We start from the raw sequence: 57,671 nt of genomic DNA on the forward strand, positions 1-57,671 counted from the left end.
CAATCCCAGGAAATTCCTTACGGATACCCAGCATTTCAATTACGTATTCCATTTCTTCACTCCTTTTATAATAAGGAAATTTTTAGTAGTAAGAGGTCAGACTTTTAAAACTGAAAAAATAAGCTATAGAAAATACTTCTATAATTTTTAAATCCTTACTAGACTATAAGTGGTGAATCTAAGTGAAAAGTTGATTCATATCAACCCTTCAATTAAATTACCAAAATTGAATAGTCTTTATATAATCGCTTAAAAAAGGAATAAGGGGTCAGTCGTACAACCCGCTTATTCCGTTTTACTTCACATAAAATTATTCTGCTTTGAAATTAGCTAGCTCGTCTTTTGTACCTGGAACAGTGATGTCACCATTTTTGATTTTGTCTGTCCATTCTTTTACTGCAGCTTCGATATCTGCTTTTGTTGTTACTTCGTCATTAATTGGAGCTAAGCTAACACCATCTTCAGCTAAACCGTAAACAATTGTTTCTCCGCCAGGGAAGTTTCCTTCCATTGACTTCTTCGAAATATCTTGAACGGCGTGAGAAACACCCTTCATCGCAGATGTAATGATTACATTATGTTCTTTACCGTCGATTTCAACTACGCCCTCACCTGATTGGTCAGAGTCAACACCAATTGCCCAAATTTCTCTTGTAGGATCTTTTTTCTTAAGATCTTTTGCTTCTGTAAATAATCCGTTACCAGTACCACCAGCTGCGTGGAAAATTACATCAGCACCAGAAGAATACATTTGTGCAGCAGTTGCTTTACCTAAGTCTGCTTTATCGAATGCACCTGTATAATGAACATCTACTTTAATATCAGGATTTACAGCTTGGATACCCGCTAAGAAACCAGCTTCGAAACGCTCAATAACTGGGCTTTCCATTCCGCCGATAAAGCCAATATGATTTGTTTTTGTTGTTTTTGCAGCAGCTACTCCAGCAAGGAATGCTGCTTCTTGCTCTTTAAATAATACGCTTACAACGTTTGGCTGTTCAACCACATCATCAATGATTCCGAAGTGAACGTCTTTTTGTTGCTTCGCAATTGTGTCAACGTCAGCTTTTAATTTAAACCCGATTCCGAAAATTAAAGAAAAATCTTCACGAGCAAGCTTATTTAAGTTAGTCGCATAGTCTGCATCTGATTTAGACTGAAGGTAGTCATATCCGCCTTTCCCTTGCTTAAGTCCATTTTCAGCACCGAAAGCTTCAAGGCCTTCCCAAGCAGATTGGTTAAATGATTTGTCATCAACACCGCCAACATCTGTTACCATTGCAACTGAGAACTTGCTTTCTTTATCTCCGCCGTCCTTAGCTGTACCTTCGTCCTTTTTATCACCATTTCCACAAGCACCTAAAATCGTTCCGGCAGCTAGTGCAAGTGACAAAACTACACCAAATTTGCGTTTTTTCAAGGTATGTACCCCCTATTGTTATTTTTATCCCGACAGTAGAATCTATTAGAGCAGTGATTCATTTAAGCCTATAAACCCCTTAATTTTTAAATTCTTTTTCTAAGGACTTGGAAGCTAAACTTATCTGCTCTAAAATAATTGACTGAATACAGAATCGGCTCGTCCATTTCATCGAAATGCATTTGCTTAAGTACAAGCAAGGCAGTTTCAGGATCACATTCGAGGATTGGAGAAACTTTTTCGTGATATCCTATCGGTTCGATAGAAGCAACAGCATAAGTAATCTTCCGGCTAGTTCCGTATTCAAGCATATTGAAAATGGATTCCTGCTCGTGAGAAAACGTACCAGTAAGTATTTTATCAGGTACTTTATCTATACAATACACAACCGGTTCACCATTTGCTGTTCTAACCCTTTCTATCACGACAATTTCTTCATCCATCTCACAGGAGAAACGGCGTACATCCTCTTCTGTTGGTCCCATTGTTGATGAACTTAAGAAAATGGTTCCAGGCTTCATTCCTGCTTGCAATATCATGTCAGTAACGCTGCTTAGCTGTTCAATACCTGAAGTAAATAGTGGCTTCGCATTTACAAATGTACCCACTCCATGACGTCGAATGATAACGTTTTCTTCTTCGAGAATACGAAGAGCTTCCCGGAGAGTCGCTCGGCTAACGCCAAGCTGTTTAGCAAGATCGAACTCAGAAGGAAGTTTCTCTCTTTCCTTATAAATACCGTTCTCAATATCTTGCTTCAAATGGTCAATCACTTGTAAATATAAATGCCGGTTATCTGACTTAATAGACATTCAGTGTTCCTCCAACCAATTTTCGTAAAGGACATCAGACCTCTGATGTTCAATCATTCCTACTAATCGAAAATACTATAACACTTTTTACCCAATAATGAAATAGTATTTTCAAAAATGACTTAAAAAGCTGGTTATATTCTCACTGACATTTTTAATTCCGAGAACAGAAAACGATATAGTCTTTGAAAACGGTATCATCTAGGCTGCATATAAATTTCCACTACATTGGACATATTTATGAAATACCTATATCTTTATCGATTTTATAGCTAATCTCATCGAAATTCTGTCTTTTTTTTACCAGTTTATTAGTATAGCATAAAAAAGGATCCACCTGCAGATGGACCCTTTTTGGCTATTGTTTTAGCTCTAGCGCTTTCGCCTTACTAAATTATGAACTTGCTTCGTCAGAAGGCTTACCAAGGAGAACTGCCCTCGGCTTACTCCCTTCATATGGACCGACAATTCCTCTTGCTTCCATTTCATCAATCAGCCTTGCAGCCCTTGAATAGCCAATTCGAAAGCGACGCTGCAGCATGGAAACAGATGCAGTCTGCATTTCAAGAATAAGCTCAACTGCTTCATCATATAGATCATCGTCAACTTCAGCTGTTGTTTCTGGTATATCATCTGGGATCATTTCTTCTTGGTATTGGGCTTTTTGCTGTTCAATGACAAAGCTGACAACTTCCTCAACTTCTTCATCCGACAAAAATGCTCCTTGAACTCGAACAGGCTTGGAAGCACCGACTGGCAGGAAGAGCATATCTCCTCTGCCAAGCAATTTTTCAGCCCCGCCCATATCAAGAATTGTACGTGAATCTGTTGCAGATGAAACGGCAAAAGCAATTCGAGAAGGAATATTCGCTTTAATGACTCCTGTGATGACATCAACTGAGGGGCGCTGTGTTGCAATAATTAGATGGATTCCCGCAGCACGAGCCATTTGTGCAAGCCTTGTTATTGCATCTTCAACATCTGAGGATGCAACCATCATTAAATCAGCAAGCTCATCCACAATCACGACAATGTATGGCAGTAGCGGCTGCTGGCCATCCTCTTCTGCATTATGTCTTTTCACATAATCATTATACCCTTCAATATTTCTTGTTCCTGAATGAGAGAATAGTTCATAACGTCTCTCCATCTCACTAACAACTTTTTTTAATGCTTGAGATGCTTTTTTTGCATCGGTTACTACCGGTGCCAGCAAATGAGGAACCCCATTATATACATTTAACTCTACCATTTTAGGATCAATCATCATCATTTTCACTTCATGCGGTTTTGCTCTCATTAAGATACTCGTAATAATGCCATTGATACAGACACTTTTTCCGCTTCCCGTTGCACCTGCCACTAGTAAGTGGGGCATTTTATTTAGTTCTGCTAATACTGACTCACCTGTAATGTCACGGCCAAGTCCAATTAATAGTTTCGAGTTCGGTTTATCATTTTGTTTTGATTCAATCACTTCTCTTAACGACACCATGGCAACTTCCGAATTTGGAACTTCAATACCGATGGCTGACTTCCCTGGGATTGGCGCCTCTATTCGTATATCCTTTGCTGCTAGAGCAAGTGCTAAATCATCATTTAAGCTGACAATTTTACTCACCTTCACCCCTACATCTGGATGCACCTCATATTTCGTCACAGCTGGTCCTAAATGGACTTGAGTTACCCTTGCCTTTACACCAAAGCTTTGGAAGGTCCTTTCGAGCTTGGCAGCATTTGCGTGGATTAATTCATATTCGCCACTCTGATCCGTCAGCCGGGGGAGCTTTAATAATCTCATTGGCGGCAGTTCATAATCTTTATTCTCAACTTCTGTAAATGTGATTTGCGGCGAGGAATCTATTTCTGCTTCAGAAGTGGAAGGCTCTTTCTCCTTATTGGATCCATCACCGTCTGTTTTCTCATTCTCATACGCTGCCTTTTGTGTAAAACTAGAAATAATAGGTTCAGGATTAGACTCTTCGAAGAAATCTTTTCGATTAGTAATCATCATACTAGGTTCTGTTTCTTGTTCCTTTTCTTTTTCATTTAACTCTTTTAATTGGGCTTGCCTAGCTAATTTTTTTTCTTTTTGTGCCTCTTTCCATTCTTTCATATCGCTTATAAAAGCTTCCCATTGTCTTTTCATGACATTCGAAATGCCTGATCCCATTTTACCTAGAGCATCCCCAAGTGTTTTTCCTGTTAAAAGGATAAAGCCAATAATAATAAGGACGAATGCAATTATTTTTGTTCCAGCTTCATCAAACAGAAAATAAAAGAGGGCAAATAGGGTTGCGCCAAGCATTCCTCCGCCTAAATCTGTTGTACTTGTTTCTCCATTGACTTCCATCCAAAACAATTCCCAAGTATTTGCAATTACACTTGGGTCCTGAAATTTGCCGTCATTCGATAGCAGCTGGAAAAGAGAAACATGGCTCAATAAGAGGAGAGAGGATATGATTAAATAGAATCCGATTAATTTCGTATGTAATAGATATGGGACCGTTCTTTTCCACATAAGATAGCCCGCAAAAACAACTAAGCATAATAGACTGAGCATATACCACTCACCCATGAAGAAGCGGAAAAACATAACTGTGGCTTTTCCTACTGCTCCAAGCTTTGCCATTGCGATGGCGGATAAGGCAATTAATACTAAAGCAAACAGCTCATATTGGAGTGTTTTCTTTATATTTTCTTTTTTTCGTGTTCTTCTACGCTTTTTTTTAGCCATTTGATCACCTAATTAAATTTCTTCTTTTTCCCATTTTAAACAAAAATATCATTCCTCATCCAATATTCAGTTTGAATGAATGAAAGAAAGCAGCCAATCGTGGCTGCTCTGAAGTTTTCTTCATTATATCATATTGCATCCATACACTGTTACGCTAATGTTATTTTTGTACCTGGTGTATATTTTTCATCCATGAAATGAGCGGGGTCACTGCTCATTACCCGAATCACAGTACATTCCCGACTTCCTTCCATTTCTACAAGAAGTGGAATTCCATTATGTGTTACCATTGCTTGTTTGCTATATTCAGCTGCCTCTGTTGGAAAAACAAGCTCATGAGGCATTGATGTATAAAGAATCATTGAACAATCCCTTCATTCCCTTGTTTATTTTTCTCTATCAATTCATCTAATTTTTTGAGCGCTTGCCCAATTCCGCCAACCCCATCAATTAACCCATACTCAACAGCATCTGTTCCGACTACATTTGTTCCAATATCCCTAGTTAGATTGCCTTTTGCAAACATCAAGTCCTTGAAGCGTTCCTCAGAAACATTCGAATGTTTAGTAACAAAATTAATTACCCGATCCTGCATTTTATCCAAATACTCGAAAGTTTGCGGGACTCCTATCACGAGTCCAGTTAATCTAATCGGATGAATCGTCATTGTCGCTGTTTCAGCAATAAAGGAATAGTCACAGGAAACAGCAATTGGTACGCCAATCGAATGTCCTCCTCCAAGCACGATCGAAACTGTTGGTTTTGACAATGAAGCAAGCATTTCAGAAATAGCCAATCCTGCCTCCACATCTCCCCCTACCGTATTTAAAATGACAAGCAATCCTTCAATTTTTGGATTTTGTTCAATCGCAACAATTTGCGGGATGAGATGCTCGTATTTTGTTGTTTTATTTTGCGGCGGCAGTTGGAGATGTCCTTCAATTTGTCCAACAATCGTTAAACAATGGATTTTTGAATCTTGCGAAAGCTGTGGGACATTTGTTTGACCTAGCTGCTGTATTTTATCAATCAGACTTGGCGGTTGTTCTTCTTTTGTTTGATCAGGCTGTTCATTTAAAGAATCATTCTGTTTTTTTTCATTTCCCATCATTTTTTTCTCCCTTCAATCCAATAAAGCTGGAATTCTTAAGCCATATAGGTTTAGTATGGTCGTTGATGGGGATTTAATGCGGAGAAACCATTAATGAACAAATATGCAAGCACCTTCTGGTAGTAGTGAATCAGACGATGCCCTTTTGTTTAGATTATATCTCCATAATAATAGGGAGTATCATTGGTCGTCGTTTTGTTTTCTCAAACAAATATTGGTTCAGTTCATCTCTCATATCTTGTTTGATACCTGTCCAATCAAAAGAATCTTTTGAAATGCTTTTTTCAACGATGTCGCGAACTTTTTTTGATGCTTCCACAAGCAGCTCTTCTGACTCCCTTACGTAAACAAACCCTCTTGAAATGATCTCCGGTCCAGCTGATATTTTTTTCTCTTTTTTATTTAAGGTCACAACTACTAATAATATTCCATCTTGTGATAGAAGCTTGCGATCTCTTAGTACAATGTTCCCGACATCTCCAACCCCGCTTCCATCTATGAGCACATTCCCAGCAGGGATACGGCCAGCTGGACGAAATATCCCATCTGCTAGTTCTACCACTTCACCTTTTTCAGGTATAAAAATCTGTTCATCTGTTAAGCCACATTCCATCGCTAATTTTGCATGCGCATGTAACATCCGAAATTCGCCATGAACTGGAATAAAAAACTTCGGTTTCATTAAGTTAATCATAAACTTTAATTCTTCTTGGCTTCCATGACTTGACGTATTGAAAGTTCCTCTTCCAGAAATCACACTGGCACCTGCTCGGTACAACATATCAATCGTCTTAGCAATGAATACCTCGCTTCCCCTTATTGGCGATCCCGCAAGAAGAACGGTATCTCCTTTTCTAACATTCACTTGCTTATGGGTTTGCTTAGCCATTTTCTGAAGCACTTCAATCGGCTCACCTTGCGCCCCAGTTGTTAATATCACGAGTTCATCATCAGTATAAGCTGATAGTTCTGTAATTGGGATCATCGTATCTTCAGCTACATGTAAATATTGTTGCTGGAGAGCTATATCCACTGCCGTTTGTGAAAATCTGCCCACAATCGCTACTTTTCTACGACTTGCAAAAGCAGCATCAAAAATATGCTGAATTCTTATAATGTCTGAAGCAAAGGAAGCAGCAATAATTCTTCCTTGTGCTTGATGAAATACATCCGTAACCTGTTTTACTACTTTTGATTCTGATAAAGAATAACCGGGCTTTTCTGCCTCTGTGCTATCAGATAAAAGACAGAGAACGCCTTCATCACCAATTTGCGCCATTTTGCTAATATCTGTTTTATATCCATTTGCAGCTGCTTGATCAAACTTAAAATCCCCCGTATAAACTATGTTTCCTTCCACCGTATGGATGCAAATGCCAACACTGTCAGGAATACTATGAGTTGTATGATAAAAGGATACTTCGCTTGAGCTGCATTTAATTTTGGTATCCGTACAGACCTCGATAAAATTTAGCTTTCCTTTAAATTCCTGTTCCTTCACTTTCACTTTCGCGAGTTCAAGTGTAAGTTTTGTCCCATACACAGGAACATCGATTTCACTAAGAATATAGGAAAGAGCACCAATATGATCTTCGTGCCCATGTGTTAAAAATATGCCTTGTACCCGTTCCTTATTTTGCGTTAAATAAGTGATATCAGGAATGACAATATCAATTCCGAGCATTTCATTTTCTGGAATCATCAGTCCAGCATCCAGTACAAAAATGTCCTCATCCACTTCCACAAGGTACATATTTTTGCCGAATTCCCCTACTCCTCCAATTGCCATTACCTTGATGCTTGTTTTTCGTTGATTGTTCAATGTAAACTTCCTCCTACAATATGTTGTCCGACCATAGATCAGTTACCAATATTATACTTGAAGGAGAAAATAAATAAAATATTTAAAAAACCAACCAGATAATGATCGCTGATTGGTTTTTGTGATACTTTATTTATTTGTCATAAATAATGAAACTAAATCACTTCTTTCTTGCTCGGAAAGTGGCACTAATGGTAGCCGTACAGATCCGACATTAAGCCCTTTAAGCTGCAGCGCCGTTTTTACTGGTGCCGGGCTTGGAGCTGCAAATAATCCTTCCATAATTGGCAGCAGCTCTCGATGAATGGAAGCTGCCTTTTGATTCTCTCCATTTAAAAACGCCTGAATCATCGCCTGCATTTCATTTCCGATCACATGTGATGCTACAGAAACTATGCCTTTACCACCAATTGCTAAAACAGGGATTGTCAAGGCATCATCTCCACTGTATAGAAGAAAGTCTTCACCCGTACCGGCAATAATTTTAGCCATCGCATTTAAATCTCCGCTTGCTTCCTTAACTGCAACGATATTTTGTATTTTAGAAAGTCGAATGATTGTTTCCGGCATAATATTTACCGCAGATCTGCCGGGTATGTTATAAACCATGACAGGCAGTTTTGTATTTTCTGCAATGCTTTTAAAGTGTTGGTAGAGCCCTTCTTGATTTGGCTTATTATAATAGGGGGCTACTGCCATGATGCCGTCAACCCCTATTTGCTCCGCCTTTTTTGTTAATTCGATAGAGGCGTACGTATTATTACTGCCAGTGCCTGCAACAACTGGGATCCTTTTATCAACTACTTTTACTACATGTTGAAATAATGCAAGCTTTTCTTCCTTAGATAAAGTTGGTGATTCCCCTGTTGTACCAGCAACAATAAGGGATTCTGTTCCATTCTCAATGAGATGATTGATAAGCTGAGTAGTTTTCGAAAAATCGATATGACCTTTCCTATCGAAAGGTGTAACCATTGCTGTTGAAACTCGCCCAAATTGAATCATTGCTACACTCCCTTTTAAAACTAATAAAACTTAGCTAAATTTATTATTGCAGAACATTTTCTTTTTCTAATTGAAAGGCATCATGCAGGGCATTGACTGCTTTTCCTAAATCAAGCTGTTTTACAAGAACCCATATCGTTGTATGGCTATCTGCCGACTGTAAGATACGTATGCCTTGTTCAGATAGAGCTGTTACAATTTTAGCGGCAACACCTGGGACACCTTGCATGCCTGCTCCAACAACAGAGACCTTTGCGCAATCAAATTCCACGATTGGGTTGTGTCCTAAGTTCCTTAATATGGTTATAGCTTTTTCTGACATTTCTTCTGTAACAGTGTAGGTAACTCCATTTGGATATATATTTATAAAATCCACACTGATTTCTTCATTTGCCATGGCTTGAAAAACTTCAGCTTGTAAGTTGTACTGGTTCTTCTTCGCAATGACTTTAATTTGTGTGATATGGGGAAGATGAGCGATTCCAGTTACTAATCGTTCCCTTATGTCAGTACCCCTGCCTTCTTTGTTTATTGTAGTTACTAATGTCCCTAACCCATCTGAGTAATTAGAACGAATGCGTATGGGTATTTTTGCCTGCATCGCTATTTCTACAGCTCGAGGATGAATGACTTTCGCACCCTGATAAGCCATATTACATACTTCTGTATAAGTAACAATAGATAGTGGACGGGCATTTTCGGCAATCCGCGGGTCTGCTGTCATTATACCATCTACATCTGTAAAGATTTCAATCCATTCCGCTTTCAAAGCTACACCTAATGCGGCGGCTGAAGTATCGCTTCCACCTCTTCCGATTGTTGTGACATCCCCATTTTTTGAAGCTCCTTGGAATCCTGCAACAACTATACAATCATTCGCTTCTAATTCCTTAAGTAGCCTTTCACATTTCATATCAATAATTTTTGCATTTGTGTGATCATTATTTGTTCGAAATCCCGCCTGAGCACCTGTTAAGGCAGTAGCCTGAATACCATGTTCTAAAAGCATGTTCGTAAAGACAACACTCGATATAATCTCGCCGCAAGAGAGTAGGAGATCATTTTCTCTTTTGTTAATCAGCATTTTTTTAGTTTCTACCAGAGAGAGTAATGTATCCGTTGCGTACGGGTCTCCTTTTCGCCCCATTGCTGAGACGACAACAACTAGTTTATATCCATCGGATATTGCCTTTTTAATATGTTTTAATGCATGTTCTCGACTGTTTTTATCACGTACAGATGTGCCTCCATATTTTTGCACAATAATTTTCATCGTTACACCTCTGAATATCTCTTCATTTAAAGTTAAATGCTAAAAAACGCCTAACTTAGCTAGTGCAACGATTAGAATATGAAAGGGAAATATTTGTACAAAGATAACAAAGCTTAGGCTTATTCAAATGAAATGCGTCAGCGCCTTAATCATCGCTGCACAAACGCAGAAGGGCCGGTTCTTTCGATAAAGGAGACAAAATGAGCGATAGCATATTGATGTCGACTTATCGTAAGGAGGGGCCCTGAAGTTTGATAGGCGATAGGACGTTTGCGCTGGACAAATCCGAAACTCCAAAGTTAAAGTTCACGTTTTTAATTTACGATACCTAATTTTATTAAACTCTCCGCTATTTGGACTGAATTCCATGCAGCCCCTTTTAGTAGATTATCAGAAACAACCCACATATGGAAACCTTTTGATTCATCTAAATCCTTGCGAATTCTTCCAATGAAGACTTCACTTTTACCGACACAATCAGCAGGCATTGGATAGATTTGATTGTCTGGATCATCCTGCAGAACGACTCCAGGTGCAGTTTCAAGTAGATCTTTTACTTCTTGAACATGTACTCCTTCTTCATTCACTTCAAAATAAACGGATTCCGAATGCCCAGTTGCAACAGGCAGCCTTACACATGTTGCCGCTACTTGAAGATCAGGCAGACTCATAATTTTCTTCGTTTCATTAATCATTTTCATTTCTTCAAATGTGAATCCATTTTCCACAAATTTATCAATTTGCGGAATTGCATTAAAGGCAATTTGATAATGCTTCTTATCCCCCTTAACAGGAAGAATAGCCGGTTCATACGATTCGTTATGAATAATGGCCTTTGTCTGGCTATAAAGTTCCTCAACTGCAGCTGCCCCTGATCCAGAAACAGCTTGATATGTTGAAACAATAACTTTATTCAGTCCATATTTTTGCCTAATAGGTTCTAGCGCAACAACCATTTGAATCGTAGAACAATTAGGATTCGCAATAATTCCTTGGTGTTTTAACAGGGCGTGCTCATTCACCTCTGGAACGACCAATGGAACATTTGCCTCCATTCGAAAAGCACTCGTGTTATCAATAACAATCGCTCCATGCTTAACAGCATGTTCCGCATACTCTTTTGAAACACTGCCCCCCGCACTAAACAATGCGATATCCACACCGAAAAAACTTTCCGGACTCACTTCTTTAATGGTATGCTCCACACCATTAAATTGAATTTTCTTACCCGCTGAACGGGGAGAAGAGAGCAAAGTAAGTTTAGAAATAGGGAATTTTTTTTGCTCCAGGGTTTTTAGCATTTGCTGCCCTACAGCTCCTGTTGCTCCTAATATTGCTACATGATATCCATTTTTCTTTTCCATCTTTATATCCCCTTTCTTTTTTAAATCTTTTTTTCTAGCAAAAAGATAAATTGACTTTATATGATAGAATTTTCTTATAATATCATTCATTCTAACATATTCATTCTTTAAAGTAATAAACTTTTTGCTAGAAAAATGCAGGGGGTTTTCTTTAGTCTTTAAACCTCTCAACAATGACTGGCTGCAGTTGTTTTCCCTCTATCGCCATCTCAACCGTCTGGGATAATTGTGTCATCCTCGCTACCATCGAATTTGGCTTTTTTATGGGGTCATCTTGACCATATGGTATAAAATAAATATTTTTCGTTGCCATCAATCTCATTAAATTAACACCATTCAGTCCAAGTGCATCATTTGTTGATATCCCTAACACAACTGGCTTTTGGTTTCTTAACGTAGCTTTAGCTGCCATTAAAACAGGATTATCTGTCATCGCATTAGCAAATTTACTCATTGAACTTCCGGTTAAAGGTGCTATAACCATGCAGTCTAATGGAATTTTTGGTCCAAGCGGCTCTGCTTTAACGATGGAATCTATTACTGTATTCCCTGTTAGGTCCTCTATTCTCTGAATCCAATCCTCGCCTTTTCCAAACCTTGTTTCTGTATTTTGTACAGTAAAAGTGACAACAGGAAGAACCTCGGCTCCTTCGTTTACTAGCCTTTCGATTTCTGGAAATACTGCATCATACGTACAATGTGAACCTGTCAGTCCAAAACCGATCCGCTTTCCTTTTAGACTCATTTGATTCGTTACCCCTTTCACTTTTTTACATCTTCTTTTATTAATTGTGACAGAACGTTTGCTAAGATCTTCCCTGCTGTTTTTGGAGCAACAATCCCCGGAAGGCCCGGCGCAAGCAATGCCTTTACTCCTCTTTTCTCTGCATATCTAAAGTCTGTTCCTCCAGGTTTAGAGGCAAGATCAATTATCAATGTATGAACAGGCATATTTGAAATAACGGATGCTGTAACAATCAAATGCGGGATTGTATTTATACATATATCAACATCCTTTACCGCATTATTTAAATCACTTAATTTAAACGGAGTAAGCCCCATTTCTGTAATTCTTGCAATATGCTCACTTTTTCTAGCTCCGACCTTCACCTTTGCTCCAAGTGCTTGAAAAGTTCTTGCCACACTCATCCCTACCCTACCTAGCCCTAATACCGCAATAGTAGAGCCATGAATCGTAGTGTCAGTATGCTGGATTGCCATCATAATCGTTCCTTCAACAGTCGGAATGGAGTTATAAATGGCAACATCGTCTCTTTCAAATAATTGAACAAGGCGCCGATTAGCCTGTTCCGTTATGTCGTCTAAATAAGAGTTGCTAATTCCTGAATAAACAGTACAATGTGGAGGTGTTTCATTAAGCATTTCTTTTCGCAAATAAACTTTTTCATTTGAAAAAATTGTTTCAATTTGACCGTCTAAGCCAGTTCCAGGTACTGGTAAAATAATGGCATCCTTCGTTGAAAACTCCACTTCATCTATTTTTTCCTTGACTGCTCCTGTAAAAGCATGATCTAATTGCTCGAAGCCAATCAAAGAAAGCTTTGCATCCAAATCAGTAAGTTTGCGAATGATCTCAAGTTGCCTAGCATCTCCGCCGATAACTGCTATTTGTATCCCTGTCAGCATGAAACCCTCACCTTCTTCTAAAGATTCGTACAGGAATTTTCTATTAGAACTACTTCAACATCTTATGTATCGAAATGAAAAACGGTGAGTTTTCCACGAAAGAAAAACGTGTTCCCTCCCTTTAAGAAGGTGTGCAGTTTGATTTTATATAAATAAAAAAAGCACACTGGCTATGCCAGTCTGCCTCATTATCTAAATTTTTTCATTCCTCTTCTTCTTCTGAGATATCAAGAATAATCATATCATTTCCGATTTTTTTTATATGACTCCATGGAACTCTTATTTCATCACCTTGTCTTTTTAGACCAAACCATTTCAACGAGGGAATAACCAATGCTTGTATTTGTCCATTTTTCTCATTAATTTCTAAATCAGTTTGGCCAAGAACGCCTAATCTTTCTGCTTTCTTCACATCTACAATTTCTTTTCCGCTTAATTCACTTAATCTCATTCTTCAGCCCTCCATTTTTTTATCCTCCTTACTAACTTATCGTTTCTTAATAAGAATTAGACTATATAAAAACAGCCTGCTGAAAGCAACAGGCTGTTCTGGTAATTATCTATTTTTTGGCATTTCTCCGTCAGGACTGATCAACGCAATTGAATAGTTATCTGTGAATATTTCATTTGCCATTTTATCTACACCTTGCTTTGTAACAGCATCAATCTGTTCAATGATCTCATCTAATGATCGATGGCGGCCCAATAAAAGCTCATTCTTACCGTTTCTGCTCATACGGCTATTTGTACTCTCCAAGCTTAACATCAGACTGCCCTTTAATTGCTCTTTGCTATTATTTAATTCTTTTGCAGTTATACCTTCTTGTTTCAGCTTGCTTAATGTTTCTTGCATCGTTTCAAATAGAACATCCAGCTGTGCTGCCCCAGTTCCACCGTAAAGAGTAACAATACCGCTGTCCTGGAATGCGGAATGATAAGAGAATACTGAATACGCTAGCCCTTTTTGTTCCCTTACATCCTGGAATAAACGGCTGCTCATGCTGCCCCCAAGAATATTATTTAAAATAATCAGATCATACATATCATCATGACCAACTTGAAGACCGTCAAATCCTATACATAAATGGGCTTGTTCTGTATCCTTCTTCCTTGTAATATTGTTTGAATGAAATGCAGGCTTTCGTTCTAATTTTTCCCGGCTTCCACCCTCATATGACCCAAAAAATTGTTCAACCTCATGAATAAACGACTCTGAAATATTCCCAGCAATAGAAATGACAACATTATCAGGTGTATACATATTATGTACATAATTCTTTAATGTTTCACCATTAAAAGTGGCTAATGTTTCTTCTGTACCTAGAATCGGATAGCCTAACGGATGATTTTCATAGATCGCTTTACTAAGGAGATCATGAACAATATCATCTGGAGTATCCTCATACATTTTTATTTCCTCATACACAACTTTCTTCTCTTTATCCAATTCTTCTTCGACAAAAGTAGAATTAAAAAACATATCGGCTAAGACTTCGAGTGCAAACTTAGCATGTGTGTCTAGTACTTTTGCGTAGTAGCATGTATATTCTTTTGATGTAAAAGCATTTACTTGTCCACCGATACTATCAAAGGACTCAGCTATCTCTCTAGCTGTTCTTGTTTTCGTTCCTTTGAAAAACATGTGTTCAAGAAAATGAGATATCCCATTATTCTCCGGATTTTCATCCCTTGAACCCGTTCCAATCCAAACGCCAATGGCAACGGAACGAACCGTTGGTATATTTTCTAATACAACTCTTACCCCATTTTTACATGTATACTTCTTAATCAAAAAAATTCCTCCTGTTCCAGAACTCTGCTGCATCCCTCTAGTTTAAACTATCTTCGTAAAAATTTCCAAAATATTTGTTTCTCCCCCTAAAATCATTCATTTATTTTTTATCCATCGTTCGTTCCGTATTTAACACGTCTGAAACTGTCCCTATTTGTAAATTTTTATTCTTGATTTGTATAATTAAACGATCAAGAGACTTTGCTGTTGAATCGGTAGGATGCATTAATATCAGTGCACCGTTATGCACTTTGCCCATTACACGTTGGATTAATTGATCAGGTGTAGGTTTTTTCCAGTCAACCGTATCAACCGTCCACATAACCGTTCCAAGTTTTTCTTGTGCGGCGATTAGTACCGTTTCATCTCTATAGCTACCGCTCGGGGGTCCAAACCATTGGACAGACTTTTCCGTAGTTGCTTTAATGACCTCATTTGTCTTTAGAATTTCTTCCCTTGTCTTTTCAGCAGAAGTTTTTGCCATGTCTGGATGGGTATAAGAATGATTGCCAAGCTCATGTCCTGCGGCATCAATCATTTTTGCTAAATCTGGGTTATTTTGTACCCATCTGCCTTCTAAAAAAAAGCTTGCAGATACATGATGCTTTTTCAATGTCGCGAGTATATCCGTTAAATATTCATTGCCCCAAGCCACATTTATAATAAAGGCGACCATTTCTTTTTCTGGATGTCCCTTATAAACCGGGCTTGGCGGCAAATCACTTAAATTTATTTTCGGTTTAATTTGCTTAAAAACTAATTTATCTTTATCATATTTACCTTCAGACTTCATTTTTTTATAAGAGGCTTCAACGTCCACTTCAACACCATTCAATCCAGGGATTGCTTTCCAAACTCGATCAATAACGGCATCCTGTGGAGGGATGTAGTAGTCAGTGGATCTATTTACAATTTCGGTATACAATGAATCCTTTTGCTTAATAGCGCTTTCAGATTCTGTCCTCAAACCGAAAACATATTGTGCTGTAAATGGATTATTAACGAGCAATAATGCAAATAAACAAATAATCGCAAAATGAGTCACCTTTCTCATCCATATAGCCTCCTTCACTTAACACTATGTTTTGAAGGGACAAGGTAGAACGCCTAAGTCCTCACTATCTAGTATGCAGTATTTGCTTATTTTTAAAACACGAATATTTTTGAATATAACTGCATGCAAAAAGCCAGGAGTGGCCTCCTGACTCTCTTGATCAACCTTTACTTTTCTGCCTTTTCAGCTTGCTCACGCTGTTCTCGAAGAACGGCTTTTCGTGATAAATTCACACGGCCCTGCTTATCAATTTCTGTTACTTTGACCAGTAATTCATCACCTAATGCAAGGACATCTTCTACTTTCCCAACTCGTTCCTCAGCTAGCTCAGAAATATGGACAAGGCCATCTTTGCCATTAAAAATCTCAACAAATGCACCGAACTTTTCAATTCGTTTTACTTTACCTAAATACATTTGACCAACTTCGACTTCACGAACAATATCCTCAATAATTTTCTTCGCTTTTTGGTTCATTTCTTCATTAGTAGAAGATATGAATACCGTTCCGTCTTGTTCAATGTCAATTTTTACACCAGTTTCTTCAATAATCTTATTAATTTGCTTTCCGCTTGGTCCAATAACATCACGAATTTTATCTGGATTAATTTCCATTGTCAGGATTTTTGGTGCATACTTAGAAAGCTCTACACGCGGCTGTTCAAGCGTGGCAAGCATAGAATCCAAAATTTGTATACGTCCCTTTTTCGCCTGCTGAAGTGCTTCCTCTAATATTTCACGAGAAAGGCCTTCAATCTTAATATCCATTTGTAAAGCTGTTACACCTTTTGCCGTTCCAGCTACTTTAAAGTCCATATCACCTAAGTGATCTTCCATGCCTTGAATATCGGTTAAAATGGAGTAGTGCTCACCTGACTTAATTAGACCCATTGCAATCCCTGCTACAGGTGCTTTAATAGGAACACCAGCATCCATCATTGCTAATGTACTTGCACAAATACTTGCCTGAGAGGTAGAACCATTTGATTCTAATACTTCAGATACGAGACGTACTGTATATGGGAAATCTTTTTCAGATGGAATTACTGGCTCTAATGCACGCTCCCCTAATGCACCGTGACCAATTTCACGTCGGCCTGGACCTCTAATTGGCCCTGTTTCTCCTACACTAAAATTAGGGAAATTATAGTGATGCATGAAACGCTTCTCTTCCTCAATCCCCAGTCCATCAAGAATTTGGACATCACCAAGTGCTCCAAGCGTACAGATGCTAAGAGCTTGTGTTTGTCCACGCGTGAATAGACCAGAACCATGTGTACGAGGAAGCAATCCTACTTCTGATGACAAAGGACGAATTACGTCTAAGCCGCGTCCATCTGGACGAACCTTTTCTTCTGTAATCAATCGGCGTACTTCACCTTTTACAATTTTATCAAGAATTTGCTTCACTTGTTTTAGCTTTTCATCATCTGCTTCTTGTTCTTCATATTTTGCAAGGATTCCATCTTTTACAACTTTAATGGCTGCTTCACGCGCATGCTTTTCCTGCACTTGAATGGCAACAATCATATCCTTCTCACAAATACCGCGAACTTCCGCTTCTAATTCAGGATCTATCTGATATAGAACAATTTCCATCTTTTCCTTGCCAATTTCAGCAGCAATCTCTTCTTGGAATGCAATTAAACGTTTAATCTCTTCATGACCAAACATAATCGCCTCAAGCATGATTTCTTCTGGTACTTCCATCGCCCCAGCTTCAACCATATTAATCGCATCCTTTGTACCTGCAACGACTAAATGGATATCACTTTTTTCTGCTTGATCAACAGAAGGATTAATAATGAACTCCCCATCTATTCGGCCAACAGTTACGCCTGCGATTGGGCCTTCAAAAGGAATATCTGAAACACATAATGCTAAGGAAGAGCCGAACATCGCTGCCATTTCTGATGAGCAATCCTGATCAACACTCATAACCATGCTAACCACTTGAACATCGTTACGGAAGCCATCAGCAAAAAGCGGACGAATAGGTCTATCGATTAAACGGCTTGCTAATATCGCCTTTTCACTCGGGCGGCCTTCTCTCTTAATAAAGCCTCCAGGTATTTTACCAACTGCATATAGGCGCTCCTCATAATTCACAGTTAAAGGAAAGAAATCTAAATTCTTTGGTTCTTTTGATGCCGTAGCTGTACTTAGGACAGCCGTATCACCATAGCGGACTAACACTGCTCCATTTGCCTGCTTCGCTAATTGACCGATTTCTACGGTTAATTTACGGCCAGCCCAATCTATGGAATAGGTATGCTTATCTTGCCCCATTTTCGTAACCCCTCTCTCTTGTATACTTTAAAGGCTGTACACCTTTACTATTATAAATTAAAATAAACATGTTAAGTATGAAATCATACGCATTCATAGTATGTACACTTTTTTCATTAGTTAAAATACTCGTTTATGTATGTAAACATGTGTTCTTTTTAAAGCTAATAAAAAAGCGGGATAAATCCCGCTTTTCTACACTGTCTAGCTCAGAGTGCCATCGGCTCGAGGTCATAAGCAATCCGTCAAGAAGGAAAAGTACAATCTTCCCGCCAGCTTGTCTAATACTTGTCGCCGATAAGCGAGCACTCTCCGCTTTTCTTTTTATCGACGTAAGCCTAGTTTATTGATTAACTCACGGTAACGTTGAACATCTTTGTTACGTAGGTAAGTTAAAAGGTTACGACGTTTACCTACCATTTTCAAAAGACCGCGACGTGAGTGGTGATCCTTCTTATGCGTACGTAAATGCTCGTTCAATGTGTTAATTTCTTCTGTAAGGACAGCGATTTGAACTTCTGGAGAACCTGTATCGCTCTCATGAGTTTTAAACTCATTAATTAGTTCATTTTTACGTTCTTTAGTGATTGCCATCCGTTTCACCTCCTAATTTATCAATCCCCATTTACTGAGCAAGCGTCGGTGACTCGACATGCCAAGCAAAGGTTCATTTAATACGTTTATAAGAATACAACTTTTTGTGACAAAAAGCAAGGCTAAACCTTGATTTTTTCAAAGTAATGAAGAGCATTTTGTTTATCCTTCTCAATTTGTGCCACGAGTTCATCAACACCAGAGAATTTTTGCTCTTTCCTTAAATGCAAATGCCATTCAATTGTTGCTTCTTGACCGTATATTTCCTGGTCGAAGTCAAATATGTGAACTTCGATTGATGGAAGAACAGCTGTCTGATTTTTAAAGGTTGGTTTATGACCGACATTACATACCCCCTCATACCATTTGCCGTTAACAAAGAAACGGACACAATAAACACCGAGCGGAGGAATGATGTAATCGCCTGCTAACTGAATATTTGCAGTTGGAAAACCTATTGTTCGTCCACGCTTATCTCCATGAATGACTGTACCTGTCGTTTGATAATATCTTCCTAATATTTGCGGCAGCTCTTCCATTTTTCCTTCGCGAAGCAAGGATCGGATTAATGTAGAGCTAATCTTTTCATTTTTTTTAGTCAGTTTTGGAACAGTCGTATAGCTAAATTGATCCCGTGAATGAAATGGCAATGTTTCCATCGTACCCTTTCCCATTCTTCCATAAGAATAGTCGAATCCTGCAACTACATGCTGGACATTGAGACCAATAATATATTGATCAACGAACTCCTGTGGCAATAAGTGAGCAAATTCCTTTGAAAAATGGACAACAAATAAGTAATCAATGCCTAATTCTGAAATACATGCCTTTTTATCTTTAAGCGGAGTAATATATTCTATATGTTTGACGCTATTTCCAAGTACAACCGACGGATGAGGGTCAAATGTCATTACCGCACTCTTCATGCCTTTTTCCTTCGCAATTGTCCCTGCTTGCACAATAACTTGCTGATGACCTAAGTGGACGCCGTCAAAATAACCGAGCGCCATGACTAATTTAGGAAAATCCAGTTTTTCAAATTGATGTGGATGTTCAATTGATATAACTTCCATTGATCGTTCACCTTTTTTCTATTTTAGAGCCTTATTCTTGTGATTCATTCATTTCTTAAAACTTTAGCCGGCTTAATCAAACCTTGCTTTTGTGGATGATGTTCATATATAGCTAACGCTTGGCCACCCTCTGTTTCAAGTACAATTGGGCCCAATGTTTCTTTTAATTGTATTGGAGTGTTTAAAACTGCCCCATTTTTTACTTTCTTTGCTACTGTATCATTTATCCTATATTTCGGCAAATGAGAAAGAGCTGTTTCTAGCGGATAAATCTTTTCTGAAAGATTCCCCGTCTCCATTTTCTTTTCTACTTCTTCTAATGACAAGCAATCAGTGATATTAAATGATGCTGATTGAATCCGAACGAGGTCAGACATATGTGCAGGAAATCCAAGCTCCTTTCCTATCATCACAGCTAACGTACGAATATACGTTCCCTTGCTGCAGGAAACACGAAAGCGAAAGCGAATTGGATCCCCGCTAAAAGTTGTTCGATCATCCAAAAGTTGAATAGAATAGATCATGACAGTTCTTGATGGCCGTTCTACTTCTATTCCCTGTCTTGCATATTCATATAGCCGTTTTCCATTTACCTTTACAGCTGAGTACATAGGAGGTGTTTGCGTAATTTCTCCTGTAAATTTCTCCAGAACGGCTAAAATCCTTTCACGTGAAAAAGATTCTTCCACTTTTACTTTTTCTACAATCTCACCGGAAGCATCTTCAGTCGTTGTAGAAAATCCAATTGTCACCTCCCCCTCATATGACTTCCCTGCATCAGTTATGTATTCTGCTACTTTAGTCGCTCTTCCTAAACAAATGGGAAGAACCCCTGTCACATCGGGGTCAAGTGTCCCTGTATGCCCAATACGTTTCATCTTTAAGATTTTGCGCAATTTAAAAACACAATCATGAGAGGTCATCCCCTTGGGTTTAAGTAAAGGTAATATTCCTTCCAAACTGCTTCCTCCATTTCTATAAAAGCGGAAGCGCCTTGGTCATCGCCGTACAAACTGGAGGGGACAACGACAGCGATAAAGGAAACACGGTGAGCGTGAGCGAACCGATGTTGACTTATCGTAGGGAGAAGACCCGAAGTTTGATAGGCGATAGGCGCTGTAGCTAGACAATTCTCTAACTCTAAAGTTATACACCCTTCATTTAAAAAAATGGATAGACGAATGTCTATCCATTAAAAGTATTGATGATTTCAATCCTCATTCTCTTTCGAACGTTCTTCATCATGAATTTGATGGAGTAATGTATCAATCCGATTGCCATAATCAATGGATTCATCGAATTCAAAGAAAATTTCAGGTGTCTTACGCAAGCGAATACGCTGTCCAATTTCTGAACGTATAAAGCCCTTTGCTTTCGCTAAGCCTTTTAGCGTATTTTCCTTTTGTTCATCATCACCTAGAACTGAAATATATACAGTTGCTTGTTGGAGATCACCAGTAACTTGAACATCCGTTACTGTTACAAACCCGATCCGAGGATCCTTAATTTTTCGGCCGATAATTTCGCCTAATTCCTTTTTCATTTGCTCTCCAACTTTATTTGCTCGAAGGCTCATTTATATTCACCTCTTCTTAAAGCCACTCAATGTCAGTTATTGTCCGTTCGATCTCAGGAAAAGAATCAATGAACGCAAGCGCGTTTTGTAATTCATGTTCCGTTGTTACCTTAGAGGAGGAGACTGCAACGATGGCTATTTTTGTACGTTGCCATACATCCTGAAAATCCACCTCTGAGGCAGAAATATTAAATTTCTGCTTCAATCGGGTAAGAATACGAAGCAAAACTGCTCGTTTTTCTTTTAAAGAATGTGCATCATAAATAATACATTCACAGGCTGCTAAGCCAATGATCATTTGCGCTCAATCTCCTGCATAATGTACGCTTCAATGACGTCTCCTTCTTTTACATCGTTAAAGTTTTTAATCGTAATCCCACATTCATACCCTTGATTTACTTCTTTAGCGTCATCTTTAAAACGCTTTAATGCATCAATTTCTCCTTCAAAGACAACAATGCCATCTCTGATTAAACGAATGCCACTATCACGAGTAATCTTTCCGTCTGTTACATAAGAACCTGCAATCGTACCAACCTTAGAAACCTTGAAAGTTTGGCGTACTTCAGCCTGACCGATAATTTTTTCTTCAAATTCAGGATCAAGCATTCCTTTCATTGCCAGTTCAATTTCTTCAATAACTTTATAAATAATACGGTGTAAACGTATTTCTACACCTTCCGCTTCTGCAGCACGCTTCGCATTAATATCAGGGCGAACATTGAAGCCAATGACAATTGCATTAAAAGCAGCAGCAAGTGTAATATCTGATTCATTAATTGCTCCAGCACCTGTATGAAGAATTCGAACATTTACCCCTTCAACATCGATTTTTTGTAAAGCAGTTGTAAGGGCTTCAGCTGAACCTTGTACGTCAGCTTTAACAACAATATTTAGTTCCTTCATTTCACCTTGCTTCATATGTTCAAAAAGATTATCTAAGCTTACTCGAGTTTTTTCGCTTCTTTGTGCTTGTAACGCTTGCTGTGCACGCGCCTCACCGACTTGGCGAGCTGTCTTTTCATCATCTAATACGACAAAACGATCTCCTGCCTGAGGTACTTCATTCAGACCTGTTATTTCTACAGGTGTTGAAGGACCAGCAGTCTTCACTCGTCGTCCTAAATCATTCACCATTGCACGGACACGACCAAAAGTGTTACCCACAACAATCGGATCTCCTACTTTTAATGTTCCATTTTGAACAAGTAGGGTCGCAACTGAGCCACGCCCTTTATCTAATTGCGCTTCAATAACTGTACCTACCGCATTGCGATTTGGGTTGGCTTTATATTCCTCTACTTCACTAACAAGTAGAATCATTTCAAGAAGATTATCAATTCCTTCCCCTTTTAAGGCAGCAATTGGTACAAAAATAGTATCCCCGCCCCAAGCTTCTGGAACTAATCCATATTCAGTCAATTCCTGCATAACTCGATCAGGATTAGCAGCTTCTTTATCCATCTTATTGACAGCAACGATAATTGGTACCTCTGCAGCCTTAGCATGATTAATCGCTTCAACCGTTTGCGGCATTACTCCGTCGTCCGCTGCTACGACAAGTACAGTAATATCAGTAACCTGAGCACCACGTGCACGCATCGTTGTAAATGCAGCATGTCCTGGTGTATCTAAAAACGTGATTTTTTTCCCATTTTCTTCAACTTGATAAGCACCAATATGCTGTGTAATTCCACCAGCTTCACCAGCTGTTACCTTAGTATTCCGAATGGAATCCAAAGTTGTTGTTTTCCCATGGTCTACGTGACCCATAATTGTTACAACAGCAGGGCGCTCCACTAAATCCGCATCATCATCATTAGTGAAATACACTTCTAAATCCGTTGTATCAATAATTACCTCTTCCTCTACTTCTACGCCGTATTCACTTGCAATCAACTCAATCGCATCTTTGTCAAGATCCTGATTGATTGTTGCCATTACTCCAAGCATGAATAGCTTTTTGATTATTTCTGATGGCTCACGATACAGCTTTTTCGCTAGCTCAGCAACTGTCAAAGATTCGGTGAATGTAATTTTTGCTGGAAGCTCCTTAACCTTTTTAGGAGCAGGTGAAGCAGCTGCTTGCTGCTGTTTGCCTTTATTATTCTTATTTTTATTATTGCCTTTTTGGCTGTTGTTATTTTTATTGAAAGGTTTGTTAGAATGATTCCCTTGACCTTGGCTTCTTCCATCAGCTGACTTCTGTGTTGGCTTTGAGGAAGTATTTTTGTTTGCCGGTTGCTGATTGTTAGAAGTTGAATTAGTTTTTGGTTTTACTTGCTCTTGTTTTTGAGTGTTTGTTTGTTTATTCTGCATTTGAGGTTGCTTCTCTTCTTTCTTGCCATAGATTCCGTCTAATTTTTGAACGGCAGCCGCTTCAATTGTTGTCATATGATTAGAAACCTCAATATTCATATCTTTTAATTTCGTTATGACATCTTTACTTGAAACATTTTGTTTTTTTGCATATTCGTAAACGCGCATTTTACTCATACTTTCACCCCCGCTGGAATTAATCGAGCAACGACTTCAGCTTTTTGGCAAATCCATCATCTAATACCGCTACGACAACTCGGGCTTCCTTTCCAATCGCATGGCCAAGTATTTCCCGATTCTCTACAAGCTTGTATGGAACATGATAGGATTTACACTTATCTGTCACTTTTTTTGCTGTGTTAATAGAAGCGTCTGCTGATAGCAATATGAGCTTCGCTTTACCGTTTCTAATTTCTTTGATAGTAAGTTCTTCACCCGAAGTAACTTTTCGTGCCCGATTTGCTAAGCCAAGCAATGACATCCATTGATTTACACTCATTTGGATTGTCGTTTCTCCTTCTCAATTAGCTCAAGAAGTTCTTCATAAATAGAATCTTCTATTTTAACTTCTAAATGATTGGCTAATATATTTTTCTTTTTTGCAAGCATCACTGCTTCTTTTTCCTTTGAAAGATAAGCACCACGCCCGGATTTTTTGCCGGTGAGATCGACCGTTACTTCTCCTTCTTTTGAGCGAACGATGCGAACGAGTTCTTTTTTCGGTCTCATTTCACCGGTTGCGACACATTTGCGCATAGGAACTTTTTTACGATTGTTCACGCTCATTCACCTCTATTATTCCGTATCATCCGATAAATCAAAATTCTCATCCCCGAAATCATTATCATCAAAATTTAATAATGTTTCTTCTCTTGGATAAATACCAGACTCTCTCGCATCTGTCTCTGATTTAATATCAATTTTCCAGCCTGTCAGCTTTGCCGCTAAGCGTGCGTTTTGACCGCGTTTCCCAATGGCAAGTGAAAGCTGGTAATCAGGGACAATGACAGTTGTAGCTTTCTCTTCCTCATTCACAATCACATCTAATACTTTGGAAGGACTTAACGCATTAGCTACGAAAACAACAGGATCCTGTGACCATTTGACAATGTCTATTTTTTCTCCTTTAAGCTCATTGACAACCGCCTGAACCCTCGTTCCCTTCGGTCCGACACATGAACCTACTGGATCAACTTCTTCATTATCAGAATGAACTGATATCTTTGAACGATCGCCAGCTTCACGTGCAACTGATTTAATTTCAACTGTCCCATCATAGATTTCGGGCACTTCAATTTCAAAAAGTCTTTTTAAAAGCCCAGGATGTGTTCTTGAAACAAATATTTGCGGACCTTTTGTTGTCTTCTCAACCTTCGTAATAAATACTTTTATACGATCATGAGGCTTGTAATGCTCATTTGGCATTTGTTCATTAGCAGGAAGAATGGCTTCAATTTTTCCGAGGCTAACATAAATAAATTTAGAATCTTGTCGCTGCACAATCCCAGTCATAATATCTTCTTCGCGGTCAATGAATTCAGAATAGATGATTCCTCGTTCTGCCTCTCTTACGCGTTGTGTAACGACTTGTTTTGCGGTTTGTGCCGCAATACGGCCAAAATCCTTTGGTGTAACTTCTAATTCTACGATATCTTCAATTTGGTAATTAGGATTCAATTTACGGGCATCTTCGATTGAAATTTCAAGTCTAGGATCAAATACCTCATCAACCACTTCTTTACGTGCAAAAACCCTCATCGTCCCACTGCCAAGATTTAAATCGATACGGACGTTCTGAGCTTGATTAAAATTTCTTCTGTATGCAGAAACAAGTGCTGCCTCAATGGCCTCAATAATCACTTCTCTTGAAATTCCTTTTTCTTTCTCAAGCAAGGTCAGAGCATCCAACAATTCACTGCTCATGAAACATATATCCCCCTTATTAGAAAAGCGTAAGCGCTAGACATTATTTTTCTTTGATAAATAAACTGATTATGAAAAAACCACTGCTAGACGAGCGTTGGCCACTTTTTCATATGGAATGTCCACAGTTTTTTTTCTTGTTTTAATTTTGATTTCAACTGATACGGTTTGACCATCAAACTGTGTTAAAATTCCTTCAAATGTTTTTTCCCCATCGATGGGCTCATACGTCTTAATAAAAACATTTTTGCCGATTGCTTTTTCAAAATCTTTTTCGTTTTTAAGAGGGCGTTCAGCTCCCGGTGATGATACCTCTAAGAAATAGTTATAAGGAATGGGGTCAACCTCATCAAGCTTGACACTTAATTGTTCACTTACAAGTCCGCATTCTTCAATATCGACACCTGTTTCCTTATCAATAAATACGCGAAGGAACCAATCCCTTCCTTCTTTTACATATTCAATATCTACTAATTCTAGTTTGAGTTCATCTAAAATAGGGGTGACTAATTCTTCAACCTTTTCAGTCACTTTGCTCATAATATCCCTCCTTTTTCAACAATCTTAACCTCGCATTGTAATTTTCATTAATAAAGTATCCATTTGTCCTGAACGAAAAAAAGCGTACACAACACGAAAGAGTGGGTTGCCCCACTCTTCTTTTACGAGAGTTATAAATAGTATTTCCATTAAGACTATACCATAACCAAATTTTTTATGCAAATGGAAATGCTGTCAATTCAAGGCTTTTAAACGATCTCTCCACTTTCTCCGCTTAAAATAAGGAAAGCTGGTTTTGCTCTGGCAATGATTCTAAGCAACCATGGTTATCCAAATACTCAATAATAGTTTTAGACAATTTGCCTCGCTGCTGTAAATCCTCCTTCGAAAGGAATTCGCCTTCCTCCCTTGCCTTCACAATGTTGATAGCCGCATTTGTTCCGAGTCCAGGAATCGCATTAAATGGAGGAATGAGCGCTCCGTCATCAATAATAAATTCATTTGCACTTGATCGATAGAGATCAACCTTCTTGAATTTAAATCCACGCTCGCTCATTTCAAGCGCAAGCTCCATTACTGTTAATAAGTTCTTCTCTTTATTAGAAGCATCCAAGCCCTTTGCATTTATATCATCGATCAAGGATCGAATAGCCTGAGAGCCTTTCGCCATTGCATCTACATCAAAATCCTCCGCACGCACGGTAAAATAAGCTGCATAGTAAAGCAGCGGGTGATGAACCTTAAAATAAGCAATCCGAACGGCCATTAATACATATGCCGCGGCATGGGCCTTAGGGAACATATATTTGATTTTTTTACATGAATCAATATACCATTCCGGAACCTCGTTCTTCCTCATTTCTTCTTCCATTTCTTCACTTAATCCCTTACCTTTACGGACTGATTCCATAATTTTAAAAGCAAATGCAGGCTCTAAACCTTGATAAATCAAATAAACCATAATATCATCACGGCAGCCGATTACTTCACTGAGCGTACATATTCTATTATGAATGAGCTCCTGTGCATTCCCTAGCCAAACATCGGTACCGTGAGACAATCCAGAGATTTGAACAAGCTCAGAGAATGTGGTAGGCTTCGTATCCTCTAACATTTGCCGTACGAATCTCGTACCGAACTCCGGAATGCCAAGTGTTCCTGTTTTACACATAATTTGTTCTTCTGTTACACCAAGAGACTCCGTCCCACTAAATATCTTCATTACTTCTGGATCATCGGTAGGGATTGTTTTCGGATCAATTCCGCTTAAATCCTGGAGCATCCGAATCACTGTTGGATCATCGTGTCCAAGTATATCAAGCTTTAATAAGTTGTCATGGATGGAATGGAAATCAAAGTGGGTTGTTTTCCATTCTGAATTTTTATCATCTGCCGGAAATTGAATCGGCGAGAAATCATAAATATCCATATAATCAGGAACTACGATAATTCCCCCAGGGTGCTGTCCAGTTGTCCTCTTTACCCCTGTACAGCCAGACGCAAGACGATCAATTTCCGCTCCCCTCAATTGAAGGTTGTTATCTTGCTGATAGGCTTTTACATACCCAAAGGCAGTCTTATCTGCAACAGTTCCAATCGTTCCGGCACGATACACATAATCCTCACCAAAAAGTACCTTTGTATAGTTATGTGCACGCGGCTGATATTCACCCGAGAAGTTTAAGTCAATATCAGGAACTTTATCTCCTTTAAAGCCTAGGAATGTTTCGAAAGGAATGTCATGTCCATCCTTTTTATATGTCGCGCCGCAGGCTGGACAGTCCTTATCAGGCAAGTCATAGCCAGAACCGACAGACCCATCATTAAAGAATTCCGAATGCTTACAGTCAGGACAAACATAGTGTGGAGGAAGCGGATTAACCTCTGTAATTTCCGTCATCGTTGCAACAAAGGATGAGCCGACAGATCCCCGTGAACCTACAAGATAACCATCATCTAATGATTTTTTAACGAGCTTATGAGAGATTAAGTAAATAACGGCAAACCCGTGGCCAATAATACTCTTTAATTCCTTTTCCAAGCGGGCCTCAACAATTTCAGGTAAATTGTCTCCATAAATCCTTCTAGCCATGTCATAGCTCATATTGCGCATTTCATCATCTGCGCCCTCAATCTTAGGTGTGTATAAATCATCTTTAATTGGTTTGATTTCATCGATCATATCTGCGATTTTATTTGTATTTTCAACAACAATCTCTCGCGCTTTTTCGGTTCCTAAAAATTTGAATGCATCGAGCATTTCATTCGTTGTTCGGAAATGGACATCTGGCAGCATATGACGATTTAACGGATTCGCCCCGCCTTGAGAATTAATTAGTATTTTCCTGTATATTTTATCATTTGGATTTAAGTAATGGACATTGCCTGTTGCCACAACAGGAAGACCTAGCTTATCACCAAGCTGAACAACCTTTCCAATAATGTCCTCTAACGCCTTTTCATTTCGTACTAACTCCAGCTCCAAAAGATGTGCATATACTTCCTTTGGATGCACCTCTATATAGTCATAGAATTGTGCAGTCTCTTCTACCTCTTCAGGTGACTTCTGCATCATTCCCTCAAACACTTCACCTTTATCGCACCCAGATCCTACTAAAAGACCTTCCCGATACTTTTCAAGCTGAGATCTTGGAATTCTTGGTACACGGTAAAAATAATTAAGATGTGCAATAGACACAAGCTTAAAAAGATTTTTCAAGCCTGCCTCTGTTTGTGCAAGCAATGTACAATGATAGGGTCTTGCACGCTGGTATGCATTGCCCTGACCCATATTATCATTAAATTGATCGTGATATTCTATTCCTTTTTCTGCAGCATCTTTCAGCATTTTCAACAGGAGATACCCGGTTGCTTCAGCATCATAGATTGCTCGGTGGTGCTGTGTCAATTCAATATCAAATTTCTTTGCCAGTGTATTCAATCGATGGTTCTTCATATCTGAATAAAGAAAACGCGCAAGCTCAAGTGTATCAATGACAGGATTTGTAGCTTTCCCTAAATTTATTTTCTTATAGCCAACATTTAGAAATCCCATGTCAAAAGAGGCATTATGCGCTACTAATATCGCATCACCAGTCCATTCATGGAAATCCCTCAGAACTTCCTCAACCTCTGGTGCATTTTCAACTAGATCATCAGTAATTCCAGTTAAGTTAATAGTCGTAGCAGAAAGCGGGTGGTGTGGATTAGCGAAAGATTCAAAACGGTCGATTATTTCCCCGTCGCGAATTTTTACAGCTGCAAGTTCGATGATCGTATCATACACAGCTGATAATCCTGTTGTTTCAACGTCAAAGACAACATACGTTTCCTCACTTAGTAAGCGATGAGTACTGTTATATGCAATCGGTACCCCGTCATCAACTAAATTCACTTCAACTCCATACAAGATCTTAATATCATTTTTCTTCCCTGCACTAAATGCTTCTGGAAATGATTGAACGACTGCATGATCTGTTATCGCGATCGCCTTATGACCCCATTTTTTTGCTTGGCCTACTAGTGCACTGACAGATGAAACAGCATCCATTTGACTCATTGGCGTATGCAGATGTAACTCCACTCGCTTTTCATTTTCAGGAGCAGTATCTTTTCTTTGAATAGGTTTTATTTCATTAATATCATTCCCAATCATAACAAGGTCGCGGACAAAGGTATCGTTTTGGACACTGCCTCGAACTTTTAGCCACATGCCTTTTTGAACATGCTGATAAAGTGCCGCATCTTCTTTATCGCGCGAAAACATTTTAACTAGGATTGAACTTGTGTAATCTGTTATTTTAAAGGTTAACAGCGTTCTTCCACTGCGCAGCTCTCTCGTTTCTGCTGAAAAAACATATCCTTCAATAGCGACACGGCGTTCTTCATCAACAATATCAATGAGCTTTCTATAATCTGCATCATCTTTAATCGTTAATCCAATCATTAGCGGACCTTGTAGGGCTGCAGCATCTTGAGAGTCAGCTTCTGCTTCCTTCTTCTGCATATCAATTAACGCCTGAAGACCTCGTTCCTGATCCTCTTTCTCCTTTGCCGCAATAAACTTTTGATACTCTTCATTTGCGTTTTCAGCTGAAATTTCGGTATCAATGACGAATGGAGGGAATCCAAACGTCTCAAATACTTGGCTTAATAGCCCTGCATATTTCCGTTTAATGGATAAGCCTTCTGTCTCATTTCTCACTTTAATAATGATTTTATTACCATTTATCGTGGGAACCTGTTCATTAAGTAACTTTATAAGCGGAGGGGCCATTCCCTCCATTTCCTGAACACCATATTGCCAGTACTCTAAAACCAACTGCTCAGTAAAATGCTGATTTTTCACATGAATCGTAAAAGATACGTTCGCTATATGTGAAAAGGTCTTTTCCAGCTGTGTCGAAAAAAGACTAAAATAACGAAAGGGAAGAATCCTTTCAAGGTTAAAATAAAAATGCCACTTTCTTGCCTTTTTTTCGATCACTACCTTATTAATTTCAGCCTGTTGAAATTGCTGTACAATCAAATCATCTGTTAAATTCAGCTGTTGGAGCAAGAGTTGGAAACGCTCTTTATTGCCTAGGGCATTCTCCATCTTTCTCTCTCCCATCTATTTATATTTCTATCTATCATTTTTCCTTTAGACTACTTTAGACTTTGATAATTATAACATAACCTTAAAGGGGTTATAACCTTTGAAGGCAAGGAAAATTTCTTTATAAAAAATAAGGATTCCTATAAAAGGAATCCGATAAATGATTAATTAATTTCTCTAAGCTTCATAATTGTTTCCATCAGATGATCTCTATGAACCTCTTCCATTTCACCTGATCTACGTACCTTTACTTCTACAATACCTTCTGCAGCTTTTTTACCGATTGTAATTCGGATTGGCAGACCAATTAAGTCAGAATCTGCAAATTTCACACCAGGACGTTCTTGACGATCATCCATTAATACATTTAATTTATTCTTCTTTAATTGTATATATAGTTCCTCTGCAAGAGCCGCTTGTGATTCATCCTTTGTATTTATAGGGATGAGGTGAATATCGAATGGAGATATACCTGTTGGCCATACTAAACCATTTTCATCATTATATTGTTCAACGATTGCTGCCATTACACGTGATACTCCGATTCCATAGCAGCCCATAATCATCGGCTGATTCCTTCCGTTTTCATCCAAATAAGTAGCACCCATTGCTTCACTATAACGCGTACCTAATTTAAAGATATGTCCGACTTCAATTCCTTTGGCAAAAAGAATGGTTCCCTCTCCATCTGGTGAGAGATCTCCTTCTTGAATGAAACGAAGATCAGCATATTTTGTAACCTTGAAATCACGTTCCGGATTGACATTTATATAGTGAACATCCTCTTCATTCGCTCCACAAACAGCATTCACTAAACCTGCAATTGCATGGTCAGCAATGATTTCAACTGAATCTACGCCAACTGGGCCAAGTGAACCAAATGAGCAGCCAAGAATAATACTTGCTTGCCCAGCATCCGCAAGCTCAACCTCTGATGCTTCAAACAAGTTCTTCAGCTTAATATCATTTACATCGTGGTCTCCACGTACTAATACTAAAACATGCTTGTCATCCACTTTAAATAGCAATGATTTTATACATTGGTCTTTTGCTACATTAAGAAAAGCAGATACTTCTTCAATTGTTTTTTTGCCTTCTGTTTTAACTTTTTGCAATTCATTTTGTGGCTCATCGCTTTTTTCATAAGTATTTATAACAGGAGCCATTTCAATATTTGCAGCATAAGTTGACGTATCGGAATAAGCAATCGTATCTTCGCCGATTTCAGATAATACCATGAACTCGTGGGTATCTTTCCCGCCCATTGCACCAGAATCAGCAATAACAGCACGGAAATTTAGTCCGCAGCGAGTAAAAATATTTGTATACGCTTGATAAAGTCTATCATACATCTCGTCAAGACTTTCTTGAGAGGAATGGAATGAATAAGCATCTTTCATAATAAACTCTCTGCCACGCAAAATTCCAAAACGAGGTCGTTTTTCATCCCTGAATTTTGTTTGGATTTGATATAAAGCAAGCGGCAGTTTTTTATATGATTTAATTTCATCACGAACAAGGCTAGTTATGACTTCCTCGTGCGTAGCTCCTAGAGCAAAATCACGCTCATGGCGATCCTTTAGTCTCATTAGCTCTGGTCCATATGTATACCATCGGCCTGATTCCTGCCATAGCTCTGCTGCTTGCATTGCAGGCATCAATAATTCGACCACACCTGCTTCATCCATTTCTTCTCGTACAATCGTTTCAATTTTTCTTAGTACCTTCTGTGCTAGTGGCAAATAGCTATAGATCCCACTTGCATTTTGGCGGATATAACCAGCTCGCAATAATAATTGATGGCTTTTTATCTCTGCATCCGCTGGTACTTCTCTTAAGGTAGGAATAAGCGTCTTACTTTGTTTCATTTAATAGCACCTCTATTATTTATTGGAAGAAAGTGATTGTTGTTATAACTAGCCTATGATATACACGTAAATGAATATACATCATAATGAACAGGTATACCATCGGCCAATTTTATGCACGAACTAAATATTATTTACACATATCGTTTTTATAAAAAGCACAGGGTCAAATCCTTAATGGAGTATGACCCTAAAGGGAAATTATTATAGGAAAAACCTTTGAATATCGTTCCAAGTAACAACAAGCATTAACAGCATTAAAAGGGCAAAACCTATAAAATGGACCATTCCCTCTTTATGACGATCAATCGGCTTTCCTCTTACCGCTTCAACTGCAAAGAACATGAGTCTTCCGCCGTCTAATGCAGGAATTGGCAATAAGTTCATAATTCCAAGGTTAATACTTAAAATAGCTGCCCATTTCATTAAATAGAAAATCCCAGACTTCGCTACTGTATCAGTTGAAACATAAATGCCTACAGGGCCGGATAAAGCGTCAATAGAAAACTGTCCAGTTACTAACTTTCCAAGCATAACAAATATTTCTTTTGTCCAAAGATATGTTTCTTTTGCACCGTGCGAGATCGCTTTTATAGGTGATTTTTCCATCGGCTGAAACACACCTATTATTCCGATCTTTTCTCCTTCTGCCTCTTGAACTTTTGGTGTTACAGGCAGCTGCAGTTCTTCTCCATTTCGTTCAAGTGAAAATTGCAACTCTTTATTAGGATGTTTGCGGATAATTTCAACTACGTCAGACCAGCTTGAAATTTCTGCACCATCGACACTTTGAATATAGTCTCCTTCTTTTAGACCTGCTTCCATTGCCGCGCCATCCTCTGTCAGCTTCCCAAGAACAGGATCATTCGTTGGAATCCCCTGCAATAGGCCAATCAATATGAATACAACGAAGGCAAGGATAAAGTTCATCATTGGGCCGGCAAAAATAGCCATTGTTCGTTGCCAAAGTGTTTTTGATGCAAATTGTCTATCATAGGGAGCAATCAGCGTTTCCGTCCCATTTTCAACCAAAACAGCATTTGCACTGATAGGGAACGATTGCAGTCTCTCATCTTCGTCCCCTTCAACATACCCCTTAATGACTAAATCATGTTCAATATCCGCGTGCTCAACCTCAACAACCCTTGCATCAGGATATTTTTCTTTATTCGTCAAAATTATTTTATTTGCTTCTTCTTTCTCATTAAACAATAATCCAATACGATAGCCTGGTTTAATCTCGATCATTTCGGGATCTTCACCAGCCATTCGAACAAACCCGCCTATTGGAAGCAGCCGAATCGTATAGATTGTTTCACCCTTCTTATGAGAAAAGATTTTAGGACCGAAGCCAATAGCAAATTCTCTACATAGAATTCCAGCACGTTTTGCAAATACAAAATGGCCTAATTCATGAAAAAACACAAGGGCCCCAAATATTACAATAAAAGCAATAACTGTACTCAAATTATTACCACCTTTTTAAAAGATAAGAAAATTATCTTTTCTGAGTTAGAAAGCTATCTAGCTTCAACAACCATAGTGATATTTTTCCCCTTTAGCTGCTGAAACTTATCTTTATAAAAGTGAGTTTACATACTTTCTTGTTTCGACATCCACTTCCTGAATTTCTATAAGTCCAGGATTGGAGATATTATTATGCTTGCTCAACGCTTTTTCTATTATTTCTTCAATTTGCAGGAAAGATACTTTTCTACCAAGAAACGCGGCAACAGCTGCTTCATTTGCAGCGTTTAGTACAGTTGGCATCGTGCCCCCCGCCTTACCTGCTTCAAAGCTAAAACGCAAGCAGCGAAAACGGTCTAGATCCATTTTACTAAAGTGCAGCTTTCCGATATCTGCTAAATTAAGACGTTTAGCGGAAGGTAGTTTCAACCTATCGGGGTATGTAAGTGCATATTGAATAGGAACTCTCATATCCGGTGTTCCTAATTGAGCGATCACGCTGCTATCATGAAACTCTACCATAGAATGAATGATACTTTCCTTATGCAATAAAACATCAATTTTGTCATAAGGAATTGAAAATAACCAATGTGCCTCAATTACCTCTAGTCCTTTATTCATCATCGTTGCAGAATCAATAGTAATTTTCGTACCCATTGACCAATTCGGGTGATTGAGAGCATCCTCAATCGTAACATTTTGTAATTCTTCTCGCGTGCGGTCTCTAAAGCTTCCACCAGATGCAGTTATTATTAATTTTTCAATGTTTTTTTCTTTCTCTCCTTGTAATGCTTGAAAAATAGCAGAATGCTCACTATCTACCGGAAGCAGGGACACATTATTGCGTTTAGCTTCTTCCATCACAAGATGACCAGCAGTTACAAGCGTCTCTTTATTCGCTATCGCAACTGTTTTTTTCTCCTTAATAGCTGCTAAAGTAGGAGTAAGACCAACACTTCCAGATACTGCATTAACAAGCACATCCGCTTTATGATAAACAGCCACTTCAGTTAGTCCATCTTTTCCATAAGTAAAATGGGTGCCTGGAAAGTCTGTTTTGAGGCTATTTACGAATGATTCTTCCGCAACCGAAACAAGTTCCGGTTTGAATTCCTTAATAATTTTTCTCGTAAGGTCAATGTTTCTCCCTACCGAAATAGCTGCAAGCTTGAATTCAGATGGATGTTCTTTAATTACGTCCAAAGTTTGGGTGCCGATTGATCCAGTAGCTCCCATTAAACTAATATACTTCAATATATTTCATCTCCTGTTGTAAAAAGCAAGACACATCATTTTTATGAGTAAAGGCCCTGCTTTACCTTTAGCAAATGTCTAGCGTTTGCCTCCTCATATTTCAAGCTCCATGTCCACTCCCTACGATAGTCGACATCCATTCGCTCCTCACATTGTGTCTCCCTTAAGTTAGAACTGGCCCTTCCGCTTTCTTAAAATAAATAAATAAAATGGATGAGCGGCCATACAAATAATAAACTGTCAAAACGATCTAATATACCGCCATGACCTGGCATAATATTTCCTGAATCTTTTACATCATAATGTCTCTTTAATGCAGATTCTACTAAATCACCAATTTGTCCAAAAACAGATAATATTACTGTGATTATTAGAAGCTGGAAAAATGATGTTGGGATATTTGTAAATAGAAGAAATAGAATGGCTACAATGAGCGCACAAAATACCCCACCTACAGACCCCTCAATTGTTTTGTTTGGACTAATCTCAGGCCATAGCTTCTTCTTCCCAATAGCTCGGCCAATAAAATAAGCACCTGAATCTGTTGCCCATATGATAAACAAAGAGAAGAAAATATAGATTAATCCCTCTTCCCTGGTTTCTATAAAATAATAAAAACCGATTCCTACATATAATGTTGCTAAAATCGAGAAGGCAACATCGTCAAATGTAAACCTATTCTTTGTTACTACTGTATAAGTTAGGAATAGCAGTACTGCAAGTAAAGCAAACTCAATTTTTGTAAAATGGATGATATTTAGTAGAGCCTGAAATTGATTTGGTAGAAGAAAGATCCATAACAATAATAATGATATAATCCCTGGCACAGAGATAATACTGAGTTTACGCATTTTTAATAGTTCATAAAGTGCAATCGATGCAAATAAATAGGCTAGTACCACAACTGGCATTCCTCCAATAATAACAACCGGGAGGAAAATTGCACCAAATACAATCGCTGAGATAATTCTTTGCTTCATCTAATTTTCAACACCTTTGTTAAACTCCTCCAAAACGCCTTTGTCTGTTTTGAAAAACCTCAATCGCTTCGATAAAATGATCTTCTGAAAAATCAGGCCAAAGGACATCAGTAAACCAAAACTCTGTATAAGCTAGCTGCCAAAGCATAAAGTTACTTAGACGGATTTCACCACTCGTACGAATTAAAAGGTCGGGATCACTTAGTCCCTTTGTCATTAAATAAGAAGAAAAAATATCTTCATTTAATTCATTCTCATTTATTATACCATTTTTACAATCTTTTAAGACTTCCTTAATCCCTTCAATTATTTCATATCGACTTCCATAGTTTAGTGCAAAATTTAATATTAAACCAGTATTTTCTTTCGTGTCTTCCATTGCTTTCTCAATCGCTTTTCTAGTGTGGATAGGCAGCATTTCTTTGTCACCCATCATGATTACTTTCACATTTTCTTCAACCAGCTCTGGAAGAAACGAACCGAGAAACTCCTCAGGGAGCTTCATGAGGTAATCCACTTCCATTTTAGGACGTTTCCAATTTTCTGTAGAGAATGCATAAAGAGTCAATGTTTTCACACCAACTTCATTAGCTAATCTCGTAATTTTCCGAACTACCTTCATTCCTTCATGATGCCCAGCTATTCTCGGCAATGCTCTCTTTTTTGCCCATCTGCCATTGCCATCCATAATAATTGCTATATGTGAAGGAATTTGGAGCTCTTGAATTTTCAACATTCTTTCTCGGAGTTCGGAAGAACTGCTTTGATTCTTCCATCGTTTTATTTTATTTAACATAAGACTGCTCCTTTAAGATAGGTTAATCTTACCCTCCGATTAAAAAAGCGAAAGCGCCTTCGGAACAATAAAAGCGCAGATTGTTCCTGTGAAGAATACACTTAGGGGCTTTCCTTAACGCTAACACCCGAAAAGCACAAGTGAGTACCCGTAAATGATGGGTATGTACCTTTTTGGTAGGAATAGCTTGTAAGCTCGCAGTCAACATAGTCGCGACGTCCTCCTAAAGGCTCTACATGAAGTCTTGCAATGTATCACTAGTGAAGCTTTCCTTTTCTATCGCATTATCGACACTAAACATCCTTGTACGTCGAGTGTAGCGCAGTAGCTAGACAATAACATGCTCGAACATATAAAAAATAAGTAATTGTGCCATTTCAATCTCTTGTAAAAAAATCAACCCTATTTCTGCATGATAATATCATACCAAAAATAAAGAAAGATATCTCTATAAAAAGAATATGTACATTTGTAATAAATAAGAATAATACCTCTTATCAAATACAAGTTTTTATTATTAATCCTCATTTTTCAGTGGTTAGAGTAAAAAAACCCCCTATAGATAGAGGGTCACTATTCTTATTCACAATAAATTTATTTAAACTTCTAGAATTTCTTTTTCCTTATCTTTTGTGATCGAATCAATTTTATTAATATGCTCATCTGTTAACTTTTGAATATCATCAGAGTAACCGCGTAAATCATCTTCCGTGATTTCACCATTCTTCTCGAGTTTCTTTAAATCATCATTTGCATCGCGTCGCACATTACGAATGGCAACTTTTGCCTCTTCCGATTCTTTTTTCACAAGTTTTACGAGGTCTTTTCGTCGCTCTTCTGTGAGCTGAGGAATGGCAAGTCGAATAATACTTCCATCATTTGAAGGAGTTAAACCAATATCAGATTTTAAAATGGCTTTCTCAATTTCACCAAGAATAGATTTATCATAAGGCTGAATAACAAGCAAGCGCGCCTCTGGAACAGATATCCCTGCTAATTGATTAACCGGTGTAGGAGCACCATAATAATCTACCGTAATTCTATCAAGCAATGATGCATTGGCTCTGCCTGCACGAATACTTGCAAGCTCACGAGTATATGCTTGGATTGCTTTCGTCATTCTTTCCTTTGCATTATCAATAACTTGTTTTGGCATTATTTTTTCCCCCTTACAATTGTTCCAATTGGTTCACCCATTACTGCTCGATTAATGTTTCCTTGCTCCATTATCGAAAATACAATTAATGGAATATCATTATCCATACATAGCGACGATGCTGTCGAATCCATGACAGCTAACCCTTCTTTAATTACATCAAGATAAGAGAGATGATCATATTTCTTCGCATCCTTGTCGATGCGCGGGTCTGCTGAATAGACACCGTCTACATTGTTTTTCGCCATTAAGATCACTTCTGCTTCAATTTCCGCTGCTCTCAGCGCAGCCGTTGTATCTGTTGAAAAATAAGGATTTCCTGTGCCAGCAGCAAAGATTACGACGCGTTTTTTCTCAAGATGGCGAATCGCCTTTCTACGAATATATGGTTCCGCAACTTGTCTCATCTCAATAGATGTTTGCACTCTCGTCTCCACACCTAATTGTTCTAGGCTATCTTGAAGTGCTAATGAGTTCATGACAGTTGCTAGCATCCCCATATAATCTGCATTTGCTCGATCCATACCCATTTCTTCCCCAATTTTCCCGCGCCAAATATTGCCTCCGCCTACAACGACAGCTACCTCAACACCTAATTGAGCTAAATCTTTGACCTGTGATGCTACCGACTTTATTACAGCAGGATTAATTCCAAATCCTTGTTCTCCTGCTAAAGCTTCTCCACTTAACTTTAAAACAACGCGTTTATATTTTGGGTTGCTCATAGGGACCTCCATATGTAAAATAGAAAAGCGCATGCGCATTACCCATCCCCAACAAACACGAAACGCGCGAAAGTTGTCCTAACTCTTTCTAAATGAGAACGAAAGCGACACTAGTGCGTCCCGTAACTCGATGGGGGGACTGCTTGCGCTAGACACCTGTACCTAATGTGTTTAGTCTTGAAAAACAGGGAACACATCGTGTTCCCTGAAATGTCAATTTTCTAGTTGTGAATGATTCTTATACTTATAAATGTATGAGTAGAAATTATTTTTTAACTTGGCTCATAACTTCTTCAGCAAAGTTATCTTCACGCTTTTCAATGCCTTCTCCTACTTCAAAGCGTACGAACTCACGGATTTTTCCGCCTTTTGATTCAACGAATTTTCCAACCTTTTGATCAGGGTTTTTAACGAAAGCTTGATCGTTTACACAAACATCTTCAAAATATTTGCTTAAGCGGCCTTCAACCATCTTAGCAACAATATTTTCAGGCTTTCCTTCATTAAGTGCTTGTTGTGTTAATACTTGACGCTCACGTTCTACCTCTTCTTGAGAAACTTCGTCACGAGAAACATACTTAGGGTTAAGAGCTGCAATATGCATAGAAACATCTTTAGCAGCATCCTCATCAGTTGTTCCTTCAAGTACTGTTAATACACCAATGCGTCCACCCATGTGTAAGTATGCACCAAATGCATCATTATCTGTTTTTGTTTTCACTTCAAAACGACGCAAGCTTAGTTTTTCACCAATCTTTGCAATAGCAGCGTTGATGTGGGCTTCAACAGTAGCTCCATTTGCCATTGTTTGAGCAGCAGCTTCTTCAACCGATGCAGGTTTATTAACAAGAAGGTGATCCGCTAATTCTTTAACAAGTGTTTGGAACCCTTCATTTTTTGAAACGAAGTCTGTTTCAGAGTTCACTTCAAGAATGACAGCTGTATTTCCTTCAACTTTCACAGAAGTTAAACCTTCAGCTGCAATACGGTCACCTTTCTTAGCAGCTTTAGCAATCCCTTTTTCACGAAGGAAATCGATTGCTTTTTCCATATCACCATTTGTCTCTTGAAGCGCTTTTTTACAATCCATCATTCCTGCGCCTGTTTTTTCACGTAGTTCTTTAACCATTTGAGCAGTAATTGCCATTATGAAATCCTCCTTAGAATTGGTTATGTAGTTATATCATTACCAAATATTCTTTATCAAAAAACTTCTTTGCCTATTCTTTAAAAAAAGGTGATAAAGGGGCTCCCTCTTATCACCTTTTTATTGTAGCCTAAATTAGTTAGCGCATTTGAAGTTAGATAGCTGTCTAGCTCCAGCACCTTCCGCATTTCATTTAAGCAGTTGTAACTTCTTCACCTTGTTTTGCTTCAAGAATTGCATCTGCCATTTTACCAGTTAAAAGTTTTACAGCACGAATTGCATCATCGTTTGCAGGGATTACAACATCGATTTCATCTGGATCACAGTTTGTATCAACGATACCAACGATCGGAATGTTTAATTTATGTGCTTCTGCAACAGCAATGCGCTCTTTACGAGGATCGATGATAAATAAAGCGTCTGGAAGACCCTTCATATCTTTGATTCCGCCTAAGAACTTCTCTAAGCGCTCTTGCTCTTTCTTTAATTGTACAACTTCTTTTTTAGGAAGCACTTCGAAAGTACCATCTTCAGACATTCTTTCAATATCTTTAAGACGTGCAATACGTTTTTGGATTGTTTCAAAGTTAGTTAATGTACCACCTAACCAGCGTTGGTTAACATAGTACTGTCCAGAGCGGATCGCTTCTTCTTTTACTGAATCTTGAGCTTGTTTCTTTGTTCCTACGAAAAGGATTGTACCGCCGTTTCCAGCTAGCTCCTTAACGAAGTTGTAAGCTTCTTCAACCTTTTTAACTGTTTTTTGAAGGTCGATGATGTAGATGCCGTTACGCTCAGTGAAAATGTATTTTTTCATCTTTGGGTTCCAACGGCGAGTTTGGTGTCCAAAATGTACACCAGCTTCAAGCAATTGCTTCATTGAAATTACTGACATGTGTATTTCCTCCTAATGGTTTGTTTTCCTCCGCTTAGATCATTTTTAATCGGAAACTGACTTTGCCAGCACCATCCGATTAAATCAAAAAGCGTGTGTATTAACACCATTTGTTAATATATCATAATAATAATATACAATCAAGTTTTTTCTATTGATTGCTTTGGAATTTTAGCAACAGTTCGATCTCTGTTTTCCCCTTATTTAGCTTTTGTGCAATTTTGTCTTCCGTCAATCCTTGTTCTTTCAAAGCAAGTACCTGATTTAAAAACGAATCTTCTTGTAATTGGTCCATTGAATGATTAGCTGACTCCCCATTTTTTACAATTACATCAAAGTTTTTCTCAAGTGGGGGAAGTTTCACTGAATGACCTTCTAATGTTTCAGGGGGCTTACTCTCAATATCCTTGTCCACGGCGATTGAATTTTGTTTATAAGCACTTGCTGCTTTATATACGGAGGCCTTTCCGATTCTGCTTTGAAGAAGAATGTCTTTAGAATCTTTCTCTTTAGTTGCCTTATTCCCATTTTCTTTTGCTTTTTTGTAAGTATTATTTTTATTGGAATCGATTTCATTTATAGGTTCAGACCGAATCCCTATACCCTTTACGCGATCAATAAATGCTTCGTTTTCTTCTTTCATTTGCACCAAATAAGTAGATATTACTTCTTCCATATCAGAAATCATTTTCTCTTGCTTTCTCTCAACCTGTGAAAGGCGATTTTGGCGAAGAAATAAGATGATAATAGCAAAAATAGCTAAAACATTTAAAAACAAACTTATCAATAACAAAAAAGTGGTCATATAATCCCTCTATCCACTAAAGTCAATTACCGTCCCTTTATATGGGTGATATTCTTTATTTTTTTCTTCAGGCTCTTCCTTTTTTTCTTCATTTGCTTGTTGCCGATTTCGTTCATGATGGTGATCCTTCTTCTTTTGTGAAAGATGAACATTTCCCTTTTGCTCTTGCTTGATTACTGTTTTTCTTTTTTTCTCATCTTCCTTTAAGGTTTGTTGTGTGGCTATTTCATTCATGTTGTGTCCGCGCTGCTGTAGCTGCTCTTGAATTTTACCTGCCTCAACTGTTCTAGGCAAGGCAATTTGCATTTCTACAGATTTTAAGCTCATACACTTTCACCCTTACTATGTGCTTTGTTAAGGCAACCAATTTTATATACATGCTTCGGAAATAATTTCACCATTTGAGAAATAATACCGGCAATTTGAGTATTTCTTCTGTATTTGTTTAGCATACTTACCAAAGTGCAAAGTAGTATTTGGAAATACATTTTCGTATATGTATATGGATGAATCATGTTTCTCATTCATTTCGATCTCTAGTCTTTCAAGTTCCTCATCAATCTCTTTTAATTGTTGAATGATGTGATCTTTAGTTACTCTTTGCTTTTGGATGATTGCCTTCTGCTCTTCAGAAAGAGTACCGTTCATTTTACCAATCTGCAGCAATTTTTGCTCAATATTAACTAATTTTTTGAGATTATCATTTAATTCTTTCTTCTCTTTACGAAGCTCGTTTTCTTTATCTACTAAATGAAAATCAGCACCGGCACGAATTTCTGTCTTGGTAAATAACCGATTTCCAACTTCCTTTATGTAAAGGTCCCTTCCTACAGATAAAAGGCCTCCAATAATGAGTGCTTTTCTGCAGTATAGTGAACCTCCTGCCTGAACATTGCTATGCAGAATGGAATTTTCCACATAAACATCTTGTTCAGCTTGAACATTTGCTTGATTTAGATAAGCGGCTTGAATATTTCCACTAGCTATAAGAGACCCCTTATGACTGCCAGAAACACCACCAGATATGATGATATTTCCCCCAGCAAAAATAGTTGCTGCCTCAACTAATCCGAAAATTTTAATATCCCCGCCTGCCTTCACCTCGTATCCACTAGGAACATTTCCTCTAATGACAACATTCCCAATAAAATCAATATTACCTGTTTTCAGATCTAGATCCCCATTCACTTCATAAACAGGATTAACAGAGATCATTTTATTTGTCAGACTTAATTGTCCATCAGAGGTTGAATAAAATGTTGACCCATTCAATATGACATTTTTTCCAGGCCTGATTTTAAGTGGTTTTCCATTTTTTGCGGGTATTATCCGTCCTGTTACATCTGTACCTGTCGTCCCAGGTGTTGGCGGAATAATTGTCGCTAGTGTTTGTCCAGCCTTCACAGAAGGGATTTGAATAACATTACGAAAATTAAACTTTTCTCTTTTTTCATGCTTTTCATTTTGGACTTCATCCAGCAAGTAAGCATCTATTCCATCTTTTGGCGGTAACCCTTCAGCAATAACGATTGGATAGGAAATAGATAATGGTTGAATGCTAATCTCTCTAACTACATCCTCCTTAATACCAAAAATGATTTTTTCCTTATTGAGAAAATGAATAAGTTCTTCATAGTTTATTGATAAATCCCCTTCAGACTTTTCAATCAATTCGATTTTTGCTGATAATCTATTTTTTTCGATCAAAATACGGAAATAGTTTTCCATTGGTCATCTCTACTTTCTCCTTAGAATTTAAAAGACCTTTTCCAATGCATGCCGTAATTTAAAAATCGCTTTGGAATGAATTTGAGAAATTCTAGATGTTGAAAGATTCATGACTTGTCCGATCTCAGTTAGGGTCAATTCTTCTTTATAAAATAAGCTAATTACTAATTGTTCTTTCTCATTTAATTGAGATATTAATTTCACCATCTCAGCAATCGTTTCATCCTTTATTAATTTCTCCTCAGGCATTTCTGTACCTTCATCTTTAATAATAAAAGACTGACCATCTTTATCATCTTGGTCACTTGACTTTTCATCAATCGAAAGAATATTGGCAAAAAAATGTTCATTCATGACTGAATGGACTTCTTCTTCCGTCATAGAAACTTCTAAAGATATTTCCTGGATGGATGCCTTCCGAGCAAGCCGCTGTTCAAGCTTTTCAATTGCCGCTTCAATCTTTTTTGCCTTTTCTCTTGTATTTCGGGGGAGCCAATCCTCTTTTCGTAAACCATCTAGAATGGCACCGCGAATTCTAAAAGAAGCATATGTATCAAACTTTAAATCACGATTTGGTTCAAACTTTTCTAAGGCATCATATAAACCCATTAAGCCAAGACTTCTCAAGTCATCTCTTGAAACATTTCTCGGTAAATTTACGGAAATACGCTGAACATGATAACTTACAAGAGGTAAATATTTTTGAACGAGGAAATTTCCCGCTTGAGCATCACGAGAAGTGACCCAACTTTGCCAATATGCTTGCTCTTCTGTCATTTGATGTGCCATATGGTCATCCTCCTCAAACGTTTACATTTTTCGTCACTACACAATAGTATATCAAAAAAATTATGAACAAAATAGACAATGCTTCTCTTAATTAAGGACAAAAAAGGAAAACAGCCCTTCCATTCAGAAAGAGGCTGAATTCGTTCATTATCTTTATAATTCCTGAATGCCTTTATTCACTGTTCGAATATGTAAGATGCAGGTTTGTGGATTAAACTCTATAGTCCTTCCACTGTTTCCGCCAACATCCTCTGCCATAATTGCAATATTTAAAGCAGCAAGTTCTAATTTGACAGCTTCAACGTTCCTTGGGCCAATACGCATCATGTCATTGCCGCCTGAAAATTGAAACATTTGTGCACCACCAGCAATTTTTGCCTTTAAAAAGCTGGCTCGTGCCCCATGACGAATTAATTTTGAAACAAGATCCTTTACAGCCGTATCAGCATACTTTGCGATGTTTAAGACACCTGATTTAGCAAGAGAAGAGTCAGGGAGCATCACATGTGCAAGTCCAGCAATTTCTCTTGCTTGATCATATACAACAACACCCACACAGGATCCTAATCCTGACGTGCGAATAATATCTGGTGTTTTAACTATATTCATATCAGCAATTCCGACTTTAATAATGGTTTTACTTTCAATCATTATGCGGAACCCCTAGAGATTTAAATATCGTTTGAAAAGAATCCGGATCTGGCAAAAGGAAAAAATGTCCCTTTACATATTCTGTGTCCGCTTCTTCATCTTCGTTTAAGGCTGTATCTATTACAATCGCATAGTCACTTACATGTGATAATTCTATTAATCCGTAGCTAATAATTGCTCCAACCATATCAATACTTAATGCAGGAACAGAAGGATACAAAGATAGATTTGTAAAATCAGATAAAGATGATAAGTAGGATCCTGATAAAATATTCCCTAGCTCCTGTAAAGCCGATAAACCTATTTCACTATATGGAGGAGTCTTGAGGGAAAAACTTTCATCTCCAATCATTTCTCTAATGAAGCTTGTCGCCTGTTCGATAGGCAAAACAAAAAACATGCTCCCTGGTGCTTCCCCCTCAATTCTTAAGAAAACACCAGCTACAACATTTTCAGCTCCTCCTGCCATATTCATCATTTCATCAAACGAAACAATTTGAACACTAGGAACTTTCATATCAATCTTCTTATTTAGCAATGTTGATAAAGCAGTTGCTGCATGACCTGCACCAATATTTCCAATTTCCTTTAATATATCAAGATGGATAGATGAAATTTTTTCAATAAAACTCATTTGTAATTAACCTTCATTTCTAGAAGAGCTAAATTGTTCCGTGTCCAATATCATTTCTAAATCAATGAGAATCAATAATCTTTTGCCAATTTTTGCAACACCATTAATATATTCAACTTCTTTTATCCCAACTACTTCAGGTGGTGGCTCGATTGAAGCAACAGGAATATCAATCACATCATTAGCCAAATCTACAATAAAACCCACTTCTAAGTCATTAACAGAAACAATTATCACCCGAGTACTATCTGTGAAATTCTCTTCTTCAAGACCAAATCTGCTTCGAAGATCGATGATTGGTGTAATCACACCACGAAGATTAATTACACCTTTAATAAATTTTTCTGTTCGCGGAACCCTTGTGATATGCTCAACCTTTTCAATCCCTTGAACATGATTAACTGGAATTGCGTATTCTTTGTCCTTTAATTGGAAAACGATTAATTTTATATCTGCAGCTAAAGTATCAGCCATAAGTGTTCACCCCATAACTTGACTGTCAAAAACTTTTATAGAAAGCACATGAAGTTTCGACACTCAGTTTACTTAATTAATGCATTACAATCAACAATCAAGGCAACTTGTCCATTTCCTAAAATCGTTGCACCGGAGATTGCAAACACATTTGTTAAATAGTTACCTAAGGATTTTAAAACAACTTCTTGTTGTCCAATAAATGAATCAACAACTAATCCTGCCATTTTATCCCCTTTTCTAACAATTACAACCGAGTAAAACTCATCATCTTCTTTAACGAGAGGTACTTCAAAGATATCTTTTAAGAATAAAAGTGGGACCACTTTTCCTCTGAAATCAATTACTCTCTGATTATGTGCGTTTAGAATTTCTTCCTTATTCACAATCGCTGTCTCTATAATAGAAGATAGAGGAATGGCAAACTTTTCATTTTGAATTTCTGTTAACATTACAGAAATAATTGATAGAGTGAGAGGCAATTGGATTGAGAATACAGATCCTTGGCCTAAGCGTGACTCAATTGAAATCGTTCCGCCTAAAGATTCAATCGTACTTTTTACAACGTCTAATCCAACACCACGGCCGGAAACATCTGATATTTTTTCCGCAGTTGAAAAGCCAGATGCTAAAATTAACTCATATACTTGACTATCTGTCATTGATGCTGCAGCTTGCTCAGTAACTATCCCTTTACTTAACGCCTTTGCTAGAACTTTATCCCTACTAATTCCAGCACCATCGTCCTCAATCTCAATAAATACATGATTGCCGCTGTGGTAAGCCTTAAGTACTACTGTACCTTCCTCTGGCTTTCCATTTGCTTTTCTCACTTCCGGTGTCTCGACGCCATGGTCTAGCGCATTCCTAATTAAATGGACAAGAGGATCACCGATTTCATCAATCACTGTTCGATCAAGTTCTGTTTCTGCACCAATTATTTCAAGATTGATTTTCTTATTTAAATCTCGAGCCAATTGCCGAACCATTCTTGGGAAGCGATTAAAGACGGTTTCAACAGGAACCATTCTCATATTTAAAATGATATTCTGTAAATCGCCTGTTACCCTTGTCATTCGCTCCACTGTTTCATGCAATTCCTGATTGCTTAAATCTCTTGAAATTTGTTCTAATCGCCCTCTATCAATAACTAATTCTTCAAACAAATTCATTAAGATATCTAATCTTTCAATATTTACCCTAATCGTTTTACTGCTTGAATGTTTAGTTGATGAAGCTGCTTTCTTTTCCTCTTGATTGTTTGGTGTGTCTACATGTTTCACCATTTCATTTGCTGCTGTTTCATTATTATCCGTCGTTTGAATGATCTCCACTTCTTCCTCATATTGGCGAAGCACTTCTAGGGAGATTGGATTGACATCTACCTTTTCAACCTCAGAGACCTTCATTAATTTCTTTTGAATATCATCTTTCATTTCCTTAGAAACAATTGTTACCGTGAACTCATGATCAAATTGTTCTTCTTCAAGCTGATCAACAGTTGGATTTGACTTTATGACCTCACCGATCTTTTCTAATATTTCAAAAATCATAAACACTCTTGCTGCTTTTAATAGGCAGTCTTCTCTTAATGCAACTGTAATCTCAAACGTATCAAAGCCTTGTTCTTTTGATTGCTGAAGAACAGTAAATTCAAACTCATCATACTGACTTTTTGCCGCATGTAAAGGTTCTGCAACTGAAGCAGCAACCTCTGATTTAGCCTCAGCATGTACAGGGCTTTCTCCTTTTTCAATAAGCAAAAGTTTCTCTACAACATGGGAGACATCTCGTTTTCCATCTCCTCCATCTGCAATTGATTGCACCATTGCTTCAAGGTCGTCAACCGCAAGAAAAACTACATCCAATATCTCTGGGTTGAATTTAATCTTATGATTACGAATAGCATCAAGCACATTCTCCATTTGATGGGTAAGTTTCGCTAAATCCTCATACCCCATCGTCGCAGACATCCCTTTTAATGTATGGGCAGAACGGAAAATTTCATTTACAATCGTAATATCCTCCGGATTCTTCTCCAATTCAAGAAGCTGTTCATTACATGCCTGCAAATGTTCTTTACTTTCTTCTATAAATACTTCTAAATATTGATTCATATCCATGTGGCCCACACCCCTTAAGCATTAAACATATTTCAAAATTGTTTGTGCTATATTCTCTACATCTTGTATTTCGTCAACTAAATTAGTGGCTATTGCGGCTTTAGGCATTCCAAATACGATAGAGGTTTCCTGAGACTCAGCAATTGCAGTCACTGACCCATCTTTCTTTAAAGCGACTAACCCTTTTGAGCCATCTGATCCCATCCCAGTCATGATCACTGCTATCTTCTTATATTGGCTTACTTCGCTTACTGATTCAAACAAGACATCAACAGCTGGTCTATGCCCATTTCTTGCTTCTGATTGATCAAGGGAGATGACTAAATTTTGTCCTACTTGTTTCGTTCTCATATGATAGCCGCCTGGTGCAATATAGGCAGTCCCTTTCTGTACAACTTCCCCATCGCTTGCTTCTCTTACGGAAATAGCACATAGTGTATCTAACCTTGTTGCTAAAGATTTTGTAAATCCTGCAGGCATGTGCTGAACAATAAGTACAGCAGAATCAATGCTAGCTGGCAACCGAGTAAGAACATTTTGAAGAGCCCTTGGTCCACCTGTGGAAGTACCTATACATATTATTTTCTGTGATGGACTCAGCCTTTTAGTCGCAGGTCTATTTACATAAGATTCTTTCTTTGGTTCTATTTTACTATAACTTTCAGCCTGAGTAGTAGATAAATATTTATCTGATGATAATTTTATCAGTTGCTTAAGGTTTACTTTGCTAGCAGATAGTACCTTCCGAACTAGTTCTTCCTTAATTTTATGTAAATCAAGTGATATCGCACCTGAAGGCTTGGCGATAAAATCAATCGCACCCGATTGAATTGCCGCTATTGTATTTTCCGCTCCCTCTTTCGTTGTGCTTGACAGCATGATGACTGGAACGGGACTATCCTTCATAATAATTTTTAACGCCTCAATACCATTTAAAACGGGCATTTCAACATCCATCGTGATTACATCTGGTTTTAATTCTTTCAACTTATCTATGCCATCTTTACCATTTCTTGCTGAACCAACAACATGAATTCGTGGATCCTCAGATAAAAAATCAGAAATAAGTTTTCTCATAAAGGCCGAATCATCCACTACCAGCACATTAACTTTCGACATGCCGATCCCCTACCTTTCAAAGAGAAATTTCTTTAGTTTCGATACAAAATGAAGTGAACTATTTGAAGGCGATTCCTGTGAGAATTGTTTTTGTAAATACTTATTCAAAATTTCCTTTAATGCCTTCGAAGCTTGCGCTTTTTCACTATAAAGGATAAATGGAACTTGACTTCTTACTGCTTGCTGAATAATTCGGTCATCTGGGACTGTGCCAAGACAAATAATCTCTCGATCAAGAAAACTTTTTACAACCTTTGAGAGACGGGTAAATGTCTGATGTCCTTCCTTTACAGATTGAACTCGGTTAATGACTACATAAAATGGAATCGTAGAGTCCATTAAATGTATATGTTTCATCATCGCATAAGCATCTGTCATTGCTGTTGGTTCCGGGGTTGTAATGACAACGATTTCTTGAACAGACAGGATAAATTTTAAAGTCCCATCCGTAACTCCAGCACCCATATCAAAAATGACATAGTCATATTCTTTAAAAATTACTGCTAGTTCTTTAACAAATTTATCAACTATCTCTACATCAAGTCCCACTAAATGAGAAAGTCCAGATCCACCTGCAATATATTTTAGCCCTTTAGGACCATCCATTACTGCATCTTTCAAAGTACTAGTGCCTTCAAAAAAGTCAACAATGGAGATTTCAGATGTTTTTCCCATTAAAATGTCAAGATTGCCCATCCCCATATCCATATCAAACAATAATACTTTATTCCCTTTTGAGGCTAGCGAAATGGAAAAGCTCAATGAAAGATTAGACTTCCCTACTCCCCCTTTTCCACTTACAACTGCCATTGTTTTAGGGGGTTTCTCCTCTGCTGCTATCTTAAGTTTTACTCTTAATTCTTCAGCTTGATCTTTCATCCTATTCGACCCCAATAATCGACTTCGCTATTTTAGTTGGAGTAACAGCTATCATATCATCTGGAACATTTTGACCGTTTGTCATGTATGCTACACCCTTGTTGTATTTATTAATCATGTTATACATTGCTCCATAGCTTGATGTTTCATCTGCTTTTGTAAAAATAAACTTATCAATTTCAATGCTTGAAAACTGGGTAAATATATCTTGCATATCTCTTTGCTTTGCTGTTAATGAAAGAACTAAATAGGTGTCCATTTCATTATCAAAATCAATCAGCATTTTTAAATCTTCCACATATTGCTTATTTCTAAAGTTTCTACCTGCTGTATCAATAAGAACAAGATCAAATTCTTTAAAGGTCTGTACTGCCTTTTTAAAGTCATCCATTGTATAACAAACCTCTAAAGGAACATTTAGTATCTTTGCATATGTTTTTAGCTGATCAATCGCAGCAATTCTATATGTGTCTGTCGTAATAAAAGCCACTTTTTTCTTATGTGTGATTACACATTCGCCAGCAATCTTCGCAAGTGTTGTCGTTTTTCCGACACCAGTTGGCCCGACAACATTGATATATTTCTTAGTAAAAGAAATTCCCCCAAATGAAATATTCGAAATACGTTTAACCATTTCTTTTTCAAGCCAAGCGTATACCTGTTCAATGGATGCACTTGCCCCCTCCACATACCATTTCTCAAGCAAAGAGCTTAAGAGAGACTCCTGAATGGATGGATCAATTTCTTGTTCCTTTAAAAGTCTATCCATCAGTTGAAGGGGGGCAGGGTAAGATGGTGCTGCACTTTCCGATTCTAAGGGCAGACGTTTTAATAATGCTTTCAGCTCATTTAATTCTTTTATTATTTCGTCTGAAGATTTTTGTTCAACAGGACTTGCATCCTGATGAACCTTCTTCCCCACTTCATCATTTCGTTCTATATTAGGTAGAATCATTGGCTTTTGCTTCACCGTTGGTTTTTGCTGATATTTTGGCTTCGGGTCAACCGCCGCAATGACCTCTATCGTACGCTTTTTAAATAAACCCAAAAATCCTCCTTTGTGAACTATTTTTGAATTTAAAATGACTGCATCGTTGCCTAGCTCAGCCCGTATTTGCTTCATTGCTTCTGCCATATTGGCTGCAACATATTTTTTTACCTTCAATCTACATTCACCACCCCAACACTTTGTATCTCTACGTTTGCCTCAAGCTCGTTATAAGATAAAATTGGTATTTGTGGAAAATAACGCTCTGTTAATTGTCTTACATACATTCTGACAGCAGGAGAACATAAGACAATAGGTGTTTGTTCAATTAGTGATAGTTGTTCCACTTGTGATGCGATTGATTCTAATATTCCCTGTGATACAGTCGGATCTATTGAAAGGTAATTGCCATGCTCTGTTTGTTGAATTCCGTCTGCAATCAGCTTCTCCACTTTCCCAGAAAGCGTTACTACTTTTAACGAGTCACCTGATTGTGAGAATTGGTTCGTTATTTGCCGCGCCAATGCTTGGCGAACATACTCTGTTAGCAAATCGGTATCGCTTGTTACTTTTCCAAAATCAGCTAACGTTTCAAAGATAATCGGCAAATTACGAACAGAAACATTTTCTTTTAACAGCTTTGCAAGAACCTTCTGTACTTCTCCTACTGATAGAGGATTTGGTGTAACCTCCTCCACCAAAATAGGATAACTTTCATTTAAATGATCGATTAGCTGTTTAGTTTCTTGTCGACCAAGCAGCTCATGAGCATTTCCTTTGATCACCTCAGTAATATGGGTAGACACTACAGATGGCGGGTCTACAACTGTATAGCCAAATATTTCAGCCTGTTCCTTCATATCCTCCGTTATCCACTTTGCTGGCAGTCCAAAAGAAGGTTCAACTGTATCAATTCCATCAATTGAATCCTCTTCCATTCCAGGACTCATTGCCAAGTAATGATCAAGCAAAAGCTCTCCTCTGGCCATTTCATTCCCTTTGATTTTCAATCGATACTCGTTAGGCTGAAGCTGGATATTATCACGTATCCTGACAACTGGGATGACTAGACCGAGTTCAATTGCAAGCTGTCTCCTAATCATCACAATTCGATCGAGAAGGTCGCCGCCCTGATTGGCATCGGCAAGCGGAATAAGACCATAACCAAATTCAAACTCAATAGGGTCAACATTCAATAAACTAACAACACTCTCAGGACTTTTCATTTCTCCTGTTTCAATTTCTTCCTCTAATTCCTGCAGCTGGTCTTTATCAGGCTCAGGCGTTCGAGAAATCATATATCCGCCAAACCCTAGCAGAGCTGCAATTGGGAATGTAAGAAAATTACTAATTGGTGTAAACAGCCCCAGTAAAAAAATTGTAGCTCCTGTAACATAAAGCATCTTTGGAAATGCAAATAATTGAGCAGTGATATCTGTTCCAAGATTTCCATCAGATGCTGCTCTCGTAACAACAATACCTGTCGCAGTTGAAATCAGCAGTGCGGGAATTTGACTGACAAGACCATCACCAACCGTTAATAATGAAAAATGAGTTGCAGCATCACCAAAGGATAATCCTAACTGCATCATCCCGATGACGATTCCGAAAATTAAATTGATAATGACGATTATAATTCCTGCAATTGCATCCCCTTTTACAAATTTACTTGCACCGTCCATCGAACCATAGAAATCAGCTTCTCTGCTTACCTTTTCACGACGTTCCCGTGCTTGCTGCTCTGAAATCATACCGGCATTTAGATCAGCATCAATACTCATCTGCTTTCCTGGCATTGCATCCAGCGTAAATCTCGCAGCAACTTCTGAGACTCGCTCAGCACCTTTAGTAATAACGATAAACTGAATAATAATCAAAATTAAAAACACAACAAGACCAACAATGATATTTCCCCCAACAACGAAGGTACCAAATGTGTGAACGACCCCTCCAGCTTCTCCTGTTGAAAGGATTGAACGCGTTGTGGAAACATTCAAACCGAGTCTAAATAATGTCAATAATAGCAATAGTGATGGAAAAATGGAGAATTCAAGTGGCTCTCGCATGTTCATCGTTGTAAGTAAAACTAGCAGCGCTAAAGTAATATTTATTAGAATGAGTATACTTAGCAGCCATGTTGGAAATGGGATAATTAACATTGCAACTATTAAGATTACACTTACCAAAACCGATAAGTCTCTTGCTGACATCTATTTCCTCTCCTCGCAGCAGGCTTCCATTTTAAAACTTAGGAAACTATGAAACTTCAATAATTAGATTTTCTTCTTTGTTCTATATACATAGGCAAGAATTTCAGCGACGGCTTTGAAAAATTCCTCTGGAATCGCATCGCCAATATCTGCCTGGCTATATAAAGCTCTCGCAAGAGGCCTGTTTTCAACAGTAATAATATCTTTTTCCTTCGCAATTAATTTAATTTTTTGAGCAACAAAATCTACGCCCTTTGCGACAACATACGGTGCATCCGATTTTGTTTCATCATATTTTAAAGCTACAGCATAGTGGGTTGGGTTTGTAATGACAACGTCTGCATTTGGAACCTCCTGCATCATTCGTCTCATTGCCATTTCCCGCTGCCTTTGCTTTATTTTTGATTTAATGAGGGGATCCCCTTCAATATTTTTATACTCATCTTTAATATCCTGTTTTGACATTCGGATATTCTTTTCAAAATCATATTTTTGATAAAGATAGTCTAGCAATGATAGAAACAATAACACTACTGAAGCAAATAACCCCATCTTTATTGTTAAGTTTCCTATCGTCTCTAATGCTGCACCAACAGATTTTTGTGACAAAATTAATATTTCATCTATATTGCCCCATAAAACCATAAATGTAACAAGGCCAACAAACCCTATTTTCAGCATAGACTTTAGTAGTTCAACAATTGCTCTAAGCGCAAAAATACGTTTGAAGCCTTTGATTGGGTCCAGCTTTTCAAGTTTCGGCTGAATGACTTCCGTCGAAAATAAAAAGCCAACTTGCATATAATTGGAGGCTACCCCTGCAATTAAAGCTACAAACATAATCGGCCCTAAAAGGAGGACAAGCTCTTTTAAAATAGAAAGAAAAACCGACTGAACATTCGCTTCCGTTAAGTCTGTAAGCATAAATTCTTGAAAGCTATGCCTCATCAAATACAAAACGATATCTTTCATATAAGAGCCTGCAAATAAGAAAAAGAGAAAAACGGCAAGCAAACTTATGGCCGTATTCACATCTTGGCTTTTGGCTACTTGCCCTTTTTTACGAGAATCCTGCCTCTTTTTTGGGGTTGCTTTTTCTGTTTTTTCGCCTGAAAAAAGCTGTAAATCTAAACTCAACAATCGTTTCATCTGCTATGCTCCCCCAATTATGTCCATGAGACCGCGCATCGTATTTAACATCATTTCAAATAAATGTGATACAGCAAACAGCATCACACTCATTACAGCAATAAGCACGAGGAAACTCACTCCTATTTTCAAAGGAAGTCCAACAACAAAGACATTTAGCTGTGGAACCGTTCTCGCTACAATTCCTAAAGCTATATCGACTAAAAAAAGACTTCCGACAACAGGAATCGACATTTGAAAAGCAATAATGAACATCGAATTAAATGCTTTAATTACATATTCAACCATATTTTCATTCCCGAAAGGAATCCATGGCTGATCTATTGGAATAAATTCGTAACTGTAAAAGACTCCATCTAGCAAAAGATGATGGCCGTTTACTGTCAGTAAAAAAAACAACCCTATTGTATATAAATATTGACCCATTAAAGGACTTTGTGCACCCGTTTGCGGGTCGATCACATTTGCAATCGCAAATCCCATTTGAAAATCAATAAAACCGCCAGCAATTTGTATAGCAGATAAAATTAAATAAGCAATAAATCCAATTAATAAACCAACAAGCGCTTCTTTTATAATTAATAAAAAATAAGTATGATCAATTTCAAGTGTTGGTGCATCAAGTGTAATTACCATTATTACTGCCATAAAAAAGCCTAATCCGATTTTTGCCGCTGCTGGAATGGAGCGATATGAAAAAAGGGGCATCATCAGAAAAAAAGATGTTACCCTCACAAACACTAGTAAAAAGTTCGGAAAAGCGGGTATTAAATCTACCATATCATCAACCCACAAACCTCGTTAAGTTTGAAAAAATTTCACCTGCATAGGAGAGCATATGGCTTAGCATCCATGGTCCAAAAAAAACGATTCCAACTAAAACTGCAACAATTTTTGGAATGAATGCTAATGTTTGCTCTTGAATTTGCGTTGTAGCCTGAAAAATACTGACAATTAATCCGACAACGAGTGCAAGCAGTAATAGTGGTCCACAAATCATTAACACAGTCATAATGCCTCGTTCTGCAATTGAAATAACTGTTTCTGGAGTCATCTTTATTCATTCACCTGCTTAAAAACTTTGTAAAAGAGATTTTACGACGAGATACCATCCATCAACAAGGACAAATAATAAAATTTTAAATGGCAGCGAAATCATTACTGGGGGCAACATCATCATCCCCATTGACATAAGGATACTTGCCACAACCATGTCAATCACTAGGAAGGGTATAAATATCATAAATCCAATTTGGAAAGCTGTCTTTATTTCACTAATAGCAAAAGCTGGCACTAGTGAAGTTAATGGAATATCTTCAACCGATTTCGGCGGGTCTGCCTTGGAATACTCTAGAAACAACGCTAAATCTTTTTGTCTCGTATGGGCACTCATAAACTCTTTAAAAGGAACAGAAGCTTTCTCATAAGCCTGTTCTAAATTAATTTCTTCATTAAAAAGTGGTGTTAATGCTTCTTCATTTACCTGTTGCAATGTTGGAGCCATGATAAAAAAGGTTAAAAATAAAGATAATCCAATTAATACTTGATTTGGAGGCATTTGCTGCGTAGCAAGCGCCGTTCTGACAAAGGAGAGAACAATGACAATTCTTGTAAAACAAGTCATTAATATGAGAATACTAGGTGCTAATGACAGGACAGTCAGCATTAAAACCAATTTTACGGATGTCGAAACATTTTCAGGCGAACTGTTATTAAAAAACTCCATAAATTCATTCATCGCTCGTCTGATCCTTTCTTCTCCATTTCGTCAAATAATTTCTGCCTGTCTGTTGTTATTTTTTCTAACTGTTGTTTAAGCAATGATTGAAAATGGTTCCCTTTGTTTTCTTTTGATTGATTCACTTTTCTTCTTTGAAGTACCTTTGTCACAATATCGCTTGGTTGAACAAGCTGTTCCATTTTATCATTGTATTCCGTAATAATTTGACTGCATTCCTCAGAGTCAGTAAGTTCTTTTAACAACTGAATGTTTTCCCCAACACCTACGACCAAGATACGATTACCTACCTTTATAAGCTGCACAGATCGGTTCGTACCAAGTGCAGTGCCACCCAAATTTTCAATGAGTCTGCTGCTTTTATACGATTTACTTCTCTTATTAATAAACTTAAGTAAGAAATAGAGGAGAGCAACAACAAAAACTGTCGCAAGAATCATTTTAATTATGTCCCACGCATGAATACCAACTTTTGTAGACTCAACCTTTCCTTGAACTTCCTTTTTTTGGGGAGCTTGTTCATCTCCACAAGCATCTGGTTGTTCTATGCAATCTTTCACACTATTGTTCAATTGCTCTGCATAGGCTGGTGCTTCCAAGCCCAGCAGAGCAATTCCTATAATAAGCAGCAAAAGAAAAGTCCGATTAACATATTGCAATATACTGCACCCTCTAATCAATAGATTATTATCCTAAAGTTTTCGAGATTGCTTCAATAACACGATCAGCCTGGAAAGGTTTAACAATAAAATCCTTTGCACCAGCCTGTATGGCATCAATAACCATTGCCTGCTGACCCATTGCAGAGCACATAAGTACTTTTGCATTTGGATTAATTTTCTTTATTTCTTTTAATGCTGTAATCCCGTCCATCTCAGGCATGGTAATATCCATTGTTACTAAATCTGGTTGAAATTCTTTATATTTCTCTACAGCTTGAACGCCGTCAGCAGCTTCCCCAACTACTTCATACCCATTTTTTGTAAGAATATCTTTAATCATCATTCTCATGAATGCTGCATCATCAACAATTAATATTTTTTGCGCCATTTCTCTTTACCCCCATGAATTATCTAAGTTTTTTTAAACGATCACTTTGACTAATAATATCCGTAACCCTTACTCCAAAGTTCTCGTCAATAACTACGACTTCACCTTGGGCAATTAGACGGTTATTTACAAGAATAT

General features: G+C 37.9%; 55 protein-coding genes (2 of these 55 cut by a window edge). All 55 read right to left on the reverse strand.

Going from position 1 to position 57,671, the window contains the following annotated elements; translation table 11 throughout:
* On the reverse strand, nucleotides 1-52 hold the start of the coding sequence (locus tag RUH74_RS02215; protein WP_313798619.1) for an ABC transporter ATP-binding protein. The gene continues 1,484 nt to the left of window position 1, outside the view; only the first 52 of its 1,536 coding nucleotides appear in the window; the start codon lies at nucleotides 50-52; its stop codon lies beyond the left edge, outside the window.
* 258 nt (nucleotides 53-310) lie between these two features.
* On the reverse strand, nucleotides 311-1,420 hold the full coding sequence (locus RUH74_RS02220; RefSeq protein WP_313798620.1) for a BMP family lipoprotein: 1,110 nt from the start codon (nucleotides 1,418-1,420) through the stop codon (nucleotides 311-313).
* Between the two features lie 86 nt (nucleotides 1,421-1,506).
* Nucleotides 1,507-2,232: a GntR family transcriptional regulator gene (locus tag RUH74_RS02225; protein WP_313798621.1), complete on the reverse strand. Its 726-nt coding sequence runs from the start codon at nucleotides 2,230-2,232 to the stop codon at nucleotides 1,507-1,509.
* Between the two features lie 394 nt (nucleotides 2,233-2,626).
* Nucleotides 2,627-4,969: a DNA translocase FtsK gene (locus RUH74_RS02230; RefSeq protein WP_313798622.1), complete on the reverse strand. Its 2,343-nt coding sequence runs from the start codon at nucleotides 4,967-4,969 to the stop codon at nucleotides 2,627-2,629.
* 149 nt (nucleotides 4,970-5,118) lie between these two features.
* Entirely contained in the window at nucleotides 5,119-5,331 is a 213-nt protein-coding gene (locus RUH74_RS02235; protein ID WP_313798624.1) for a YlzJ-like family protein, read from the reverse strand.
* Nucleotides 5,328-6,077 (reverse strand): ClpP family protease, encoded by a 750-nt coding sequence (locus tag RUH74_RS02240; RefSeq protein WP_396229812.1) that lies wholly within the window; start codon nucleotides 6,075-6,077, stop codon nucleotides 5,328-5,330. Before RUH74_RS02240 ends, RUH74_RS02235 begins: the two co-directional genes overlap by 4 nt.
* A 157-nt stretch (nucleotides 6,078-6,234) precedes the next feature.
* Nucleotides 6,235-7,902: a ribonuclease J gene (locus RUH74_RS02245; protein WP_313798626.1), complete on the reverse strand. Its 1,668-nt coding sequence runs from the start codon at nucleotides 7,900-7,902 to the stop codon at nucleotides 6,235-6,237.
* Between the two features lie 129 nt (nucleotides 7,903-8,031).
* Nucleotides 8,032-8,907: a 4-hydroxy-tetrahydrodipicolinate synthase gene (gene dapA / locus RUH74_RS02250; protein WP_313798627.1), complete on the reverse strand. Its 876-nt coding sequence runs from the start codon at nucleotides 8,905-8,907 to the stop codon at nucleotides 8,032-8,034.
* Between the two features lie 43 nt (nucleotides 8,908-8,950).
* Entirely contained in the window at nucleotides 8,951-10,180 is a 1,230-nt protein-coding gene (gene dapG, locus RUH74_RS02255; RefSeq protein ID WP_313798628.1) for an aspartate kinase, read from the reverse strand.
* Between the two features lie 314 nt (nucleotides 10,181-10,494).
* Nucleotides 10,495-11,544, reverse strand: a complete 1,050-nt coding sequence (gene asd / locus RUH74_RS02260; protein ID WP_313798629.1) for an aspartate-semialdehyde dehydrogenase — start codon at nucleotides 11,542-11,544, stop codon at nucleotides 10,495-10,497.
* Between the two features lie 151 nt (nucleotides 11,545-11,695).
* Nucleotides 11,696-12,289 carry a dipicolinate synthase subunit B gene (gene dpaB, locus RUH74_RS02265; RefSeq protein ID WP_313798630.1) on the reverse strand — a complete coding sequence of 198 codons (594 nt, stop codon included), beginning with the start codon at nucleotides 12,287-12,289 and terminating at the stop codon, nucleotides 11,696-11,698.
* Nucleotides 12,290-12,306: 17 nt separating this feature from the next.
* Nucleotides 12,307-13,191 carry a dipicolinic acid synthetase subunit A gene (gene dpaA / locus RUH74_RS02270; protein WP_313798631.1) on the reverse strand — a complete coding sequence of 295 codons (885 nt, stop codon included), beginning with the start codon at nucleotides 13,189-13,191 and terminating at the stop codon, nucleotides 12,307-12,309.
* 202 nt (nucleotides 13,192-13,393) lie between these two features.
* A complete protein-coding gene (locus RUH74_RS02275; protein WP_313798632.1) occupies nucleotides 13,394-13,642 on the reverse strand; it encodes a YlmC/YmxH family sporulation protein in 249 nt (82 codons plus the stop codon).
* A gap of 105 nt (nucleotides 13,643-13,747) precedes the next feature.
* Nucleotides 13,748-14,983, reverse strand: a complete 1,236-nt coding sequence (locus RUH74_RS02280; protein ID WP_313798633.1) for a M16 family metallopeptidase — start codon at nucleotides 14,981-14,983, stop codon at nucleotides 13,748-13,750.
* Nucleotides 14,984-15,083: 100 nt separating this feature from the next.
* The gene (locus tag RUH74_RS02285) at nucleotides 15,084-16,037 is read right to left on the reverse strand and encodes a polysaccharide deacetylase family protein (RefSeq protein WP_313798634.1); all 954 of its coding nucleotides are present in this window, start codon (nucleotides 16,035-16,037) and stop codon (nucleotides 15,084-15,086) included.
* A 167-nt stretch (nucleotides 16,038-16,204) separates the two neighbouring features.
* A complete protein-coding gene (pnp, locus tag RUH74_RS02290) occupies nucleotides 16,205-18,325 on the reverse strand; it encodes a polyribonucleotide nucleotidyltransferase (RefSeq protein WP_313798635.1) in 2,121 nt (706 codons plus the stop codon).
* Nucleotides 18,326-18,649: 324 nt separating this feature from the next.
* Nucleotides 18,650-18,919 (reverse strand): 30S ribosomal protein S15, encoded by a 270-nt coding sequence (gene rpsO / locus RUH74_RS02295; RefSeq protein ID WP_053475709.1) that lies wholly within the window; start codon nucleotides 18,917-18,919, stop codon nucleotides 18,650-18,652.
* Between the two features lie 122 nt (nucleotides 18,920-19,041).
* Nucleotides 19,042-19,992, reverse strand: a complete 951-nt coding sequence (ribF, locus tag RUH74_RS02300) for a bifunctional riboflavin kinase/FAD synthetase (protein ID WP_313798636.1) — start codon at nucleotides 19,990-19,992, stop codon at nucleotides 19,042-19,044.
* 44 nt (nucleotides 19,993-20,036) lie between these two features.
* On the reverse strand, nucleotides 20,037-20,951 hold the full coding sequence (truB, locus tag RUH74_RS02305) for a tRNA pseudouridine(55) synthase TruB (protein ID WP_313798637.1): 915 nt from the start codon (nucleotides 20,949-20,951) through the stop codon (nucleotides 20,037-20,039).
* A gap of 251 nt (nucleotides 20,952-21,202) precedes the next feature.
* Nucleotides 21,203-21,568, reverse strand: a complete 366-nt coding sequence (rbfA, locus tag RUH74_RS02310; RefSeq protein WP_313798638.1) for a 30S ribosome-binding factor RbfA — start codon at nucleotides 21,566-21,568, stop codon at nucleotides 21,203-21,205.
* Nucleotides 21,569-21,584: 16 nt separating this feature from the next.
* Entirely contained in the window at nucleotides 21,585-21,866 is a 282-nt protein-coding gene (locus RUH74_RS02315) for a DUF503 domain-containing protein (protein ID WP_313798639.1), read from the reverse strand.
* Nucleotides 21,863-24,064: a translation initiation factor IF-2 gene (gene infB, locus RUH74_RS02320; RefSeq protein ID WP_313798640.1), complete on the reverse strand. Its 2,202-nt coding sequence runs from the start codon at nucleotides 24,062-24,064 to the stop codon at nucleotides 21,863-21,865. The genes RUH74_RS02315 and infB overlap by 4 nt, the downstream gene beginning before the upstream one ends.
* A gap of 19 nt (nucleotides 24,065-24,083) precedes the next feature.
* Nucleotides 24,084-24,386 (reverse strand): YlxQ family RNA-binding protein, encoded by a 303-nt coding sequence (locus RUH74_RS02325; RefSeq protein ID WP_057763245.1) that lies wholly within the window; start codon nucleotides 24,384-24,386, stop codon nucleotides 24,084-24,086.
* Nucleotides 24,383-24,667, reverse strand: coding sequence for an RNase P modulator RnpM (gene rnpM / locus RUH74_RS02330; RefSeq protein ID WP_313798641.1), 285 nt, complete (start codon nucleotides 24,665-24,667; stop codon nucleotides 24,383-24,385). The genes RUH74_RS02325 and rnpM overlap by 4 nt, the downstream gene beginning before the upstream one ends.
* A gap of 15 nt (nucleotides 24,668-24,682) precedes the next feature.
* Entirely contained in the window at nucleotides 24,683-25,810 is a 1,128-nt protein-coding gene (nusA, locus tag RUH74_RS02335; protein ID WP_313798642.1) for a transcription termination factor NusA, read from the reverse strand.
* 69 nt (nucleotides 25,811-25,879) lie between these two features.
* Nucleotides 25,880-26,353: a ribosome maturation factor RimP gene (gene rimP / locus RUH74_RS02340; protein WP_313798836.1), complete on the reverse strand. Its 474-nt coding sequence runs from the start codon at nucleotides 26,351-26,353 to the stop codon at nucleotides 25,880-25,882.
* Nucleotides 26,354-26,585: 232 nt separating this feature from the next.
* Nucleotides 26,586-30,908: a PolC-type DNA polymerase III gene (locus RUH74_RS02345; protein ID WP_313798643.1), complete on the reverse strand. Its 4,323-nt coding sequence runs from the start codon at nucleotides 30,906-30,908 to the stop codon at nucleotides 26,586-26,588.
* Between the two features lie 164 nt (nucleotides 30,909-31,072).
* The gene (locus RUH74_RS02350; RefSeq protein WP_313798644.1) at nucleotides 31,073-32,776 is read right to left on the reverse strand and encodes a proline--tRNA ligase; all 1,704 of its coding nucleotides are present in this window, start codon (nucleotides 32,774-32,776) and stop codon (nucleotides 31,073-31,075) included.
* A gap of 204 nt (nucleotides 32,777-32,980) precedes the next feature.
* Nucleotides 32,981-34,243: an RIP metalloprotease RseP gene (rseP, locus tag RUH74_RS02355; protein ID WP_313798645.1), complete on the reverse strand. Its 1,263-nt coding sequence runs from the start codon at nucleotides 34,241-34,243 to the stop codon at nucleotides 32,981-32,983.
* Nucleotides 34,244-34,354: 111 nt separating this feature from the next.
* Nucleotides 34,355-35,497 (reverse strand): 1-deoxy-D-xylulose-5-phosphate reductoisomerase, encoded by a 1,143-nt coding sequence (locus RUH74_RS02360; protein ID WP_313798646.1) that lies wholly within the window; start codon nucleotides 35,495-35,497, stop codon nucleotides 34,355-34,357.
* 191 nt (nucleotides 35,498-35,688) lie between these two features.
* Complete coding sequence (locus RUH74_RS02365) at nucleotides 35,689-36,477, reverse strand: phosphatidate cytidylyltransferase (protein WP_313798647.1); 789 nt, start codon at nucleotides 36,475-36,477, stop codon at nucleotides 35,689-35,691.
* Between the two features lie 19 nt (nucleotides 36,478-36,496).
* A complete protein-coding gene (locus tag RUH74_RS02370; protein WP_313798648.1) occupies nucleotides 36,497-37,273 on the reverse strand; it encodes an undecaprenyl pyrophosphate synthase in 777 nt (258 codons plus the stop codon).
* Nucleotides 37,274-37,871: 598 nt separating this feature from the next.
* Nucleotides 37,872-38,429 carry a ribosome recycling factor gene (frr, locus tag RUH74_RS02375; protein ID WP_313798649.1) on the reverse strand — a complete coding sequence of 186 codons (558 nt, stop codon included), beginning with the start codon at nucleotides 38,427-38,429 and terminating at the stop codon, nucleotides 37,872-37,874.
* Nucleotides 38,429-39,154 (reverse strand): UMP kinase, encoded by a 726-nt coding sequence (gene pyrH / locus RUH74_RS02380; protein WP_313798650.1) that lies wholly within the window; start codon nucleotides 39,152-39,154, stop codon nucleotides 38,429-38,431. Before pyrH ends, frr begins: the two co-directional genes overlap by 1 nt.
* Before the next feature lie 265 nt (nucleotides 39,155-39,419).
* Nucleotides 39,420-40,301: a translation elongation factor Ts gene (gene tsf / locus RUH74_RS02385; RefSeq protein WP_313798651.1), complete on the reverse strand. Its 882-nt coding sequence runs from the start codon at nucleotides 40,299-40,301 to the stop codon at nucleotides 39,420-39,422.
* Between the two features lie 193 nt (nucleotides 40,302-40,494).
* Nucleotides 40,495-41,196 carry a 30S ribosomal protein S2 gene (gene rpsB, locus RUH74_RS02390; protein ID WP_313798652.1) on the reverse strand — a complete coding sequence of 234 codons (702 nt, stop codon included), beginning with the start codon at nucleotides 41,194-41,196 and terminating at the stop codon, nucleotides 40,495-40,497.
* Nucleotides 41,197-41,347: 151 nt separating this feature from the next.
* On the reverse strand, nucleotides 41,348-42,001 hold the full coding sequence (locus RUH74_RS02395; RefSeq protein WP_313798653.1) for a hypothetical protein: 654 nt from the start codon (nucleotides 41,999-42,001) through the stop codon (nucleotides 41,348-41,350).
* A 9-nt stretch (nucleotides 42,002-42,010) separates the two neighbouring features.
* Complete coding sequence (locus RUH74_RS02400) at nucleotides 42,011-42,328, reverse strand: hypothetical protein (RefSeq protein WP_313798654.1); 318 nt, start codon at nucleotides 42,326-42,328, stop codon at nucleotides 42,011-42,013.
* A gap of 42 nt (nucleotides 42,329-42,370) precedes the next feature.
* Complete coding sequence (locus RUH74_RS02405) at nucleotides 42,371-43,729, reverse strand: flagellar assembly protein A (protein ID WP_313798655.1); 1,359 nt, start codon at nucleotides 43,727-43,729, stop codon at nucleotides 42,371-42,373.
* 27 nt (nucleotides 43,730-43,756) lie between these two features.
* Nucleotides 43,757-44,518: a FliA/WhiG family RNA polymerase sigma factor gene (locus RUH74_RS02410; protein WP_313798656.1), complete on the reverse strand. Its 762-nt coding sequence runs from the start codon at nucleotides 44,516-44,518 to the stop codon at nucleotides 43,757-43,759.
* 153 nt (nucleotides 44,519-44,671) lie between these two features.
* A complete protein-coding gene (locus RUH74_RS02415) occupies nucleotides 44,672-45,169 on the reverse strand; it encodes a chemotaxis protein CheD (RefSeq protein ID WP_313798657.1) in 498 nt (165 codons plus the stop codon).
* Nucleotides 45,162-45,803: a chemotaxis protein CheC gene (locus RUH74_RS02420; protein WP_313798658.1), complete on the reverse strand. Its 642-nt coding sequence runs from the start codon at nucleotides 45,801-45,803 to the stop codon at nucleotides 45,162-45,164. Before RUH74_RS02420 ends, RUH74_RS02415 begins: the two co-directional genes overlap by 8 nt.
* Nucleotides 45,804-45,809: 6 nt before the next feature.
* Complete coding sequence (locus RUH74_RS02425; protein ID WP_313798659.1) at nucleotides 45,810-46,277, reverse strand: chemotaxis protein CheW; 468 nt, start codon at nucleotides 46,275-46,277, stop codon at nucleotides 45,810-45,812.
* Nucleotides 46,278-46,345: 68 nt separating this feature from the next.
* Nucleotides 46,346-48,400, reverse strand: a complete 2,055-nt coding sequence (locus RUH74_RS02430) for a chemotaxis protein CheA (RefSeq protein ID WP_313798660.1) — start codon at nucleotides 48,398-48,400, stop codon at nucleotides 46,346-46,348.
* 21 nt (nucleotides 48,401-48,421) lie between these two features.
* Nucleotides 48,422-49,519 carry a protein-glutamate methylesterase/protein-glutamine glutaminase gene (locus tag RUH74_RS02435; RefSeq protein ID WP_313798661.1) on the reverse strand — a complete coding sequence of 366 codons (1,098 nt, stop codon included), beginning with the start codon at nucleotides 49,517-49,519 and terminating at the stop codon, nucleotides 48,422-48,424.
* Between the two features lie 9 nt (nucleotides 49,520-49,528).
* Nucleotides 49,529-50,398 (reverse strand): MinD/ParA family protein, encoded by an 870-nt coding sequence (locus RUH74_RS02440; RefSeq protein WP_313798662.1) that lies wholly within the window; start codon nucleotides 50,396-50,398, stop codon nucleotides 49,529-49,531.
* A 1-nt stretch (nucleotide 50,399) separates the two neighbouring features.
* On the reverse strand, nucleotides 50,400-51,563 hold the full coding sequence (gene flhF, locus RUH74_RS02445; protein ID WP_313798663.1) for a flagellar biosynthesis GTPase FlhF: 1,164 nt from the start codon (nucleotides 51,561-51,563) through the stop codon (nucleotides 50,400-50,402).
* Entirely contained in the window at nucleotides 51,560-53,596 is a 2,037-nt protein-coding gene (gene flhA / locus RUH74_RS02450) for a flagellar biosynthesis protein FlhA (RefSeq protein WP_313798664.1), read from the reverse strand. The genes flhF and flhA overlap by 4 nt, the downstream gene beginning before the upstream one ends.
* 63 nt (nucleotides 53,597-53,659) lie before the next feature.
* Nucleotides 53,660-54,745 (reverse strand): flagellar biosynthesis protein FlhB, encoded by a 1,086-nt coding sequence (gene flhB, locus RUH74_RS02455; RefSeq protein WP_313798665.1) that lies wholly within the window; start codon nucleotides 54,743-54,745, stop codon nucleotides 53,660-53,662.
* Between the two features lie 3 nt (nucleotides 54,746-54,748).
* Entirely contained in the window at nucleotides 54,749-55,525 is a 777-nt protein-coding gene (gene fliR / locus RUH74_RS02460) for a flagellar biosynthetic protein FliR (protein ID WP_313798666.1), read from the reverse strand.
* A gap of 4 nt (nucleotides 55,526-55,529) precedes the next feature.
* Nucleotides 55,530-55,799 (reverse strand): flagellar biosynthesis protein FliQ, encoded by a 270-nt coding sequence (fliQ, locus tag RUH74_RS02465; protein ID WP_313798667.1) that lies wholly within the window; start codon nucleotides 55,797-55,799, stop codon nucleotides 55,530-55,532.
* Between the two features lie 18 nt (nucleotides 55,800-55,817).
* A complete protein-coding gene (fliP, locus tag RUH74_RS02470; RefSeq protein WP_313798668.1) occupies nucleotides 55,818-56,483 on the reverse strand; it encodes a flagellar type III secretion system pore protein FliP in 666 nt (221 codons plus the stop codon).
* Nucleotides 56,480-57,142 carry a flagellar biosynthetic protein FliO gene (locus RUH74_RS02475; protein WP_313798669.1) on the reverse strand — a complete coding sequence of 221 codons (663 nt, stop codon included), beginning with the start codon at nucleotides 57,140-57,142 and terminating at the stop codon, nucleotides 56,480-56,482. The genes fliP and RUH74_RS02475 overlap by 4 nt, the downstream gene beginning before the upstream one ends.
* A gap of 28 nt (nucleotides 57,143-57,170) precedes the next feature.
* Complete coding sequence (locus RUH74_RS02480; protein ID WP_057763219.1) at nucleotides 57,171-57,533, reverse strand: response regulator; 363 nt, start codon at nucleotides 57,531-57,533, stop codon at nucleotides 57,171-57,173.
* 19 nt (nucleotides 57,534-57,552) lie between these two features.
* A protein-coding gene (fliY, locus tag RUH74_RS02485) for a flagellar motor switch phosphatase FliY (protein ID WP_313798670.1) crosses the window boundary here: on the reverse strand, nucleotides 57,553-57,671 show its 3' portion. 1,168 nt of this gene lie beyond the right edge of the window; only the last 119 of its 1,287 coding nucleotides appear in the window; its start codon lies beyond the right edge, outside the window — the gene reads right to left on this strand; the stop codon is at nucleotides 57,553-57,555.

Origin of the sequence: Cytobacillus sp., assembly GCF_032154635.1 — a bacterium.
Taxonomy (GTDB): Bacteria; Bacillota; Bacilli; order Bacillales; family Cytobacillaceae; genus Cytobacillus.

Excerpts from the sequence above, each read along its gene's own strand:
- rpsB (WP_313798652.1), bottom strand. The coding sequence starts at position 41,196 with ATGTCAGTAATTTCAATGAAGCAATTGCTTGAAGCTGGTGTACATTTT.
- nusA (WP_313798642.1), bottom strand. The coding sequence starts at position 25,810 with ATGAGCAGTGAATTGTTGGATGCTCTGACCTTGCTTGAGAAAGAAAAA.
- RUH74_RS02365 (WP_313798647.1), bottom strand. The coding sequence starts at position 36,477 with ATGAAGCAAAGAATTATCTCAGCGATTGTATTTGGTGCAATTTTCCTC.
- RUH74_RS02225 (WP_313798621.1), bottom strand. The coding sequence starts at position 2,232 with ATGTCTATTAAGTCAGATAACCGGCATTTATATTTACAAGTGATTGAC.
- fliP (WP_313798668.1), bottom strand. The coding sequence starts at position 56,483 with ATGAATGAATTTATGGAGTTTTTTAATAACAGTTCGCCTGAAAATGTT.
- RUH74_RS02325 (WP_057763245.1), bottom strand. The coding sequence starts at position 24,386 with ATGAGTGTAAATCAATGGATGTCATTGCTTGGCTTAGCAAATCGGGCA.
- RUH74_RS02345 (WP_313798643.1), bottom strand. The coding sequence starts at position 30,908 with ATGGAGAATGCCCTAGGCAATAAAGAGCGTTTCCAACTCTTGCTCCAA.
- fliQ (WP_313798667.1), bottom strand. The coding sequence starts at position 55,799 with ATGACTCCAGAAACAGTTATTTCAATTGCAGAACGAGGCATTATGACT.
- RUH74_RS02425 (WP_313798659.1), bottom strand. The coding sequence starts at position 46,277 with ATGGCTGATACTTTAGCTGCAGATATAAAATTAATCGTTTTCCAATTA.
- RUH74_RS02480 (WP_057763219.1), bottom strand. The coding sequence starts at position 57,533 with ATGGCGCAAAAAATATTAATTGTTGATGATGCAGCATTCATGAGAATG.
- frr (WP_313798649.1), bottom strand. The coding sequence starts at position 38,429 with ATGCCAAAACAAGTTATTGATAATGCAAAGGAAAGAATGACGAAAGCA.
- fliR (WP_313798666.1), bottom strand. The coding sequence starts at position 55,525 with ATGGTAGATTTAATACCCGCTTTTCCGAACTTTTTACTAGTGTTTGTG.
- dapG (WP_313798628.1), bottom strand. The coding sequence starts at position 10,180 with ATGAAAATTATTGTGCAAAAATATGGAGGCACATCTGTACGTGATAAA.
- RUH74_RS02395 (WP_313798653.1), bottom strand. The coding sequence starts at position 42,001 with ATGACCACTTTTTTGTTATTGATAAGTTTGTTTTTAAATGTTTTAGCT.
- dpaB (WP_313798630.1), bottom strand. The coding sequence starts at position 12,289 with ATGAGTCTAAAAGGAAAGCGGATCGGTTTTGGACTGACAGGTTCACAT.
- RUH74_RS02415 (WP_313798657.1), bottom strand. The coding sequence starts at position 45,169 with ATGATTGAAAGTAAAACCATTATTAAAGTCGGAATTGCTGATATGAAT.
- RUH74_RS02405 (WP_313798655.1), bottom strand. The coding sequence starts at position 43,729 with ATGGAAAACTATTTCCGTATTTTGATCGAAAAAAATAGATTATCAGCA.
- dpaA (WP_313798631.1), bottom strand. The coding sequence starts at position 13,191 with ATGCTGACAGGGATACAAATAGCAGTTATCGGCGGAGATGCTAGGCAA.
- RUH74_RS02350 (WP_313798644.1), bottom strand. The coding sequence starts at position 32,776 with ATGAAACAAAGTAAGACGCTTATTCCTACCTTAAGAGAAGTACCAGCG.
- RUH74_RS02435 (WP_313798661.1), bottom strand. The coding sequence starts at position 49,519 with ATGTCGAAAGTTAATGTGCTGGTAGTGGATGATTCGGCCTTTATGAGA.
- RUH74_RS02430 (WP_313798660.1), bottom strand. The coding sequence starts at position 48,400 with ATGGATATGAATCAATATTTAGAAGTATTTATAGAAGAAAGTAAAGAA.
- pnp (WP_313798635.1), bottom strand. The coding sequence starts at position 18,325 with ATGGGGCAAGATAAGCATACCTATTCCATAGATTGGGCTGGCCGTAAA.
- ribF (WP_313798636.1), bottom strand. The coding sequence starts at position 19,992 with ATGGAAGTTATATCAATTGAACATCCACATCAATTTGAAAAACTGGAT.
- flhA (WP_313798664.1), bottom strand. The coding sequence starts at position 53,596 with ATGTCAGCAAGAGACTTATCGGTTTTGGTAAGTGTAATCTTAATAGTT.
- RUH74_RS02285 (WP_313798634.1), bottom strand. The coding sequence starts at position 16,037 with ATGAGAAAGGTGACTCATTTTGCGATTATTTGTTTATTTGCATTATTG.
- RUH74_RS02440 (WP_313798662.1), bottom strand. The coding sequence starts at position 50,398 with ATGAAAGATCAAGCTGAAGAATTAAGAGTAAAACTTAAGATAGCAGCA.
- pyrH (WP_313798650.1), bottom strand. The coding sequence starts at position 39,154 with ATGAGCAACCCAAAATATAAACGCGTTGTTTTAAAGTTAAGTGGAGAA.
- RUH74_RS02275 (WP_313798632.1), bottom strand. The coding sequence starts at position 13,642 with ATGAGATTAAGTGAATTAAGCGGAAAAGAAATTGTAGATGTGAAGAAA.
- tsf (WP_313798651.1), bottom strand. The coding sequence starts at position 40,301 with ATGGCAATTACTGCTCAAATGGTTAAAGAACTACGTGAAAAAACAGGC.
- RUH74_RS02370 (WP_313798648.1), bottom strand. The coding sequence starts at position 37,273 with ATGTTAAATAAAATAAAACGATGGAAGAATCAAAGCAGTTCTTCCGAA.
- RUH74_RS02240 (WP_396229812.1), bottom strand. The coding sequence starts at position 6,077 with ATGGGAAATGAAAAAAAACAGAATGATTCTTTAAATGAACAGCCTGAT.
- dapA (WP_313798627.1), bottom strand. The coding sequence starts at position 8,907 with ATGATTCAATTTGGGCGAGTTTCAACAGCAATGGTTACACCTTTCGAT.
- rpsO (WP_053475709.1), bottom strand. The coding sequence starts at position 18,919 with ATGGCAATCACTAAAGAACGTAAAAATGAACTAATTAATGAGTTTAAA.
- RUH74_RS02410 (WP_313798656.1), bottom strand. The coding sequence starts at position 44,518 with ATGGCACATCAAATGACAGAAGAGCAAGCATATTGGCAAAGTTGGGTC.
- RUH74_RS02230 (WP_313798622.1), bottom strand. The coding sequence starts at position 4,969 with ATGGCTAAAAAAAAGCGTAGAAGAACACGAAAAAAAGAAAATATAAAG.
- infB (WP_313798640.1), bottom strand. The coding sequence starts at position 24,064 with ATGAGTAAAATGCGCGTTTACGAATATGCAAAAAAACAAAATGTTTCA.
- RUH74_RS02315 (WP_313798639.1), bottom strand. The coding sequence starts at position 21,866 with ATGATCATTGGCTTAGCAGCCTGTGAATGTATTATTTATGATGCACAT.
- RUH74_RS02420 (WP_313798658.1), bottom strand. The coding sequence starts at position 45,803 with ATGAGTTTTATTGAAAAAATTTCATCTATCCATCTTGATATATTAAAG.
- flhB (WP_313798665.1), bottom strand. The coding sequence starts at position 54,745 with ATGAAACGATTGTTGAGTTTAGATTTACAGCTTTTTTCAGGCGAAAAA.
- asd (WP_313798629.1), bottom strand. The coding sequence starts at position 11,544 with ATGGAAAAGAAAAATGGATATCATGTAGCAATATTAGGAGCAACAGGA.
- RUH74_RS02235 (WP_313798624.1), bottom strand. The coding sequence starts at position 5,331 with ATGATTCTTTATACATCAATGCCTCATGAGCTTGTTTTTCCAACAGAG.
- RUH74_RS02400 (WP_313798654.1), bottom strand. The coding sequence starts at position 42,328 with ATGAGCTTAAAATCTGTAGAAATGCAAATTGCCTTGCCTAGAACAGTT.
- rbfA (WP_313798638.1), bottom strand. The coding sequence starts at position 21,568 with ATGAGCCTTCGAGCAAATAAAGTTGGAGAGCAAATGAAAAAGGAATTA.